Below are 44,137 nucleotides of genomic sequence, written 5' to 3'. Positions count from 1 at the left end.
GGACTCGGCAACAGAATCGGTTTGTCAAAAGGTTGATGGTGGAGGCGGCGGGAGTCGAACCCGCGTCCGCAAATGCTCCCCTCCCGTATCTACATGCTTAGTTTCCAGCTTGAGGTTTCGCACCGGGCATGCCGTGGAAACGAAGCGGGCCCGGTACTAGACTGTTGAATCTCGTTTCCTGATTGACAGTCAGCCGTCAGGAAACCAGCCCGTTGAGTCGACGCCCCGAATCCGGCCTTACGGGCGAAAGCCGGTGGGACGGCAGTATGACAGGTATTAAGCTGCTACTGCGTAGTTATAATCGTCTGCGATTATATTTAAAGTTCTATCGGTTTTACGAGCAAATAGAAGCTCGGCATGCAACGATGAGCTTACACATCCACGTCGAATCCGTTTCGCCCCCTTTTTGACTTGTTTTTTGTAATTGCCCACAGGATTAATAAATAACTCTGTGTTGTTAACTGTTTCGGCGCATGACCCGCTGCAACTCACGTTTGCTCTGTTTTTCCTTGAGCGCGGCCCGCTTGTCGTACTGTTTTTTACCGCGGGCGAGTCCCAGCTCCACCTTGGCCTTGCCGTTTTCTTTAAAGTAAATCTTAAGTGGTATCAGGGCAAGTCCTTTTTCCTTCAACTTACCGATCAGTTTTTTGATTTCCCGTTTATTGAGGAGGAGTTTGCGCACCCTGAGCGGCTCGTTGGGGTTGTGGGTGGCAAAGGAATAGGATGAAATATGTACATTGTAGAGCATCACTTCTCCGCGGGAATCAACATTGGCATAGCCGTCACGCAGGTTCACCTTCCCCGCCCGCAGGGATTTGACCTCCGGCCCGGAAAGCACCATTCCCGCCTCATATTTCGCATCAATATGATAGTCGTGGTAGGCTTTTTTATTTTTGGCAATTATTTTTATTCCCATCTCTCTGCTTTCAGCCGTGGATTTTCAGATAAACCGGCATGGCCGGACTCTATGGCTCGGCCACAAAAAACCAATGAAAATCCCGACTGCGGCAATAAAACCTTCAGCCGCGGATTTTCGGATAAACAATAAAATCAAAACTGAGCCGAAGTCACCCGCAATGCTTCCTCGCAGGTAGTGATCCCCGCCCGCACCTTGTTCCAGGCATCCTCGCGTAATGTAGTCATTCCCTCGCGGATTGCAACCCGGGTCATTTCAAAAGTGGGTTCATTGTCACTGACCATTCGTTTGATCTTTGAACTGATTGGAAATATTTCAAAAACCCCGCATCTCCCCCTGTAGCCCGTTCCCCTGCATTCCCTGCATCCCCTGCCTCGCTTCAAGGTGATTTTTCCGGCACCGGCCACGGGAAACCCCATCTTCACAAGATCTTCGCGGGATATTTCATATTCTTCACTGCAGGCGGGGCAGATCGTTTTCACCAGTCGCTGGGCCATGCTGCCCAGCAGGGTGGAGGCTATCATGAATGGCTGCAGGCCCAGGTCACGCAGTCGGGCGATGGAGGAAACGGCATCGTTTGTGTGGAGGGTTGAAAAGACAAGATGCCCGGTCATGGCAGCCTGGACGGCATGGCGGGCGGTTTCCTGGTCCCGGATCTCACCGATCATGATTATGTCCGGGTCCTGACGGAGGATATTACGCAGGATAGTGGAGAAGGTGACATCAATGAGCGGCTGCACCGCGATCTGATTAAACTCTTCGTGGACCATTTCCACGGGATCTTCAACGGTAATGATGTTTTTTTCCGGAGTGGCTATTTCCTTAAGTGTTGAATAAAGGGTGGTGGACTTTCCGCTGCCGGTGGGGCCCGTCACCAGAATAATTCCGTGGGGCGCGTGGATAAACGAATTGTACACTTCCCGGTCCCGTTTGGAAAAGCCGAGGTTTTCAATTTTCTGGAAGATCATTTCCGAATCCAGGATCCGCATGACCACCTTTTCTCCGAAGGCCACGGGGACCGTGGAAATCCTGATCTCCACGTCACGGTCTCCGTTACCGCCGATCTTGATTCTGCCGTCCTGGGGCCGACGTTTTTCGGCTATATCCAGTCGGGAAAGAAATTTGATCCGTGAAGTGATGGCGGAGTGTACAGCTTTGGGCAGTTTATAGATGGTGTGCAGGGTGCCGTCAATCCGGAAACGGACCATGCAGATATTTCGCTTCGGTTCGATATGGATATCGCTGGCCCTCTGGTCCAGGGCATAGTGAAAAATATGGTTCACAGCATTTTTAATATGCTGGTCGGAAGAGGTGATTTCCCTGGACGAAGAAATCTTGACATACCGCTCCAGGTTACCGATATCAATGGAACCTCCGTCGGAAGAGACGGTGAACTGATCTTCAGCGGCACTGATTGATTTCTGGAAGCCGAAAAATTCTGAGATGATCCGCTTGATATCGGATTTTGTGGCGAGAGCCGGGCGGACACTGACCTGGTTGGCCTGCTCGATATCGGCCAGAACCGTTTCACAGTCCGGGTGGTAGACCACCACATCCAGGATTTCTCCTGACATTTTCACCGGAAGAATAAGCTGGCGTATGGCAAAATTCCTGGGAATTGTGCTGGTTACCACCTCCATATCGAGTTCCAGAGGATCCAGTTTCTTAAAGGGCAGTTTCTTTTCCCTGGCAACGGTCCTGATGATCAGTTCCTCGTCAACAATCCTCTCCTTGTTTCCGGGCAGTTCAAACTGAAAGGCGGTGACAATATCAACCAGATCGGGATAATCCTTATCCTTCATCCCTTCTCTGGCAGCACGCCTGAGCAGTTTCTGGCGCTGCTTGCCCTTTTCCAGGATGATAAATTTTCGCTGTTTCGGTGTCAGGACTTTGCGCGACACCAGAAGATCGAGCAGGGCATCGCTGTTGAGAAATTTCATATGAACCACTTGTTAACTGTAACCGGGAAAATATCCTGATGATAAGGATATCCATAAGAATACAAAAAAGATAACCCCTCACAGGGGTAGCAACTCTATGTTTTTATTACCTCTGAGTTGTAATAGAGTTATTGTCTACTTTTGCGTCGGGTTTTGCAACCAAAATTCTCTTTACCTGCGTATAAGGGTCCGAAGTGTTGCCAGATTTTCAATGTCTTCCTGCAGGTCATCACCCTTGGGTGTCTCCAGAGTCATGGGGATTTTGTTCAACCGGGGGTCATTGAGCAGGTTTTCGAATCCTTCGATCCCTATGGCACCTTTGCCGATATGCTCATGCCTGTCCACCCGGCTGGCCAGTTCTTTTTTTGAATCGTTCAGGTGAATAAATTTTACCCTGGCCAGGCCGACTGTCTCTTCCAGCTGCGCGCATGTTCTGGTATAGCTTTCCCTGCTGCGTATATCATATCCGGCAGCGAATATATGACATGTATCGACACATATCCCTAATCTTTCTTTGTTTTTTGAATTGTCCAGGATAAAGGCCAGCTCTTCAAAGGTCCGTCCCAGCCCGGTTCCCTGGCCTGCCGTTGTCTCGATCAGCACCCCGACTTCAGTTTCACTTTCCTCCATGGCCCTGTCAAGACCGGCCACGACACGTTCAAGGCCCACCTCAACCCCATCCCCTCCATGGGAGCCGGGATGCAGGACCACATGCTTAATTCCGAGCCGGCTGCACCGCTGCAGTTCCAGGATAAAGGCGTTGACTGATTTTTCCAGCAATTCTTTTTTGCCGGTGGCAAAATTGATCAGGTATGAAGCATGGGAAACCACCGGAATATTGTTTTTGTTCCACGCCTGACGAAACAGGTCAACCTCGTTCTCCTGCAGATCAGCCGGTTTCCACTGCCTCTGGTTGCGGGTAAAGATCTGCAGGGCCTTTCCACCGACCCTTTCAATTCTCTCAAAGGCACGGTAGAGTCCCCCCGCTACCGACTCATGGGCGCCCAGTTTCAGGTCGCATTTCTCATGGTTTTCCTGGGATTGCATTCTCATTTTCTCTTCCTTTTTTCTTGAGTTCAGCGATCTCATCCTCGTAGGATTCACTGGCGAATTTTGCGATGCGGGCCTGGTAGAACCGCTTCTGGGCACTGTCAATTTTCAGTGCCTCCTCTTCGATTCTCACCGCTTCATCCACAAGTCCCATGGCCCAATAAGCCGTCGCCAGAGTGTCAAGGATATGGGGTTTCGGCTCCAGGGCAGCCGCCCCCCTGGCCAGGGTCATGGCTTTTTCCGGATCCCGTAGAGACACGTCTTCGCTGGTCAGAAGCAGCCAGGCAAGATTGTTCATGATTTCAGGATTGGCCGGTTCGATGGAGTAGGCCTTTTCATAGGCTTCCAGCGCCTTTCTCTCCATCTTCCGGTTGAGCATGAGGTCTCCGATCAGTCGTTGCCACAGGGCCCTTTCCGGCTCCTGCTTGACTTTCTGCAGGAGAAAGGTTTCCGCGTAGTTTTCCTGGTACCTTCTGGCCAGCTCGTCCGTAGGGATTCGGGAAAGCAGCAGGGCGGACAGTGCCATGACACAGCAGTACGCTATCAGGCTGTACCGCACCTTTCTGTTATGACGTTCTACCCGGGCAACCTCTCTGTCCGCCTCCTCCAGACAGGCAATGCGTTCACCGATTCCAAAATGGTGCCAGTTCGGCTGATCCCGTATATCGCCACTGAGAAGTGCGATTTTTTCAAAGGCGGCAATAAGAGGCCGGCCGCTGCCTACGGCTGACAGGGTGAACAGATCGGCCTGTCTCTCGAAATTGCGGATAAAATAGCCGAAGACGTACCTGAAATAGATAATCATAAAAAAAAGCAGGGGTATTGCCCCGGCCATGGTCAGGATATTTTCAGCGCTCATATTGAAATACATCATTGCCCGGTTGAGGGGATCAATGGAAAGCACCAGGTAGACCATGGGTTCAGCGACAAGACCGGCCAGCAGACTGAATCCAGCTATGAGAAGGACATAGAGGAGCAGGTGTCGTTTTTTCACATGGCCGAGTTCATGGGCTATGACCGCTTCCAGTTCTTCCAGACTCAGGGTTTCCAGAAGAGCCGGGGTAATGAGAATATACCGCAGGCCGGGGACGATCCCCACCACACCTGCGGTAAGAACCCTTCCCTCAAAGAGGGGCCAGAGGTAAAAATCGGCAGAAAAGCCCAGGCGCCCGCAGAAAAGCTCGAGCCTTTCTTTCAAGAAGCCATCGGGAAGTTTTTTGCATCCCCACAATTTGCGGACAAGGGGAGGGAAAAAGAGGATGACGAAACCGAGAAAAACAGCAAAAAAGAGCAGGTCTCCCCACTGGGAACCGGCAAATTTCTGCAATCCGGGAAAAGGCAGGAGGGCCAGGAGGTCATAACAGAGTGATAATATGATCCAGGGCAGAACTATGGGCAGGTTCACCTTCAGGTTAGCAACAACAAAGCCGGATACCGAGTATTTTCTGTCAAATATCCGTTGGTAGTTTTCCCTGCCCGCCCGCCACATCAGGATCAGGAAAAGAACAAAAATCAGTAGACCGAGAATATTGACCAGAGCGGGCATGAGACCCGCGCCGGGGAGACGTGAAAGGTAAAATTTGGGGTCGCAGCTGTAGAGGGATACAGCAAAAAAACAGAGCGCGAGGATGGACAATCTTTTTTCGGTGCCGAAATATCCGGCTGAACTTACCGCCGTCGGCTGTCGGTAGGCTCGCCTGGCTATGCGATTATAGCCCAGCAGCAGCAGGAGAAAAACAAGTCCTCCCTGCCAGGCGGGGAGAAGAGGTTCTGTGGGTATGCTGTCCACGCTGAACAGAAAGATGGCGATGAGGAAGTAAAGTAAATTATTATACATTGCTGTTGCGGGATTATGATTACAGTTCAGAGGTAATAAAATCACAGAGTTGCTACCCCTGTGACCAATTACAATCCATATCGTTGAGAGAATAATTATCTTTTGCTCATTGGCAACCGGCGGATAAGGATCATCACTGTACCATTTCCCTCGGGATCGAATAAGGAATTTTTATTTTTCTCTCGTTTTTCATTGACTTTTTTGATCGACTCATTTTATATACACTGTTTCATCGTCAGAAAAGGGGCGCATAGCTCAGTTGGCTAGAGCCATCGGCTCATAACCGATCGGTCGTAGGTTCGAGTCCTACTGCGCCCACCATTTTTAAAATTTATCTGGCAGAACGCATTAGGATCATTGGAAAAACAAATTTTTTACATACAACACAGGGGAGGAATAACACCCCTTTCCTTTGTGCGTCGTTTTGGACAAAGAGAGCCAGACCGGACAAGTTGAATAAAAAGGTACATCCTGCGGGGTGTACCTTTTTTTATTGTATTACCGGGACATTCTGAGAAACAGCATGCGTGTCAAAGATATTGTCAACAGCCTCAACCACGATGCTCCCTTTGATCTGGCAGAGCAGTGGGACAACGTGGGGCTTCTGGTGGGTAATCCGGAGCAGGAAGTCAGCTCCATCCTGGTGGCCCTTGACCCCACCAATGGTCTCCTTGAAGAAGCCCTGACCGTGGGTGCCAATACTGTTGTTACCCATCATCCTGTCATATTCAGACCCCTTACCCATATCAATACAGCGGATCCCGCCGGCAGGTTGCTTGAAAGGGCACTGGCCGGAAAAATCTCCATAATCTGCTGTCATACAAATCTTGATTCAGCCCGTGACGGTGTCAGCGATATCCTTGCCCGACGCCTTGGCCTCTCCGGACTCACTCCCCTGCTCCCCACGGGAAGAGATGGTGCGGAAGGAACAGGGCTTGGTCGAATTGGACAATACAAAAAGCCTCTTTCCGGCCGGAAATTCATACAGACGGTTCTGGATGTTCTTCATCTGCAGTCCGTGCAGGTGGCCGGAAATCTTCCTCAGGTGATTCGGACTGTAGCTCTCTGTGGGGGCAGTGGCTCGGATCTGGCAGTTCGGGCCCTGGAGAAGGGTGCGGACCTCTATCTTTCAGCCGAAATCAAACACAGCACCGCAATCTGGGCCAGGGAAAACAATTTCTGCATTATAGACGGCACCCATTTTGCGACGGAACAGCCGGCGGTTGCGCTTCTTGCCGAAAAACTTGAGAGCAGCTGCAGGCAGCAGAACTTGAATATACCAATTCTACAATCAGAGACGGAGAATCATCCTTTCGTCTTAATTGATAAAAATTACCAAAATACCAACACAGGAGAATCATCTTGAACGAACATATAGCTCAACTCGTGGCACTCCAGGCAATTGACCGGGAAATTGATCTGATAGAAGGTAAAATCAAGTCCGAACAAAACGGACTCGACGAACAGATTTCCGCTCTGGCAAAGAGGGAGGCTGTCATCAATGAACTGCAGGAAAAAATCAGTGCCTGCGAAAAGGAGGTCCGTACTCTTGAGGACGAGGTGGCGGAGAAAATGAACCATGTCCGGGAGCGCCAGTCAAAAATGATGCAGGTCCAGACCGGCCGGGAGCAGACAGCCCTGCTCAAGGAAATTGAAGACGCCAAGAAAAGTGCCAAGGAAAACGAAGAAAAAATCATCAGCCTGATGGAAGAGGCAGAGAAGCTGAAAATAAAAGCAGAAGAGGAGAAAAATCTTCTCAAGGGAGAGAAACAGCTTGTTGCTGAAGAGACAGAGAAGGTCCGCACGAACATCGAGTCGATCAACAAGGGCAAGAAATCAAAGGACAATGAGCGGAAAAAGCAGGCCAGGCAGATAAAGGAAAACCTCCTGCGAAAATATGACACTCTGCGTGAGCGAAGAAACGGTCTGGCCGTGGTCAACGTGGTAGACGGAGTATGCCAGGGTTGCTATATGGCCATTCCGCCGCAGAAATTCAATATGCTGCTCAGGGGAGATCTCATGTTTGACTGTCCAACCTGCCAGCGTATCATGTATTATACACCTCCTGTTGAAGAAAAATAGTAATTGCTCACAGGCAGGCTGCAGCGAAGAAGATGGCAGGTCCAGCAGGGCAAAGAAAACGAACATTGAAATTAAGTGATAATACCTTTTTCATTTCTGAAGCGCAGGATTCAGGTTTAATTTTTCAAGGTTTCCAGCTACAGTATAAACTTGGAGCGGGTGCATGGTCGCTCCGGTCTTTTCGGACCGGAGAGGAAAGTCCGAACTCCGCAGGGCAGGATGGTTCGTAACGCGAACGCCGGGTGACCGGGGGAAAGTGCCACAGAAAACAGACCGCCCGGCCAATGCCGGGTAAGGGTGAAACGGCGAGGTAAGAGCTCACCGCTTCCATGGTGACATGGAAGGCAGGGTAAACCCCATCCGGAGCAAGACCAAATAGGGAGATGTTTGAGGGCGGCCCGCCCGATATCTCCGGGTAGGTTGCAAGAGGTGTTGAGTGATCAACATCCCAGTGAAATGATCATGGCCCTTTCAGGGTACAGAATTCGGCTTACAGCCCGCTCCATTTTTTTCCCTGTGAGTAATTATTTTTTTCCAGTGGTCCATGACATATTCCGCAGCCGCCATAATTCCCGCAGCTGGAATCGGTTCCAGGATGAAACTGAACCGGCCGAAGCAGTTTCTGCCCCTGGCCGGCACTCCAGTACTTGTTCATACTCTGCGTCCTTTTCTCGTCAATGACCATATCCATCAGGTTGTTGTGGTTGTTTCCGCGGCATGGATTTCCCGGGTTTTGGTACTGCTGGATGATTATTTCGCCGGACGGGAAAGGGAAAAAATCAAGGTGGTGGCGGGAGGAAAACGGCGGCAGGATTCCGTGCGGGCCGGTCTTGAGGCCATTGATGCGGGAGTGGATATTGTTCTGGTTCATGACGGCGCGCGACCCCTAGTTTCGAAAACAATCATTGAAAACTGCTGTAAAGCCATTATTCAGGACGGTGCCGCCATTGTCGCTGTTCCGGTAAAAGATACCCTGAAAAAAAGTGATGGGGAAAAAAGGGTTGCGTCAACCGTGGACAGGCAGAATCTTTACCATGCCCAGACGCCCCAGGGAGCCAGACTTCCCCTTCTTCGTAAAGCCTTTGAACTGCTGGAAGATCGTGATGTTACCGATGAATCCGCCCTGCTGGAACTGGCTGGAATTCCCGTTGCTCTCGCGGAGGGTGCGGAAAGTAATCTGAAAATCACCAGGCCGGAAGATCTTATTCTTGCAGAAAAAATAATGGAAAAAACAGACAGCAGCACCATGCGGATAGGCCACGGTTTTGATGCCCACCGATTTGCCGACAACAGATCGCTGGTGCTGGGTGGTGTAGAAATTCCCCATGAGCAGGGACTGGCCGGACATTCGGATGCTGATGTTTTGACCCATGCCCTCTGCGACGCCATCCTCGGCGCACTCGGGGCGGGGGATATCGGTTATCATTTTCCGGATACCGAAGCGCAGTTTAAGGATATCAGGTCCATCATCCTGCTTGAAAAGGTCATCAAGCTGGCTGCTGATCGTTCTTTTTTTCTTGTCAATGCTGATATTACCGTTGTCTGCCAGGAGCCGAAACTTGCACCCTTTGTCAGCGAAATGAAAAAGATCATCGCCCTGAGCTGTAACGTGAAAGAAGAAGTGATTAACATCAAGGCAACCACTACGGAAAAAATGGGTTTCACGGGAAGAAAAGAGGGTGTAAGCTGTCACGCCGTTGTCCTTTTTTCCAGACAAACTGTGGCTTCTGTGAATATCTGAATTTCTTGACTATAAAATTAAAGGAAAAAACCAAACGCATGGAAATTGAAATAAACAGAGAACGTCTGGCTGAAACCTTCACCACTCTCTGCGAAATCAGCAGTCCCTCGAAAAAGGAAGGCCGGATTGCCGCCTGGCTGAAAGAAAAGTTTAATGAACTCGGTGCGGATTTTATCTATGAAGATAATTCGGCAGGCGCAACAGGGGCCGATTGCGGTAATCTCATTATCCGTTTTGATGGACAGGGGAAAGAAAATGGAGAACCGTTTTTTTTCTCCTGTCATATGGATACGGTACAGCCAGGAGACAATGTCAGAGTCGTCCGTACGGGGGATATTTTTACCAGTGCAGGTGATACTGTGCTTGGAAGTGATGATAAATCGGGTATTGCATCCGTCATTGAGATGATGACCCTGCTGAAGGAAAAAGGGATTTCTCACCCCACCCTGGAGATTATTATTACCACCTGCGAGGAAATCGGCCTGCGGGGTGCCAAAAATCTGGAGTTTGACAAGTTGCAGTCCAACTACGGTTATGCCCTGGATTCCACCGGTATTGACCGGGTCATTTATGGCGCGCCCGCGGCAAACCGGTTTAGAATTGAGGTGAGAGGAATAGCAGCCCATGCCGGTCTTGATCCGGAAACAGGGATAAATGCCCTTTCCCTTGTGGCCCGGGCTCTCGGCAGAATAAAGGTCGGCAGGCTTGATGAAGAGTCCACCAGGAACTTTGGTTTGATAAGTGGTGGAGTTGCCACCAATATTGTTCCCGAGTGCATCACAATTTATGGGGAAGTTCGCAGCCATTCCCAGGAGAAATTGCAGAAATATACGGATGAGGTTATCGATCTCTTTAATGAAGTGATTGACAGTACGCCGCAAAAACAGGTGGACGGCATATTGCGGCCATCTGTCGAGTGGAGCGTTGAGGAAGAATATCCTGTCCTGGTTCTTGACCGTAACGCGCCCGTGCTGAAAAAAATCGAGCAGGCAGCGGAAAAAATCGGCAGGAAGATGGAATTTCTTATTGCCGGAGGTGGCAGCGATGCCAATATTTTCAGTGGTCATGGTCTGCCGACTGCCATTGTAGCAACGGGAATGACTCATGTCCATACGGTCGATGAACAACTTGATCTGAACGACTGTGTCAGCCTCACTGAGCTTATCTGTTCCCTGGCAACACTGAATTTGTGACAAATTTGTTTTTTTTCGGGTGAAATAATGGTTTGTACCGCAATTTTACCTCTTTCCTGTTGAATTTCGCCCGAACTTAATATAAATTTCATTGTATTGAAACCCAAGGCACAAAGATGCAACTCTTTGTGCCTTTACTATTTTACGCCAGACAACAGGTAGGCAGAGGCCATGATGGCAGATCACAACAGTTTGCAACTCCGTCCCGAGCGCCCCACCCATGAATGTGGAGTGTGTGGTATTTTTAACCATGAAGATTCGTCAAAATTGACCTATTTCGGTCTCTATGCCCTGCAGCACAGGGGACAGGAAAGCGCGGGTATTGTTACTTCTGATGGTAAAGAAGTCAGTATCCACAAGGATATGGGGCTTGTCCCCGAAGTCTTTTCAGAAGAGATCCTGCAGGGGCTGCAGGGGCATATTTCCATTGGTCATGTCCGTTATTCAACTACCGGCGCGTCAAATGTCATCAATACCCAGCCGCTTATGGTGATGCATAAGGGTACGACCCTTGCCGTGGCCCATAACGGAAACCTGGTCAACTCCATAAAACTGCGCTCAAAGCTGGAGGAACAGGGCTCCATTTTCCAGACCACCATGGACAGTGAGGTCATTCTTCATCTTATGGCGAGGGCAAGTCAGTTTGGCCTGGAAAAAGCTTTAACTGAAACATTTTCATCGTTGAAAGGTGCCTATTCCCTGCTGATGATGACCCGGGACACAATGATCGCGGTGCGGGATCCGGACGGTTTCAGGCCATTATGCCTTGGCAAACTGAATAACGGCGGCTGGGTTGTTGCTTCCGAAACCTGTGCTCTTGACCTTATCGAGGCGGATTACGTTCGTGAGATTGAACCGGGAGAGGTTCTTATCTTCCATAAGGACAAAATGCATTCCATTTTTCCCTGGCCCGGGCAGGACAGCCATTTCTGTATTTTCGAGCAGGTCTATTTTGCCCGTCCCGATTCCGATATTTTCGGGATAAATGTCTATACAACACGAAAACGGATGGGTGAGATCCTGGCAAGAGAGGCACACATTGATGCGGATTTTGTCATGCCGTTTCCTGATTCCGGCAATTATGCAGCCATCGGTTATTCCCAGGCTTCCGGTATTCCCCTGGAAATGGGCGTTATCAGAAATCATTATGTCGGTCGAACCTTTATCCAGCCGACCCAGTCCATGCGGGACTTTAACGTTAAGGTCAAGCTGAATCCGGTGCGTTCTTTTTTAAAAGGCAAACGAGTAATTATCGTTGAGGATTCCATTATCAGGGGGACAACGGGGAAAAGTCGTGTCAGGGCCCTCAGGAAAGCGGGGGCGAAGGAAGTGCATATGGTCGTCAGTTGCCCGCCCACGCGCCATGCCTGTTACTATGGAATCGATTTTCCCTCCTCCAGCCAACTTATCGCCAACAAGAAAGAGGTGGCGGAAATTGCCGGCTACCTGGGACTCGACTCCCTGCATTATCTGAGTCTGGAAGGACTGGTGGAAGCAACGGGAATGGAAAAAAAGGGGTTCTGTCTGGCCTGCTTTGATGGTATTTATCCGGTTGAACCGGACAAGTCCTTCCATAAGGATGCGCTGGAAGGATAGAGAAGGGAAACAGACGCTAATTATTACGGCAAGTCATATTTTTGTGACGACACAGTTTTTACCACTGTTCTTTGCTTCGTACATGGCTTCGTCCGCCCGCTGGATCATTTGTTTTTCATCCTCAGCCCGGTCCAGATGCATGTTGCGTCTGCATGCGACCAGGCCGATTGACAGTGTTGTTTTGCCATAACTCTTTTCCACGAAACTGAGCAGGATACGCTGGACAATTTCCGTTCCCTGGTCAGGGCTTGCCTGGGGCAGGAGCAGAGCAAACTCGTCACCTCCAAGTCTGAAACACATGTCAACCTTGTCCCGGGTGCATTCCATCAATATTTTCCCCAGTCCGATGAGGACTTCATCTCCGGCCTGGTGACCATATTTATCGTTATATTCTTTGAAATTATCGATATCCAGAAGGGCAAGAATAAGGGGATAATTCTGGCGATGGGCCCTCTCTACCTCGTAGGAGAAACGTTCGTTGAACGCTCTGCGGTTCTGCAGTCCTGTCAGGTCATCGTGTCTCGACAATCTCTCCAGTTTGCGGATCAGTTTTCTTTCCCGGACCGCTCTGGCCAGTTTGGCCTCCAGTTCCGCCTGATCTATCGGTTTTTTTATGAAATCAATCGCCCCTGCGTGGATAACCTTCGCGTAGCTTGCCTTTTCCGAAAATCCAGTGGAGATAATAACATCAGTATCTTTATGATGTTCCTTTATATATGCCAGCAGTTCAAGGCCATCCATTCCGGGCATGACGACATCGGACAGGACCAGATCAATCGCCGTTGATTTCAGGACTTCAAGTGCTTCGATACCATCACCGGCCACGAGACAATGATACCCCATACTTCCCACGAGTACGCTGAGGGTCATTCGCACCAGTTCGTCATCGTCAACGATGAGAATCACGATTTTTTCTTTTTTTTCTTCCATATATTTTGATCAAAAAGACTGAACATTAAGTTTATTGCATTTAATAATTTTAGATAAAACTCTAACTGTAAATGTCAAGAAAGTCCAGATCACACTTTTTTTTAATGAGGTGATCCGGCAAAAATCACCGGAGAGCCTTTTATCATTGAAATATTTTTTCAATTTGTTGGTATCTATGCGATAAGAATGATAGAATGGAAAAGGATATGACATATTCGATATATGGTCAGCCGGTAATGAACAATGAATAATGAATATATCACAAAGATTTTTGAGGGGGGATACAGTGGAAATCCACTTAATGAAATACTCTTCCTCGCGTCAATAATCTCTCCTGGTGTCGATAATGCTCTTATCCGGGACATGGATAGAGATCTGTCTTCATTCTTTTCCGGAAAACACCCGTTGTTCAAAAAAAATACACTGAAATATCACGATCTTCGACATAGCAAGATGGTGGTTCTGGCAACAATCCGGCTGTTCCACGGACTGTACTGCAATAATACACCCGTTCATAATGATACGTTGACAAAGGGACTCCTCAGTGCCTATTTCCATGATACAGGAATGTTACTGCAGGAGGGGGAGGATGCTCAATCCGGTGCAGAGTATATGGCCAACCATGAACAGCGTTCTGTCCACTTCCTGGAGCAGTATGGTGAATTGAAAAACCTGGACAGAAAAATCGTCGATGATTGCGCGGCAATTATTCAGTACACAGATCTTTCGGCAGATCCTGCAACTTTCTTTCGCCATCCAGAGGAGATAATGCTGGCAGGGCGGGTAGTTGGAACAGCTGACATACTGGCTCAGATGGCCGATCGCTATTACCTTGAGGCACTGCCGATCCTTTACCGTGAAATTAAAAAAGGAGGGACTTCCAGGTTTGTGTCAGCGCTGGATCTGATGCAGCACACAGTGACTTTTTACCACAATATTGCCCTGAAACGATTGCGGATCACCTTTGCTGATACTTCGAGATCGATGCAGGTGCATTTTCGCGAAAGATATTCCATCGACCGTAACCTCTATACAGATTATATCGATAAAAATATTAACTATCTCAATAAGATATTGCAGTATTGTGAAACAGATACAGGTTGTATTGACCAGTATCTCAGAAGAAAACCACCGGTTATCTGATCAGGCAACTGCACTGCTGTTAATATGGATCATATTCCCTGTGAGCAGTTACCCTATTTTGTAATTAGTCACAGGGGCAGCAACTCTGTAATTTTATTATCTCTCAACTGTAATTGCTCACAGGTGCTGCAGATTTTTACAGGCTCTTTTGTTCGCTATAGCCTATCTATGCGGATAAAAGAGACCGTGAAAAGCTGGGGTACCTGTGAGCAATTATCCTATTTTGTCCGAGGGTCTTTACCTGTCTCAAACATTTCAAACAGGTCATAAAACAGTTTGGTGACAGTACTGAAGTGAGTTGTTGACCCTGATGCGGCGTAAGCCCTGGTCAGCTCCATGGCTTTGGCTATGGATTCCTGACTCTCCAGGTTATTGGGGTCTTTCATGGCAGCAACCAGTTTTTTTCCTATTTCATCCGGCATAATTATTTGAATTTTCAGCTGTTGTTTTTTCGACTGCAGACGGTAATCACTTTCCGGTTGAGATTTTCAAGAAATTTGGAAAGTTTCTTTTCCGCACTCTTGATTACATTGGTAATTTTGACATCATCCAGGGCACCGACGACTGTCCCGCAGTTCACACATTGAATCAGGCAAAACTTATGCCCTTTTGGAGTTGTGACATGGACAGCCTCAAACTCATGGTGCTCACAAGCAGGACATTTTGATCTGGCCATAACAACACCTCTTGATAGAATTTGTGACTGTTCGGTGTGTATTACAATAACGGGAAAATATCCGCTGTTCAAGAAACTCTTGCAGATTGGGCACGAACTGATGCAATAATATAATCACTCTATCGGGAAGTGTTGCGAAAATTTTATTTCGATTACCCGTAAAGCTGAGCCAGGTGGTGGATGTTCCTGCTTTACCAGGCTGAGTTTTGTACGTAAACAGATAAGTTATCTTAGTTTTGTCTCAGTCCTGTGTTCTAGAAAATGTGCCTTCAGATACCGGAATGGGGCCTCCCGGTATTGTTGATCTTGTGTAACTATTCACAGGGGTAGCAATTATGTGATTTTATTACCTCTGAACTGTAATTGCTTACAGGTGCTGCAGATTTTTGCAGGCTCTTTTGTTCGCTATAGCCTACCCTACTATGCGTACAAAAGAGACCGTGAAAAGCTGGGGTACCTGTGAGTAATTACGATCTTGTAAGATAACTCAGCCAGATATCATCAGTGCAGATGGGGGATATATCCCGGCTGAATTCAACTGTTTTCATACCAAGCAGTCTGAAAACAGTTTCAATATTTTGTGGTTCCCAGAGTGTGAAAATCCGACCGTCCCCGGCTGTGTTTCGTCCCCGTCCTTCTTTCAGGGTGATCAGCAGGAACCCTTCGGGTTTTAACCCTTTGATTATGTTTGTCAGAACCCTGGGGAGTTCGTGGGGGTGCAGATGGACCAGTGAACCGATAAAAAGCATGGCATCAAAGGTCATCCGGGAAAAGTCATGGTTACGATAATCCCCTTCAATGACGGGACATCCGGAGTTCTTCCCGGCAAGTCGGGCAAGGCCCGGGGATCGTTCAAATCCTGTTACAGAATAACCCCTGCGGCTGAGCCAGCAAAGATCGCGGCCCGAACCGCATCCAACATCGAGAACAGTCGCTTTTTCAGGAAGATGCCTGGTTAAAAGGGAGAGAAAAGAGGAAGGATCTATCGTAAAGGTCCGGTCATGGTATTCCTGAAAGTGCTCTGTGTAAAAGTCTGAATAGAAGCAACTGTTCATCGGGTCAATAATCACGTCGGTAGTCCTCCCTCCAGCCGAACAGTTGCAACTTTCAAAAATAAGCGGTCTGTGAGTCATGACGAATGCAAATATTTTGCTTCTAAATAACAAAAGTTATTTTTAAATTTGACCCGGCAACGCCCAGGTGGAATGCTGATTACCAATCAAACTCAGCCGGATAAAGCAGGCACATTCCCAATCTCTCAAATAGCAGGCTGAGTTTTGTACGTAATCAGATAAATGTTTGTTTGAGGTCAAAGAAAAGGTGAATTTTACTCCAGTATTTCCTCTCTTAATTCTCTGACTGAGCGGCAGGAGAAAATATTCTGCCTGATTCTGGAACTGCCGGGCAATCCCTTAAAATACCTGCTGAGATGATTTTTTATATACCCAAGAACACGGTCAGCGGGGAGGAACTGCTCAATAAGGTCAAGATGTTCAAGTGCTGCAGTTTTGATTTTTTTAAAACTATCCGGTCTGTTTTTGCCTGAAAAAATCCATGGATTTCCCAGGGCACCTCTGCCGATCATTACACCGTCACATCCTGTGTCCTTCATCAGTTTGAGTCCGTCATTATAGGTGAGAATATCACCGTTTCCGATGACCGGAACCATCACGGATTTCTTTATTTCCGCAAGGACGGCATGGTCGGCACTGCCTGAAAAACCCTGGCTCCATGTGCGGCCATGAACTGCAATGGCTGATACTCCAGCCTGTTCCGCCATACGGGCGAAATCCACTCCGTTGAGTTGTTTTGCATTGATCCCGCATCTGATTTTAACCGTAACGGGCAGGGGGGTTGCATTGACCACCTTTTTTATAATCTGTCCCGCAAGTTGTGGTTCAGACATCAGTGCGGCACCTGCTCCCCTCCTGGTCACTTTTTTTACAGGACATCCCATGTTTATGTCAATCATGGCCGGGTTATGTTCGGTCATAATTGATGCTGCTTCAGCCATAATATCGGGATCATCGCCAAAAAGCTGGAAAGAAACGGGTTGTTCCTCTTCTGTTGTCTGGAGCATTCCCAGGGTTTTTTTCTGACGGTATGTAATACCGTGACAGCTGATCATCTCCGAAACAGAGTAGCCGGCACCATACCTGCGGCAGAGAAGGCGGAATGGCAGGTCCGTGTAGCCGGCAAGGGGGGCAAGTATAAATGGTGAATCAAATGAGAGACCGGCGATCGTAAGCATGGATGAAATAAGAGAAAATTAGAGGAGGGTAACCGCTCATTCAGTCAACAGTCCGACTATTGTAAAGTCACCCAGGGAATTGCCGTTCCGCCAGGTTTCTGTGTTCCAGGAAAAAACGCTCAAGCAAGTTAAAAGGCTGCGCTTTTTAATTATGCTGCGTCTTATATCTCGAACAAAAATTCTAATTGTTCAAAGCTGCGGGAGCCCCGAAATGGAGTTACGATAGATTTTCTGCGCCAGATCCTCGATGATAATATTTAATGCCTCGGTCTCATTGTCAGCATTTTCACTGGAAGATGTTCCACTCAGGTACTCCTGGGTCCAGACTTCGTTCGGGATCTCGAGGAGAATCTTATTGGTGGCAATTTCCTTGAGAATATATCTGATGCGCAGGCGAACCTTTACCTCATTGGTGGTGTTGTCAATGCCGTAAGAGAGACTCGGTAAATCAATGGAAACAATTTCTCCGGCAAGAATAAGATCCGCATTTTTCTTGCTGTTGACAATGGAAATTGATGAGGATTTCTGGAACCATTTTGTCAGAGATCTGTATATCCTGGAATGGAGATCCATTACGTTGGTGCGATTTTTCCATTCGGTTATATAAATTGATCTGTCCGGGCCGGAATAGATATTCGGATTATGATATCCACAGGAAACCATCAAAAATGTAAAAATAAAAAGAACAGGCAGGAAGCGGCTTACGAATTTCACGTGTTTTCTCCTGGATTGTACATGTTTGAGAAAAAATGTAATTATATTCATCAAGGGTAATCTCAAATAACGATATTAACAAGTTTCTTCTTTACGACAATTGTTTTTCGCACGGGATTATCTGCTATGAATTTCCTGGCATTTTCATCAGCCATGGCAAGTTTTATGAGTTCCTCGTCACTGATATCCGTAGCAACCTGGAGTCGTGATCTCACTTTACCCATAACCTGAACTACAATTGTCAGCAGTTCTTCTCTGGCGGCTTCTTTGTCGTATACCGGCCAGGTCTGATCCTCGACGCTTCCAGGGTTACCGGCAATTTCCCACATTTCTGCGGCGAAGTGGGGTACCATTGGAGAAAGAAGGACGAGCAGGGTTGTGACTGATTCTTTTATAATTCCGGGTTCAACTTTGATATCATCGGAATCACCCACCAGGGATGAAAGAACATTGAACAACTCCATCATGGCGCTTATGGCTGTGTTAAAATGGAAATTATTTTCAATTGTCTCGGTAACCCTTTTAATGGTCTGGTGGATCTTTCTGTTGAGCGTTTTCCCGTCCTGGCCCGGTTCGGCAGGAATATTGTGTTGCTGAACGAGTATTTCTCTGTGGGCAGTAATAAATCTGTAGACCCTGTTCAGGAAACGGGAGGCGCCTTCAACACCCTGGGCATTCCATTCCAGATCGCGTTCAGGAGGTGCTGCAAAAAGGCTGAAGAGGCGGACTGTATCAGCTCCATATTCCTGTACGAGATCGTGTGGGTCGACGACATTTCCCTTTGATTTTGACATCTTGGAGCCATCCTTTATGACCATTCCCTGGGTGAGCAGATTGGTGAAAGGTTCATCAATATCAAGATAGCCGAGATCTCTTAAAACTTTGGTAAAAAAGCGTGAATAGAGCAGATGAAGAATGGCATGTTCCACGCCCCCGATATACTGGTCGACGGGTAGCCAGTAAGAAGCTTTCTTCCCGTCCAGGGGAGCGTCGGTGAAACGGGGGCTGGCATACCTGGCAAAATACCATGACGATTCCATAAATGTGTCCATGGTATCGGTTTCCCTCCTGGCAGATGATCCGCATTTCGGGCAGGTGGTGGCAATAAATGCCTCCCGCTGGTGCAGGGGGGAACATGTTTCCCCTTTTGCATCCTCGGGAAGCAGGACTGGAAGTTCCTCGCGGGCTACCGGCTGGACACCACATTTTTCACAATAAACCATTGGAATGGGGGCCCCCCAGTAGCGTTGTCTGGAGATACCCCAGTCCCGCAATCTGTAGGTGACATGGGGGCCTCCGAATCCATGTCGGTCAGCGTAGTCAATGATTGCCTCCTGGGCCTTGACAGAATCCATTCCGGTGAATTCTCCTGAATTCACGAGGGTGCCAGGAAGGGTTGAGGCCGTTTCCATGGTTGCGGGGTCCAGGACGGTATCATCAGGAAGAACAACAGGGCGTATTTCCAGGTCGTATTTACGGGCAAATTCAAAATCCCTTTCATCATGGGCAGGCACAGCCATGACTGCACCGGTTCCGTATTCCATGAGAACAAAATTGGCGACATAGATGGGAATTTTTGAGTCATCAAATGGGTTAATGCAGTACCTGCCCGTAAAGATGCCCCTTTTTTCAGGTTCTTCTTCAATAGTCTGCCGCTGTTTTTCTATGATGATTTCATTTGCAAATTCGATAACTTCACCCTCTTTATCCGTACCTTTGACGAGGTCTTCCAACAGGGGGTGTTCCGGCGCGATGGACATGAAAGTTACGCCGAAAATTGTATCAGGACGGGTGGTAAAAATAGGAATGGTCAACTCTGAGCCATCCACCCTGAAATTGCAGGTAAGCCCGGTGGATTTACCAATCCAGTTTTGCTGCATGGTAATGACTTTATCCGGCCAGCCTTTAAGAAGATCAAGGTCGTCAAGCAGTTCTTCAGCGTAATCGGTGATCCTGAAAAACCAGCCGCTCATTTCCCTCGGATGGACAGCTTCGTCACAACGCCAGCAGCATCCTTCAATGACCTGTTCGTTGGCCAGAACCGTCCGGCAGGTTTCACACCAGTTGACCCTGGTTTTTTTCTGGTAAACGATCCCTTTTTCATACATTTCGATAAAGAGCAACTGTTCCCATCGATAATATTCTGGGTTACAGGTGGCAATTTCCCTCTCCCAATCGTAGGAAAGACCGAGTCGACGCAATTGTCTGCGCATGTAATCTATATTGGAATAGGTCCAGTCAGCGGGATGACTGTTGTTTTTCTGGGCGGCATTTTCGGCCGGAAGGCCGAAAGCGTCCCATCCCATGGGATGAAGGACATTGTAACCTCTCAATCGTTTATATCTGGCAATGACATCCCCAATGGAATAGTTTCTAACATGGCCCATATGAATTCGACCGGAAGGGTAGGGGAACATCTCAAGAACGTAATATTTCTCTTTATTGCTCTTCTCATCAACACGGTAGATTTTTTTCTCTTCCCAAATTTTCTGCCATTTTTTTTCAATGGTGTTGAAATCGTACCTGCTGTCTGTTTTATGGTTCACTGTCATTTTGCGGCCTCAAAAAGCTTGCAGGTCTGCTGTAAATATTTCAAGCGGACCTTTGAAATGGGAAAGTCAATATCCTTCCTGTTCATCGTACATACTCATATTTTCAAACATGGTGAATTCTTTAATGAATGTCAACCTGGCGATCCCGGTGGGACCGTTTCTCTGTTTGCCGATAATAATTTCGGCGATACCTCTTTCCGGGTTATCCTCTGACTTGTTATAGACTTCGTCACGGTATATAAAACAGATAACATCGGCATCCTGTTCAATTGCACCGGATTCTCTCAAGTCAGACATCATGGGTCGTTTGTCAGTCCTGCTTTCCAGGCTGCGATTTAGCTGGGAAAGGGCAATTACCGGAACATTGTGCTCCTTTGCAAGAGCTTTCAGGGATCTGGAAATTTCACTGATCTCCTGGGTCCGGTTTTCAATGGTTCCTCTCCCTCTCATCAATTGGAGATAATCGACAATAATAAGACCGATATCATGTTGAGCGGCAAGTCTTCGTACCTTGGCCCTCATTTCAAGGACGGAGATGGCAGGAGTGTCGTCTATAAAAATGGGTGCTTCAGAGAGCATACCAACTGCCCGTGTTAATTTTGTCCAGTCTTCTTTCTGCAGTTTTCCGGTACGGATTCGCTGGGAGTCTATACGGCCGGCAGAACTGAGAAGTCGCATGACAAGCTGCTCTTTCGACATTTCCAGGCTGAAAACGGCCACACCTGTTTTTTCAACCAGGGCTGCGTTCTGGGCTATATTCATGGCAAAAGAAGTTTTTCCCATGGAAGGTCTGGCAGCAACGATAATAAGATCGGATGGTTGCAGGCCCGCAGTCATTTTGTCAATGTCGATATAACCGGTGGGAACTCCGGTTATCAGCTCTTTTCTCTGGTACAGCTGTTCAACAGTGGCAAAAGCCTCTGGAACAATCGATTTTATTGGAGTGAAATTTTGTCCGCTTTTTTTGCCGGCAATATCAAAAATCGCCTGTTCAGCCTGGTCCACAAGAATATCAATGTCGTTCTGTTCCTCATAGCATCTGGCGGCAATATCAGTATTCACCTCTATCAATTTACGGAGGATTGATTTTTCCCTGATAATTTTAGCATAACTGGAAATATTCGAAGTGACAGGGACAATAGAAGTGAGGGTGGCAAGGTAGGTGGCTCCTCCCGCTTCTTCGAGCCGGTTGGTATCCCGGAGGAGATTTGATACCGTCAGGACATCCTGGGGCTCATTTTTTTCAAAAAGATCAATCATTACCTCGAAAATGAGCCTGTGACCATCTTTGTAGAAGTCCTCCGGTTTTATTATTTCAAGGACCTTGCCGAAAGTATCGGCTTTGAGAAGAATCGAGCCGAGAACAGCCTGTTCAGCCTCAATATTCTGAGGGGGCATCCTACCGGCAACTATCTGGCCACGGGGCTGATCCATAGAAGAATATCCATCCATTCGACAGAGTAAGTGGGACTCAATAAAGAAACAAAAACACACCATGAAGGAAGAACCTTAAGGTGTGTTTTGTATTATATGTCCGGGAAGTCCTGAGCGGTTTTATACCTCCCAAAAGACCTGACTGCCAGCTCTCTCAGGAGAGTAACAGGGGACGAAGTAATGTCAACTGAAAACCTGCTGAAGTGCAGGTCCAAGGTAATTACTCATAAGTATCCTCAGATTTTCACGGTTTTTGTTTGTCTGCACAGGCAACCAAATGCGAACAAAAAAAACTGCAAAAATCTGCGGTGTCTGTGAGCAGTTGCAAAATTACTCTTTTGTCTGCAGAGGAACAACCTTGACAGTGATCTCAGTAGTCATTTGAAACCCAACTTTAACCTGAACCTTTGTTTCGCCAAGGGTCTTTATCGGATCTGCCAGGAGAATCTGCCGTTTATCCATCTTAACGTTTAAATCAGCCAGTTTTTCGCAGATGTCCGCGTTGGTGACTGAACCGAAAAGTCGATCATCATCTCCCGCAAGCTGTTCAATTTCAATATTAAGGGCTGAAATCTTTTTAGCTGTTTTTTCGGCGAGTTTCTGCTCTTTTTCAAGCTTTGCTTCAATTGCGGCTCTGTTTCTGGCCAGAATGGCAAGATTCTGTTCGTTGGCCAGCATGGCCTTTCCCTGGGGAAGCAGGTAATTTCTGCCATAACCGTCTTTAACGGTAACAACATCACCTTCACGTCCAAGAGAGCTGATTGTTTCTTTTAAAATGAGTTCCATTTTAAACTCCTGTTATATGTGTGCTTATAATCCGACTCAGAATGAGTTTTTCTGCTACCCTGAAACCTCTGTTTTCTGTATGTCGGGTTAAAAGTATTGAAATTTTATAAGTTTAGAGCTGCACTCAGCCTGAACCTGTTATTATTTATTCACCGGATTCTTCAGAATCATGGTGCAGTTTACGAAAATCCAGCCAGATGTCGCCAATGCCGACAACGAGGAGAAGAACCGTACCAAAAGACTGAAAAATAATCATAATATAAAAAAATGATCTGAAAAAAACTGGAATATTCCATTTCTCCAGAAAAAATACTGCGATTGAAAGACCCTGAAAACAATATACTATACTCAGTAGAATGAGAGCATTGATCCCGAAACTCCTCATGGGAGATGCAGGTATCAGAATGAACATTCCTGAAAAAATGACAAACCAGATGAGTTTATCCGGAAGTTGCCAGTAACGATATTGTTCCCAGGGAGCCCATCCACATGTTCTTGTAACCAGTTTATTGCCGGAAACCATGGTGAACCATGTTATCAGCAAAATAAAGCTGCCAAGCATGGCCGGCATTATTACCGGGATAATGATTTTCATCTGCTGCAGTGTGTTTTCAAGCAGCAGGAGCGAATCAGAACTGATGTTTTCACTGGTCCTGTAGTATTGCAGTGCCTCTCCAATCCCTTTATCAAGGGTGAGCAGCAGTCGAGCGTAAAAAGAAGTCTCTGCATCAATGGACAGACCTGCAAATGCCAGTATCCAGCATCCGGCTAGAACCGTTACCCCTTTCAAGCCGCTGATTGCCGGGGATTCTCTGCGTCGGGCTGATTGAACAAGAATATAACTCACCGGCAGCAGGGAGACTGACAGGAGAAAAAAATCGACCCGACGAGCCAGCAGATAAACCAGAAAAGCCAGTGCCAGAGAAGAAATAACCATTCTGTTTCCGGAACGCATACCGTATCTGCCGAGCAGATAAAAGACGCACAAGGGAAGGAGCATATGCAGCCAGCCAAAGAGTGTCCACTGCAGTCCGGGCAGTACCAGCGCAACTGAAAAAATAAGAATAGTTCTTAATATACTTCTGATTTCCGGATTTTCTGCGGTACTCTCATCCACATTGTGCCTCTGTCTTCCTAATTCTGCGATGAGCCGGAGTAGGGCAGAAAAGCGATCTGCCTGGCCCGCTTAATGGCTTCACACAGCTGACGCTGGTGAGTTGCACATGTCCCGAGAATTCGTCGTGGAATTATCTTTCCCCTTTCAGAGACAAAGTTACGTAGAGTTTTTACATCTTTGTAATCGATAGTCAGTTCTTTATCAGCGCAGAAACGGCAGACTTTTTTTCGTGAGAATAATTTTTTTTGTGGTCGTTGTGCCATAATCAAGCCCTCTCCATAGGGAATTATATTAAAATAATCTTTCTATTCAGCGGTGTTCTCACCTTTGTCCTCATCTTCTTTCTTTGAGTCCTCGGGTTTTTTTTCTGTTTCATCTGTCTCTGAAGTCTCCTCAACCGCGGGAGCATTTTCCCGGGATGAAATCTCCTCAACAGCCTGCTGAATTTGTTCATCTGAGATTGAATCGGCCAGTTTTATGGTCATATATTTTAAAACAGAGTCATCAATTCTGAATTTTCTTTCAATTTCTGAGACTGCAGCCGGGGTGGTAGCATAATTACAGTAGATGTAATAACCAAGACTCTCTTTCTTGATGAGATAGGCAAGTTTTTTCATGCCCCATTTATTCAGGTCAATAACAGTTCCACCTTCATCTGTTATGATTTGACCGACATAATCAACTACCTTGCTGATTTCCTCTTCCCCAAGGTTCGGGCGAAGAATATAAATTGTTTCGTATCTGCGCATCAGTTCCTCCTTATGGACTGTAATTTGTTGCGGAGCGCTTCCGCAGTTCTCGGCCCGTACACACAGTGAATTTGTGAGGCACGAGCAAGAAGGGCAGCAGAGATTGCTGCATAAATAAATTGCCTAACGATAAAAACTGCGTATAATACAATCAGGAGGGATTGGTGTCAATTGATTTTTCTTTTTCTTCAGCCTTGATTTTTTCCCATTGTTTTTTGAGATCGGCCTCGTTTTTATAAGGTTTTCCTGCAAAGACATGGGGGTGTCGTCTTATCAGTTTTTCGTTAATTGATTTTGCAACAGTCATGAAGTCAAAATGACCTTTTTCTCGATTGATTTCAGCTATCATCATAACAAGGTAGAGAAGGTCCCCAAGTTCCTCGCACATGTTGGAATAATCATTATGTTCGACGGCATTGATGAGTTCTTCCACCTCTTCCCGCAGGTAGGGGATTAAAGAAGATGCTGTCTGTCGTCTGTCCCAGGGGCATCCATTTTCTGAGCGGAGTTGTTCGATAGTTGCTGTAAGAAGCTTGAGTTCATTTTTGATATTGGAGGACATGACGTTTCTGGTTTGAATAACTTGTTAAAATGAGACAGGATCGAATTAGAGATATTGATAATCAAGCATAATTCTTCTGAGAAAAGCGAAAAAAATGTTGACTTTCCTGCTTTGACAAACTATTAGAATCTGCAGAAATCTGTTGTCAGGTTTCGGGTTTGGCAACTGAATTCTTCCAGCACAGATATAACAGTAACTCCTCACAGGGATAGCAACTCTATGATTTTATTACCTCTGAACTGTAATTGCTTACAAGTGCCACAGATTCTTGCAGGCTCTTTTGTTCATTACAGCCTGCCTATGCGGATAAAAGAGACCGTAAAAGCCGGGGTATCTGTGAACAGTTACATATAACAGATATTTACGATGTATTAAAGTGCCGTCTGATTTGCCCCATTCATTTTTGAAGAATTGCGAGGAGAAACGGCTGCTGTACGGCATATACCAAAGCACCGGTCAAGATGAACCGGGTAACACTAAACATAATTGAGGGTTGATTATGGAAGATGAAAAGAAACAGAAAATATTATTGGAAAAACACAAGGACATTGCCAGGATTGATCAGGAATCCAAAAGGACCCACGGCTGGTATGTCCGGGTAAGGTTTCTTGGAAAAACCCATTCGAAGTTTTTTTCCGATAAAAAATGTGGCGGAAGGTATTCAAGTCTGCTTTCTGCCATTTCATGGCGTGATAAAACCGAGAAAAAACTTGGCAAGGTCAGGACCAACAAGCATATGGTTACCGTGAGTAATTCGGGAACCGGTGTTGTGGGTGTACGCTTGAATGAAAAACTTAACAGATATGAAGTGAGTTGGGTGACCCATCAGGGAAAACAGGGTAAGACTTCAGTATCGATAAACAAGCATGGTAAAAAAGCCGCTTTTCTGCGTGCGTGCTCCATCCGTCAGGAAAAGGAAAAAGCTCGTCTTGAGTATTCCTCATAGCGATTTGAATCCGTGACGGCTGATTGTTATTGCCTTGTTTGAAAATTGTCCTGATTGATCTCCAGAGAATTCAATCAGGGCATTTTTTTTCTAATTATCCATGGAACCCAGTCAGACTGGAGATGTGCTATTTTTATCAGCCTCACAAGTGTAAGGTTGATTCTTGTACTTAATTGGAATGTAGAATGTATATATACCTGAATCCTGCAATTGACAATTCCACTGGGCAGAGAAAATGGAATATGTGCTGTCATTCTAGAAATGAATGACTGGTTGCATTTGATTTGTCGAGATACGTTGAGTTAAGAGATAATCCCATTTTTCATTTTCGAAGTGTATGATTTAAGTTAAAGATCAATTTCCTGATTGACAAATCTGCTGATATACCGTTTATTTCCCCGGAATATAAAATTATTGTAAAAAATAATCTTGTCTTGTCTGAAACGAGGACTGGTACATAACTCTTCACAGGGGTATTAACTATTTGATTTCATTACCTCTGACATGTAATTACCCTGGTACTTGTGTTGGAAAAATATTGCCGGTTTTACGGATATATCTCTGTTCAGGCAGAGTTTTACGGGTAATCGGAAAAACATATTGACAAGTATCGTAAAAATGGTTCTAATCATCTGTTCTTGTACTGATTTGTTGGTTGTGAGCGTTTGAAGAATTCACTCTAAGAGGTTTATAATAATGTATGCTATAGTACGTACTGGTGGAAAACAGTATCAGGTCGCATGTGGTGATCAGGTTCGTGTTGAAAAGCTTGAAGGCAACGTCGGGGACAGTATTGATTTAGGTGATGTCCTTATGGTAGTGGATGGTGAGGAAGTTAAAATAGGACGTCCTCTTCTGGAAAATGCCAAAGTGACCGCAACAATTGCTGAGCAGGGAAAAGGTAAGAAAGTTATAGTATTTAAAAAGAAAAGACGTAAAGGGTATCGCTTGAAAAAAGGTCACAGGCAGGCTTACACGGCCTTGAAAATTGAAGCGATAACTGCATAGAACAATATAATTGTAAACTAGAGTAATCAGTACCGTAGGTACTGTCTTCGTCATCCGTAAGGAGTAGAAAATGGCTCATAAAAAAGCAGGCGGGAGTTCAAGGAACGGTCGTGACAGTATCGGTCAGCGGCGTGGTGTAAAGCGTTTTGGTGGTCAGATCGTAAAAGCCGGAAATATAATTGTAAGGCAGGTTGGAACAAAGATTCATCCGGGCACAAATGTAGGCTGTGGTCGGGATTACACTCTTTTTGCTAAGGTTGATGGTGTCGTGACTTTTGAGGATTTCGGGAAAAATAAAAAAAGGGTCAGCGTTTATCCCCAGGCCTGATCCTTCGCAGAATTTTTTTCGGACTTGTGAGAGTCCCTTAGATAAAAAAACCCGACCTTTCTGTATTAAAGGTCGGGTTTTTTTATGCTCAATCTGAATTGATAGTATCTGATGGTGGTATTGCATGGGTTTTATTGACGAAGCGAAATTCTTTGTGAAGGCTGGAGATGGCGGCAATGGCTGTGTCAGTTTTCGTCGTGAGAAGTTTGTACCGAAAGGTGGCCCCAATGGTGGTGACGGTGGTCGTGGGGGCAGTGTAATTATCAGGGCCGCCAACTCGGTAAATTCCCTTATTGATTTTCGGTACAGATCCCATTTTAAGGCTGAGCGCGGCAGCAATGGCCAGGGCAAGGATATGCACGGTCGAAAAGGGAAGGATTGCATCATTGTTGTCCCTGTCGGTTCGATTATCAGGGATAGTGAAACTGATGAGATCATAAAAGATCTGACTGAAGACGGTGAAGAATTTCTGGTTGCGTCCGGGGGAAAGGGCGGCTTCGGCAACCCTCATTTTGCAAGTGGCTCTAACCGTACTCCAAGAATTGCGACAAAGGGTAAGCCGGGTGAGGAAAAATGGTTGAAAATCGAATTAAAACTCATTGCGGATATTGGGCTTGTGGGATTACCTAACGCAGGTAAATCGACATTGCTTTCAAAATTATCCGCCGCAAATCCTAAAATTGCCAGTTACCCCTTCACTACCCTTGAACCGCAACTGGGTGTTATTCACTTCAAGTACCATGAATCCTGTATTATCGCCGATATTCCCGGATTGGTCGAAGGAGCACATCAGGGTGTGGGCCTTGGTCACAAATTCTTACGCCATATAGAAAGAACCAGGATTATTCTCCATATAGTCGATATGGCGGATGAACGATGCAGAGAAAATTTTGTAACGATAGAAAATGAGCTTAATTATTACAAGGAAGAACTTGCAAACAGGACTAAGGTGATTGTGCTCAATAAATGTGATCTGGTCGATAATCAGAGACAAAAAGAATTAAGAGAGCATTTTGTCGATAAAAATCTTAATGTTATAGTTTTATCTTGCGTATCCGGTTATGGAATTGATAATCTGGTTGAAAAATTAGAAGAAATTCTGGACTTCCAGAGCAGTAATTTTTAAGGATACTCCACTTTTATTGTGTCTACTGGAGTTACACTTTTTGAAGGCATTATGGAAAGCCACATTGATAGAGAAGAAGGATTATATTTCAGACAGACTCTTTTTGACAAAGCCAGGCGAGTTGTCGTAAAGGTAGGCAGTGCTATTCTTACGGCAGAAGACGGAATGGACTATGACGTTATACAGAATCTTGCACGGGAAATAGCTTTTCTTCATAACAGTGGTCGGGAGGTTATTCTTGTTACTTCCGGAGCCGTGGCTGCTGGTAGAAAAAAGCTCGATTTTGCAGATAAAAACATTTCAATAAAAGAAAAACAGGCCCTGGCGGCCATAGGTCAATCCTGTCTTATGCATCTTTATGATGAAGCTTTTGACAGTCATGATAAAAAGATTGCCCAGATTCTCCTGACTCATTCCGACCTTTCAAGTCGATCCAGGTATTTGAACGTGAGAAATACCATTCTTACCCTTTTTAAGCTTGGTGTCATTCCTGTTGTCAATGAGAATGATACGGTGTCAATAGAAGAATTAAAATTCAGTGATAATGATAATCTCGGGGCATTGGTGGCCAATCTTATTGAAGCCGATATGTTTATCTGCCTGACTGATGTTGATGCGCTCTATGATGCTGATCCTCAACAGAATTCTAATGCAAAGCCTGTTTACACTGTATCTGAAATCACGCCGGAAATAGAGGCAATGGCCGGAAACAGCAAAAGTGCCCTGGGCACAGGTGGGATGCAGAGCAAAATAAATGCGGTGAAAATGGTGGCTGCCGGCGGCGGTAGTTCGTTCATCGGCCCCGGCAAGAAAAGAGACATATTGCAGCATCTGTTTTCCGGAGAGATGGTGGGGACATTTTTTCTGCCTAAAAAAGAAAAAATGCAGAGCCGCAAGAGGTGGATTGCCTATGTTCTTAAGCCCAGAGGGACTCTGTTTCTCGACAAAGGGGCCTGTGCTGCTGTCTCTGAAAATGGAAAAAGCCTGCTTCCCTCCGGCGTGACCGGACTTGATGGCGAGTTTGAGGTTGGGGATTCCGTTGTTTGTGTTGATGAGGAGGGAAGAAAAATTGCGGTTGGATTAGTCAATTATACTTCCGTCGATCTCTTTAAAATTAAAGGGTTGCGGACAGACAAGATTGAACAGGTTCTTGGGTATAAGGATGTTGATGAAATTTTACATCGAGATAATCTCGTGGTGTTATAGCTAGTTATGAATAATCGAAGTTTAATCTGCGGCAATTATGGCGTAGATGGAATTTTCAGACAACTCAGGAGGAATACGGAAATACGATGACACTGAAAAAAACTGTAATTGATATAGCTGAAAAAGCCAGAAAAAGTTCCTATTCCCTGATGTCTTTGCCAACCGGGACAAAAAACCAGGTTCTATTGAAAATCGCACAATTTCTGGTTGAAGAAAAAAAATATATTCAGACCGAAAACAGAAAGGATATTGCAGCGGGAGAAAAAAAAGGTCTTTCTCCCGCGATGCTGGACAGATTGACCCTGTCTGATTCAGTCATTGATGCCATGGTGAGCGGGCTGAAGGAAATTTGCAGTCTGCCAGATCCTGTCGGGAAATTTGATGGTCTTGTCAAGAGGCCCAACGGCCTTCTGGTGGGGAGAATGTCTGTTCCCCTTGGTGTTATCGCCATGATTTATGAATCAAGACCGAATGTTACAATAGATGCGGCTGCCCTGTGCCTGAAGGCCGGAAACAGTGTGATCCTCCGCGGCGGGTCAGAGGCGATACATTCAAATCTTGCTCTGGCTGCAGTACTGCAGAAAGCTCTGGATGAACAGAGAGTTGACAGAGACTGTATCCAGGTCATTCCGGTTACTGATCGTGAAGCCGTCAATCACCTGCTGACTCTTGAAGAGCAGATAGACCTTGTCATTCCCAGGGGAGGAGAGGGACTTATCCGTTTTGTCTGCCGTAATTCATCAATTCCTGTTTTGAAACACTATAAAGGTGTCTGTCATATTTATATGGACAGGGATGGAGATCCTGAAAAGGCGATCCCTGTGATTTTAAATTCTAAAACCCACCGACCGGGAGTATGTAATGCCCTGGAGGGATTGCTTGTTCATAAATCGATTGCGGAAAAATTTATTCCCCTGATTGCCGGTTCCCTGGGAGAAAAAGGCGTGAAAATGCTTGGTTGTCCTCGCAGTGTTGCACTTTCCGCAAACATTGATCCTGCCGGTTCCGATGACTGGGGCAGAGAATTCCTGGATCTGACACTCTGCGTAAAAATTGTGGAAGGATTTGATGAAGCAAAAGAGTATATCAGAAAGTATGGCTCACGGCATACCGAGTCGATTATTACAGAAAATTACACAACTGCCCAGAGATTTATCAATGAGATAGATGCATCGGCTGTTATGGTCAACAGCTCAACCCGTTTCAATGACGGGGGTGAGTTGGGACTTGGTGCTGAAATCGGCATCAGTACAACAAAACTCCACGCTTATGGACCGATGGGGCTTGATGAATTGACCACGAAGAAATTTGTGGTTTATGGCCAGGGGCAGGTCAGGGTGTGAAAATACGTGTTGGAGTATTGGGTGGCACCTTCAACCCCGTACATTTCGGCCATCTTGAGCTGGCTGAAACTGCAATTCTGGAATATTCCCTGGACAGGGTCATTTTTATCCCGTCGAAAGCTCCCCCGCATAAAGCAGAATCCGGCCTGGTTTCATTTTCGCACCGTTGCAAAATGATGGAGATCGCCTGTGGAGATTATCCATTATTCCGATACGATTGTATCGAGGGGGAGCTGCCTGCGCCTTCCTATACCATAGATACTCTCAGAACCTTGAAAAAACGTATTGGAGAGGACTGTACACTTTTTTTTATCATCGGCAGTGATGCTTTTCTCGATATTCTAACATGGAAATCATTCCGGCATGTTCTCCGGGAGGTATCTCTTATTGTCGGTCATAGAAAAGATGTAGATAGCCGCAAGATGGTTGATCTTGCCTTGAATATCGGATATGACAGAAAGAAAAAGAGTCACTGGAGCAGTGACTGGGGGGGGAAAGACATTCTGTTTCTTGACACAAGCCCGGTTGGAGTTTCGTCAACTTTCATCAGAAATATTAACGGAAACTTCCGGGAGCTGGAAAAGTATGTCCCGTTGAAAGTGGTTGAATACATCCGGGATAAGCGGTTGTATCAACATGGCGGGTGAAAATGTAATTATTTGCTTTCTGATTTCATGGGCAATGTCATAAATTAGAAGTTATCTTTTTCATCTTTTAAAATCGAGGATTTAGGATAAGAGGTATTCGGTTGTCTGAAAGAGAAAAAATGCAATCACAATTCCCAGGTTCCTCAGCTTCCCCGATATCCCTTCTGCTGGTGGATGATTCCCTTGTATTCCGGCGCTTTATTCGAGATCTGATTGATGACTGTGATGATATAACCATTGCTGGTGAAGCTCAGAACGGTATTGAAGCTCTTGACCTTGTTTTGAAAACAAATCCGGATGTCATTCTCCTTGATGTGGAAATGCCTCTAATGGACGGGATGACAGCCTTGCAGCATCTCATGATCCACCGTCCAACGCCCACCATTATGCTGTCCAGCCTTACAGAGGAAGGTACGGCAAGATCTTTTGATACTCTGAAAAACGGTGCTGTGGATTTTATCTGTAAAAATTTCATTTTCCAGGAAAATAAATTGCTGGTTCATAAGAAATTCATTACGGATAAGGTTAAAAAGGCGGCCGGGATGGAAGTGAAATCGGTCAGCCCGGTCTTTACGGCTTCCGGATCCTTTACACTCCCCGCAAAAGAGGAACAGAGAGTAGTATTTTGTGAGGAATGCGGCAATAAGGAGGTTGTCAGCTTCAACCGATCAAGAATGGACGAAAACATTATCTGTTCCGTATGCGGAGATTCTATTGATCTTGTTGTCACAGGTCAGTATCGGAGAAATACTTTTGTTACAGTTATAGGTGGTGGAGAAGGTGGATTTTATAACCTGCTGAATATTATCCCCAGGCTGGAGCCGGATATGGGTGGAGCGGTGATCGCTGTTCTCCATTGTGATGTCAAGCAGATAGATTCATTTACTGAATATCTTGATTCAATCTCCTCCATGAAGGTTCTGCGAGCCGGAGATGGAGTAAGTCTTGAGGCTGGAAACTGTTATCTTGCCTCAGGAGAAGATTATATGTGCCTGAAACCGTACAGTACCCGTTTGACTTTACAGCGTCTTCAGAAAAAAACGGCGGACAATGTCGGGCCGTTGGATGTGCTTATGGCCTCGGTGAGTGCAATTTTTAAAAAGAAGGCTGCCGGGATAATAATTTCCGGTGATAAAGAGGAAGGGGAAAAGGGAATAAGCATCCTTATGCGCAACAGGGGAACACAGCTCATTCTTGAATCGACAGCCTGCCTCTGTTCGTCAATGGGTAAACGCGTTATGAAGCAGTGCAATATTCATACAACTGTTTCCATGGATAATCTAGTTGAGAAAATTAAACATCTGCATCGCAATGCAAAAGATGACATTGTTACGGGGTAATTACTCACAGGTTGATAATGCCAGCATGGAGTAGCTTTGTGATATTTGTTACAGGCCACCTTGAAAAATTGTTTTTCCTCGATTTTTGCGCCACAGGAAAAGAAAAATGCTCACATATGCCTCCCTGTACAGACGAGCCCGTGAAAAGCCGAGGCACCAGTGAGTAATTACAATTAAAGAAATGGAATATTGCCATGGAGGAAACCCAGGTTCAATCACAATTATGGGAAGAGACGGTACCGCTCATGCAGCAGGGTTACCATAGATCTCTCTTGAAAAAGGCATATGAATCCGGTGGAAACATAAAGGTTTTTCCCTTGCGTGAAAATGTGTTTGCCGCAATGAGACAAACCAGTTTTGGTGATACAAAGGTTGTTATCATCGGTCAGGATCCGTATTTCAATGAGCATCCGGGAAAGGGGCCGGAGGCCCATGGATTGTGCTTTTCAGTTAGAGAGGGAATTCCGATTCCGCCGTCTTTGCGAAATATTCTGCAGGAAGTCAATCGATCAGTGTATGATGGAAAACCGGTCAGCCAGGACAGTGATCTGACAAGATGGGCCAGACAGGGCGTTCTGCTCCTCAATGCCAGTCTGACTGTTATTGCCAAGAGACCTAATTCCCATGTGAAACTGGGTTGGCATACTTTGACTGACTCCATTATTGAAACATTGTCACAAAAAAAGGAAAACCTCGTTTTTATGCTCTGGGGTGCATTTGCCCAGAAGAAAACACCACTCATTGATCAGACAAAACACCTGGTTCTTGCTACAACTCATCCTTCTCCACTATCGGCTCACAGGGGCTTTCTGGGCTCCGATGTCTTTGTGAAATGTAATACGTACCTGGAAAAGACAGGGCAGAAGCCTATTCAATGGTAGGATTCAGAAGAGCGTTTCGAGACACTCATATTTCAGGTACGCAGAAATTTTTTTATTGTTACCGGAACAGCATCTGCCAGTTCACTCGCAGTATAGCCTGAACCTTTCTGGTCGTAAAGGAGATCCCCGGCATAACCATGGAGAAAAACACCGGCAACGGCACTGTTTCTCACTGATACTCCCTGGCAGACAAGTGCTCCGATAATTCCAGTCAGTACGTCCCCCATGCCGCCGGTTGCCATTCCCGGATTACCGCTGGTATTGATCGCTGTTTTACCGTCTTCCGATGTGATAAGAGTTCCTGCACCCTTCAGCACAAAGATTGTTTCATGATCTGAGGCCGAAAAAAACCTACACCCTTCTATGGCGGCTTCAAGGCGGTTATTTTGAATGTCTTCCGGAGTTTTCCGTATCAACCTGCTTAATTCACCAGGATGGGGTGTGAAAATCCTTGGACCAGCCGGCAGAGGAATATTTCCTCTGTTTTCCGCAAGGATATTAAACGCATCTGCATCAATGATCATTGGGCAGGGTACGGAACTGTAAAGTTGCATGACAAGTTTTGCCGTGCCCGGGGCCGTTCCAAGTCCGGGACCCAGAACAACTGCATTTTTGTTCTGGACTGCATCAATGATCAAATCAATGTCGTCATGGATGATATGATCGGTACTGTTTGGGAGTGGAATTGTCATTGCTTCAATAACTGCTGTCTCAAAAATACCATTCAGTTTCTGCGGAACACAGAGGGTGACGAGTCCGGCTCCAGCTCTCAACCCGCCTTTTGCGGCAAGAACAGCTGCTCCTGTTTTCCCTGATGAACCGGCGATGACCAGGAGGTGGCCATGTATACCTTTATGGGAGGATTTTTTCCGGTTCAGATTACAGGTGATTTTTTTACAGGTTTCCTGAGTTGTCAGTTCTGTTCTGATGTCAGCATTGTAGACGGTCTCTGGAGGAATTCCTATGTCGATTATTTCAAGTTTTCCTGTCCATGAAGCACTGCCGTGGATGAAATGACCGGGTTTTGCACAACAGTATGTAGCCGTGTAGTTGGCTCTTATGCATGTGCCAAGCACTTTTCCTGTATCTGCATCCATCCCTGAAGGTGTATCAACAGAAATGACAGGAGATCGGTGAGCGAAGTTTTTTCTGTTGATAAGGTTTATGGTGTCAGCAAAATGGCTTTCCACTTTTCTGGTCAGGCCAATGCCGAAAATTGCATCAATTATTGCGTAGCAGGGCAGCCCTCTTGATTCAAACTGCTTCAATAAAATTGGTATCGTTTCCACTCTGCTGGGGGTGTCTATAACATGGAACGGTAATCTGAGTTTTTTTATGATTTTGAGATTGACAGCCGCATCACCTTTTAAAGAGTCCGGGTTGACCAGGAAAAAAAACACGGGTTTGCAACCCCTCTGGTGAAGATGACGACCGATGACAAGACCATCGCCACCATTATTGCCCGGGCCGACAAAAATAAGAGCAAAGGTATCTTTGCAGGGGCCGCATTGTGTCTCCATCATTCTTACAGTTCCCAGGCCGGCATTTTCCATCAGCACAATACTTGGAATGCTGAATTCTTCAATGGCAGACCTGTCAAGACCTTTCATCTCACTTGATGTGGGCAGTTTCATGGAAAATCTCCCTAAAAAATGATCACCTTAGCCGTAATTAATCACAGGGGTACCAACCATGTGATTAATTATCGTTAGTCTTCAATAAAACTTTTACAGAAACGACATGGTTCGAACCCTGCATCCAAGGCGACTTGAATATCCTTAAACTCAATTGTGCAGTTTTTACAGTTATAAAATTCGCATGACTTCACATGGAATACCCGGCTCTTTGCATTCCCTTTAACAGCATTTTCTATATGATCAGTATTGCTGTCGCCGGAAGTATCATAGCTGTCGGATTGAGCGATACCGGGAATACCGGTTTTTATCTGGTTTAAAAATTTTGAAAATAATGACCGTATATTATTACCTGTTTTCTGAAAAAAAACTGTTATATTTTCAGGAATAAGTGATTTTTCGTTTGATACTCTGGTAATCCAGAAAACAGCCAGGATGAAAAACAGGGTATTGGGTGTCCACATGGACAGAGCAATTGGCAGACGATCCTCTTCTGCCAGAGTTTTTCCGAATGTGAAAAGGATGTAATACAATACAAAAATAGCAAGACCAATCTGAATACCGATCGCTTTTTTTCCAGGTCTGGCCTGCAGGCCAAGGGGAAGTCCCAGGAGGCTGATCATAAGACAACCCACAGGAAGAACCAGGCGTTTATGGTATTCAATAAGCAGTTTGCGTTTGTGTTCCGTGTTTTCCCTGATTGATCCGGCTTCATCCAGAAGTTGTTTCATAGTCAGCGCGCTTCTTTTCAATCTTGTTGCCTTTGTTGCGGAGGGCAGGAGGGGGATGTTTATCCTGTATCGATCAAATTGAACGATCTGGGCATTGTCATTTCCCGGCCTGTGAAGGCTGCCGTTGCGGAGAATTATCGAAACCTGCATATTTTCCGCATTCCCTTTCATGGAGCCGGTTGAGGCCATGGTTATGACAGGATTGTCAACTCCGCGCATATCCGAGACCCAGACTTTCTTCCATTCTCCCGTCTGTTTGTCTATCTGTTCCACATAGACAACCACATCTCCAAGGGCTTCAGTAAAGGTGTGTTCCTTAATACCTTTGTTGATTTTTTCTCTCAGCAACTGGTAGGTGAGGTGTTTCATGGAAACCTCACTCAGAGGGATGAGTCGGATGGAAAAATAACCGGTCAGAAGGGCAATGAGAGTGGCGACGACAATGACTGGAGGCAGTAGCTGGTAAACGCTGATACCACTTGCTTTAAGTGCGAGAATCTCTGAATCACTTGAAAGGCGGGCAAAACCGATGGTTACTCCCATCATTGCGGCCATGGGAATGGAATAGAGGAAGATATTGGGGAAAAGATAGGCAAAAAGCCTGATAAAATCAGCGGGTCCTATGTCAAGTTCGAGGGTGAAATTGAGAAACGGTATAAGCTTAACCAGGAAAAAGACACAATTCATTATGATAAAACTGGCGAAAAAAGGTGCAAGCATTTCAGTCGCCAGATAACTGTATAATAATAGTGGGAGTCTTGAAAACGGTTTCATAAAGTACACGGGAAGATGGCTACCTTCAGTCACGACCATTATGGGGAGAAAAAACTTGCATGAAAGGTTGAATAACAGTAGTAAAAAGTGTTTTCAATGAAATGTGAAATTCGACCAGAGAATTGTATTGTCTCCATATTGAACTGTATTTTCTTTCGTGCAGGGAATTGCTGACTATTATTCAACAGGTCAATAACTCAATATTTTTATAGATTATGCACTGTAACTGTCCACCTTCTGCAGGATTTTCCACCTCTTTCTTCGCTATAACCTGCCTTTGCGGGCAAAAAGAGCACGTGAAAAGCTGGAGTGGGTGTGAGTCATTGCGGGAATTATCGGGATTATAAACCATATTATCAATAAATCGAGGGAAACAATGCATTTGTATGAAACGGAAGAAGGTGACAAGTGGGTGTGTATCACCTGTGGCGTTGAGGAAGAGTCAATGATACGTGAAAAAAAATGGGAATGGATCTTTGACCGGGATGATCCGACTCTACGTTGCGCATTGTGTCGCCGCCCTGATTATGATTATGAAGATTAATCGTTGTTTTCCACGGAAGATATTAACCTGAATCTGTCACGGCTTTATGAATTTATGTTTGATAACAAAACGAAGCCGATGAGCGAGCGTGCGGGATTCAGGTAATACAAAAACAGAACCTGTTTAATAAAACCACCCACCTCCCTTATGGGTTCTGCCCATGGGGTCAGGATCAAAATTTCGAATCGATAAGCGGCTCATTCACGGTCACCTCAATCCAGTGCTGATCCCACCATTCTTTAGGGGTGACAAAAACACCGTTGACAAGCATGGAGAAATGAAGATGATCTCCACCGGCCATTCCGGTTGTGCCTGTCAGGCCAATGGTGGATTTGGGTGTGACTTTGTCTCCTGGAACCACATTAATCTGGCTGAGATGTGAATACAGGCTGAAGATTCCCTGGCCGTGATCAATCATGACCATGTTGCCATAAATACCTAAATAATCAGCATAAACAACTATCCCACTGTTAGCGGCTCTTACGTTGGCATGCCTGGTTGAGGCGATGTCCATCCCCAGATGAACCTGTTTGTCGACGGGGCGTCCTTTATAAAAATAGGTTCGATGGTCGGCAAAACCGGCCCTTGAACTGCCAGGCATTCGTGTAAACCTGTCTTTCCACATTCTTTTTTCAGACGGGGTATTGCAGAGCGAGCTTATTTTGTGGTTGTTCTGTTTGCGTACTGTGTTGTTTATAAATAGATATTTTTCCAGAAATGTTCCGGTGAGGTCAGGGTAAAACTGCTCAAATTCGGGAATTTTCTTTTTCAAAAAGCCATCGGTGACATTAATTCTGTCCCGTTTTTTCCGGTCTGCTTTGTAAATTGTGGAAAAGGGGGCAACTGTACGGTTACCGGCTCTGTCAACGGCAGTAACAGCGAGGGTGTTTATTGTTCTGGCATCATAAGGAAGGCCGAAAAATGTGATAAACGTATCATCGCGGCCGTCTCCAATGAGAAATCCGGGATTGAAATGGCCATTGAGCATGACACCATGTTTTGCCTCCCTGTCAGATAATCTGTAAATGGCAATACCACTTCCACCGGGTATTATATATTTTTCGCTGTGGAGAATCTGAATCCGGGGTGGTTGAGTGTCAAGAACAATTTTCTTTGTAATACGGGTAGTGTTTCCCTTCAGCCAGCCTCTGAAAGAAAAATCAGAGGTTTCAAGCGTCAGCAGGACAGGACCATCTTTAAAGCCAAGTTTTTTTGCATCAAAGGAAATAGCTTTGTTTTCTTTTGTGGGACCAGCCTGTCCCTTGTAGGATTTTCGTTTAAAAGTTATTTTGTAAAGAGTTTTTATCTGATCGTTCTGGGACGCTGTGAGTGTAATTGATTTGATTCCGCTTTGACTGTCCGAGACCGTGAATTTGACAATCCCTTTTTTGCCTATGAATTCACCATTTTCCTTGAGGCTCGCAACAGGGTTTTCTCCCTCGAAAAAGAGAAAAAAACCGCCGGTCACAACGGTGATGACAAGGACCAGCAGGATAGTGAGAAAAATACGACGGGGGGTAGATGATTTTTTTTTGTATCTGAAAGCCATGACAGGCTGAGCTCCTGTGAATACTGAAAAAGAATTCTGAAGGTGATTGTTTGTGGAGATTTTTAATTCTGCCAGATTATTTCATATTTTTCCATGTGCAGCTCTTTTGAGGGAGCCACAATAATGCGTTTTCCTGTGTCCTCTTCAAGTCGGATTCTGGTCAATTCTTCTTCTTCATTGAGCATGTCCGCGATTCTTGGATGGACCCGCAGGGTTATGGTTGACCCTTTTGCCTTACTGACATTTCTGCTGATTTTTCTGAAAATATCATAGCAGATTGTGCGCCTGGATTTGATCATACCTTCTCCGGAGCAGTAGTGGCAGGGTTCACACATCAGCTGGTGCAGGTTTTCAGAATTTCTTTTCCGTGTCATCTGCACAAGACCAAATTCGGAGAGCTTGAGGATATTGTTTCTGCTCTTATCTTTTTTTACGGCTTCCTTAAAAGTACTAAAAAGGGTTTCCCTGTGTTGTTCATCTTCCATGTCGATGAAATCAATAATGATTATACCACCGATATTACGTAATCGAAGCTGGTAGGCTATTTCGATCGCCGCTTCCATGTTGGTTTTGAAAATCGTATCATTCAGATTCTTTTTGCCAACAAACCGGCCTGTATTGACATCAATCACAGACAGGGCTTCCGTGCTTTCGATAATGATATAACCACCGGAACGTAACCACACTTTCTTTTCTGTGGCTCTCGTTATTTCCGCCTCGATGTTGTGGGCTTCAAACAGGGGTATTTTTTCGTCATACAATTCGATCTTGTCCAGAAGCTGGGGGGCAAATGTTTCTGCAAACTGGAGTAGTTTTTTATGACCAGCCGGATCATCTATGACCAGCTTGTCAACATCCATGGTGAAAAAATCCCTGATGGACCTGGAAATAATATCAAGATCTTCAAAAATAACAGCAGGTGCGGGTCGGTGTTTGGCCCTGTCCATTACATCATCCCAAAGCAGCATCAGAAATTCCATATCTGCTTCCAGTTCTTCCCTGGTTGCATGTTCCGCTACTGTTCTGACGATAAAACCGGCATTATCAGGACGAATTTCCTCTATCTGCTGTTTGAGCCGGTCGCGGATTTCCTCGTCTTCAATTTTTCTTGATATTCCGATATGGTCTGTCAAGGGGATAAAAACAAGATTTCGACAGGGGAGGGTTATGTGACAGGTGAGTCTTGCGCCTTTGGTCCCGATAGGATCTTTGTTGACCTGAACAATGATATCCTGACCTTCAACCAGCAGGTCTTCAATGTGCAGCCCCTGGGCCTTGATATTGGTGTTGGCACAGTCCGTCATACAGGAACAGAGCTCAGGCGTGTCTGAGGCAACGCAGACATCTGCAACGTAGAGAAATCCTGTACGCTCCAGGCCGATATCCACAAATGCAGCCTGCATTCCCGGGAGGACTCGGACTACTTTGCCTTTATAGACATTTCCCATGAGCCCTTTTTCAGTATGCCTCTGCATATGAAATTCGCTCAGGGTTCCATCCTCCACAAGGGCCAGGCGCACCTCGTAGCTCGTCGCGTTGATCAGTATTTCCGTGGACATTGTAAAACCGTAATAATCTAATATTTAGACTTCTCCGAGGAGAAGGAGTATACTATTCGAGTTTTATAGTATACATTATTGCATTAGTAAATTGCCATAATAATTATTGATTATATTTATGTAATTAAAAAATTAATAACTAAATAAGATGTTGACATCCCGTTGTCCTGTCTCGGTCATTATTCCTGCTTATAATCGTTCACAATTTCTCCACAGAGCTCTTGAATCAATACACAGGCAGACGCTGAGATGTGGTGAAATTATCGTAGTTGATGACGGCTCTACTGATCAAACCTCTTCGGTTGTTGAGGATTTTTCCCAGTCATGTACCATTGATGTAAATTATTTACGGCAGGAAAACAGCGGCCCGGCTGCGGCAAGAAACAGGGGAATTGCTGTTGCCCGATATCCCTATATTGCTTTTCTCGATTCAGATGATCACTGGAAGAGAAAAAAACTGGAACTGCAGTTTGCGGCAATGAAAAAAAATCCCGAATACTGGATCAGCCATACAAGGGAACAATGGTTTCGAAATGGTGAACATCTTAATCAGAAAAAGATCCATATCCCCCGACATGGCAATATTTTTGACCACTGCCTTCTGCTGTGTGGAGTGGGCATGTCAACAGTAATGTTGAAAAAGGAATTGTTTTCAATTGTGGGAAATTTTGATGAATGCCTGAGATGCTGTGAAGATTATGACTTCTGGTTAAGGGTGAGCTGCAGGTTTTTGTTTTATCTTGTTGATTTACCGCTGACGATTAAAGAAGGCGGGCGAGCGGATCAAGTCTCATGGATTTATCGTGTGGGTATGGATAAATTACGAATTCAAGCCATTACGAATTTACTGGATTCGGGTATTCTTCATAAGGATCAGGTGCAGGCTGCCCTGCTTGAGCTTGAAAAGAAGTGTATTGTTTACGGGAATGGCTGTATAAAGCATGGGAAAAAAGAGGAGGGAGAATCATTTCTCAGATTGATAGAAAGGTACAGGAGATGAAATACCAATCTGAATTCGTGTAATTTACTGGAGGTATTGTGGCGGGAAAAACGTGGAAGGACCCATCTTATTTTATAAAAAACCTCTTTGTCGAGGAGTCGTGTCTGGATCTGCCGTATACCAGGGATATCATTGAAAGAACAGGCCTTGATTATACTCCGGTTCCGGAGAGAGGGAAACCCAATGATCTGGATGCGGATTTTGCTGCAAATCTTACTGCCGGAAAACGACAGTTGTTTCTCTGTGAAAACCGGGGTGTTTTTTTTAAACCCTGTCCAGGTACAAAAGAATATCGGTGTTGTGATTATCAGGTACTCAGCACGGGAATGAACTGTCCTATTGACTGTGTCTACTGTATTCTGCAGGCTTACCTGAATTCGCCATGGCTGACGCATTATGTGAATATTGAAAAAATGTTTGCGGAGCTTGACGAAGTACTTCTGGAAAATCCGGAAACATTTTATCGGATTGGAACGGGCGAATTTACTGACTCCCTGGCCATAGACAGATTTACATGTTTGAGTAAACATCTTGTTTCCTATTTTGCCACAAAAACAAATGCGATCCTTGAGTTGAAGACCAAAAGTGCGGTGATAGAGAATCTCATGGGGCTGGAGCACAACAAAAGAACTGTTGTGGCATGGTCGTTAAACAGCCCTTCTGTCATGAAAAAAGAGGAGCTGCGTTCAGCAACCCTGGACGAAAGACTGACTGCTGCTGCAAAGTGTGCGGATATGGGGTACAGGCTGGCCTTTCATTTTGATCCGATTATAGATCATCCGGGCTGGCGTGAGGGGTATTCTGAAACTGTACGGATGCTTTACGAATTTGTTCCTGCTGATGCCATAGCCTGGATATCCATGGGTGCTTTGCGTTATATTCCGAGTTTGAAAGATATTGGAATAAGCCGTTTTCCCCATTCAAATATTTACTTTCAGGAATTTATCGAGGGACTTGATAACAAGGCAAGGTATTTCAGACCGGAAAGAGTCAGGCTGTATCGTCATATATATGAGGAGCTGAAGAAAAAAGCTTCTTCCCGGACCTGTATTTATTTCTGCATGGAAAGCGATGAAATCTGGCAGGAAGTGATGGGTTTTATCCCTGAAGAAAAAGGAGGGATCCCCCGTATGCTGGACAAGAGTGTTGTATAAATCCTGAATAGGTGACGTTTTTGTATTTTTGTTTTATATTTTACAGGTTATGCAGGTGAATCAGAGTTGGATGTGGAGTCGGGAACAGGCAAAAATGATGATCCCGACCATTAGGCTGAGATAATTTTTTTGTAATTTTTTAATTACGGTTCAGAGGTGATAAGAACAGGTCGTTGTGACCCGGGGAGTAGTCACCTTTTTCCAATAATAATCAGGAGAATGGTTAATGATAAATAAGGTAATCCTTGTGGGAAATCTGGGAAGTGATCCTGAGCTGCGCTACACTCAGAGCGGCACGGCAGTTGCGACATTGAGTGTGGCCACCAACAGACGTTGGAAGGACAGGGATGGGAATCCTCAGGAAGAAACTGAATGGCACCGGGTGATAGTCTGGGCACAGAGTGCCGAGTTTTGCAGCAACTACCTGTCCAAAGGAATGAAAGTCTATGTTGAAGGGCGTCTGCAGACCCGAAAATGGCAGGATCAGAATGGTAATGACAGGTATACTACTGAAATCATAGCCTCAACGATTCAAAATCTTACTCCGCGAAACAGCGATTTTGGTGGTGGCGGCAGTCAGGAGCCACCTTTACCCCCTGATCCGTTTGGTGACAGTTCTTCGGGGGGAAGTCCGACAACCGGTGAGGATGTGCCCTTCTGATACGACTCTGGATCAGTGGACATTCGATGATGATGCAGCCTGATTCACCTGATTGGTGAATTTACCAAACCCGGAGTGTCACGGGCTCGCTACCTGCTTCATTTTCAATGGCTTGAAGTATACCTGTACGTCAAGCCATTGAACCTCATATCTCCGGCAGGTAATCGTAGATTTCGAATTTGCCGGTTGCAGGATTTAAACGTCTTGATTTATTGCAGAGACATATTTGTAATTGGTCACAGGTGCGTTGGGCTCTCAGATTAAATAATAGTCTCAATCCGTAATTACTCACAGGTACCCCAGCTTTTCACGGTCTCTTTCGTCCGCATAGGTAGGCTATAGCGAACAAAAGAGCCTGCAAAAATCTGCGGCACCTGTGAGCAATTACACTTCAGAGGTAATAAAATCATATAATTGCTACCCCTGTGAGTAGTTAC

The 44,137-nt window shown here is 45.7% G+C and carries 40 protein-coding genes, 1 tRNA gene and 2 other RNA genes; 21 read left to right on the top strand and 22 right to left on the bottom strand.

Features of this window, described 5'->3' with window-relative positions; genetic code table 11:
* Nucleotides 1–36 precede the first annotated feature (36 nt).
* From ssrA to ACXLDX_RS07490, 5 genes are all read right to left on the bottom strand, one after another.
* Nucleotides 37–403: a transfer-messenger RNA gene (gene ssrA / locus ACXLDX_RS07510) on the bottom strand.
* A gap of 54 nt (nt 404–457) precedes the next feature.
* Nucleotides 458–916, bottom strand: a complete 459-nt coding sequence (smpB, locus tag ACXLDX_RS07505; protein WP_457576569.1) for an SsrA-binding protein SmpB — start codon at nt 914–916, stop codon at nt 458–460.
* Nucleotides 917–1,050: 134 nt separating this feature from the next.
* Nucleotides 1,051–2,856: a GspE/PulE family protein gene (locus ACXLDX_RS07500; RefSeq protein ID WP_457576568.1), complete on the bottom strand. Its 1,806-nt coding sequence runs from the start codon at nt 2,854–2,856 to the stop codon at nt 1,051–1,053.
* 171 nt (nt 2,857–3,027) lie between these two features.
* A complete protein-coding gene (locus ACXLDX_RS07495) occupies nt 3,028–3,909 on the bottom strand; it encodes a deoxyribonuclease IV (RefSeq protein ID WP_457576567.1) in 882 nt (293 codons plus the stop codon).
* Nucleotides 3,881–5,743: a M48 family metalloprotease gene (locus tag ACXLDX_RS07490; protein WP_457576566.1), complete on the bottom strand. Its 1,863-nt coding sequence runs from the start codon at nt 5,741–5,743 to the stop codon at nt 3,881–3,883. The genes ACXLDX_RS07495 and ACXLDX_RS07490 overlap by 29 nt, the downstream gene beginning before the upstream one ends.
* A 244-nt stretch (nt 5,744–5,987) precedes the next feature.
* Between ACXLDX_RS07490 and ACXLDX_RS07485 the strand changes: the two genes are divergently transcribed.
* The 7 genes from ACXLDX_RS07485 to purF all read left to right on the top strand — a co-directional run bounded on the left by ACXLDX_RS07485 (nt 5,988) and on the right by purF (nt 12,355).
* Nucleotides 5,988–6,064, top strand: a tRNA-Ile gene (locus ACXLDX_RS07485).
* 202 nt (nt 6,065–6,266) lie between these two features.
* The gene (locus ACXLDX_RS07480; protein WP_457576565.1) at nt 6,267–7,109 is read left to right on the top strand and encodes a Nif3-like dinuclear metal center hexameric protein; all 843 of its coding nucleotides are present in this window, start codon (nt 6,267–6,269) and stop codon (nt 7,107–7,109) included.
* Nucleotides 7,106–7,825, top strand: coding sequence for a zinc ribbon domain-containing protein (locus ACXLDX_RS07475; RefSeq protein ID WP_457576564.1), 720 nt, complete (start codon nt 7,106–7,108; stop codon nt 7,823–7,825). Before ACXLDX_RS07480 ends, ACXLDX_RS07475 begins: the two co-directional genes overlap by 4 nt.
* 151 nt (nt 7,826–7,976) lie before the next feature.
* Nucleotides 7,977–8,334, top strand: an RNA gene (rnpB, locus tag ACXLDX_RS07470) — RNase P RNA component class A.
* 35 nt (nt 8,335–8,369) lie between these two features.
* The gene (gene ispD, locus ACXLDX_RS07465) at nt 8,370–9,566 is read left to right on the top strand and encodes a 2-C-methyl-D-erythritol 4-phosphate cytidylyltransferase (RefSeq protein ID WP_457576563.1); all 1,197 of its coding nucleotides are present in this window, start codon (nt 8,370–8,372) and stop codon (nt 9,564–9,566) included.
* Between the two features lie 38 nt (nt 9,567–9,604).
* Nucleotides 9,605–10,759: a M20/M25/M40 family metallo-hydrolase gene (locus tag ACXLDX_RS07460; protein WP_457576562.1), complete on the top strand. Its 1,155-nt coding sequence runs from the start codon at nt 9,605–9,607 to the stop codon at nt 10,757–10,759.
* 174 nt (nt 10,760–10,933) lie between these two features.
* Nucleotides 10,934–12,355 (top strand): amidophosphoribosyltransferase, encoded by a 1,422-nt coding sequence (purF, locus tag ACXLDX_RS07455; protein WP_457576570.1) that lies wholly within the window; start codon nt 10,934–10,936, stop codon nt 12,353–12,355.
* A gap of 33 nt (nt 12,356–12,388) precedes the next feature.
* Here purF and ACXLDX_RS07450 read toward each other — a convergent pair whose 3' ends face one another.
* The gene (locus tag ACXLDX_RS07450) at nt 12,389–13,285 is read right to left on the bottom strand and encodes a GGDEF domain-containing protein (protein ID WP_457576561.1); all 897 of its coding nucleotides are present in this window, start codon (nt 13,283–13,285) and stop codon (nt 12,389–12,391) included.
* A gap of 243 nt (nt 13,286–13,528) precedes the next feature.
* Here ACXLDX_RS07450 and ACXLDX_RS07445 point away from each other — a divergent pair, with 243 nt between their 5' ends.
* The gene (locus ACXLDX_RS07445; protein ID WP_457576560.1) at nt 13,529–14,428 is read left to right on the top strand and encodes a hypothetical protein; all 900 of its coding nucleotides are present in this window, start codon (nt 13,529–13,531) and stop codon (nt 14,426–14,428) included.
* Between the two features lie 218 nt (nt 14,429–14,646).
* Here the strand turns inward: ACXLDX_RS07445 and ACXLDX_RS07440 are convergent, their stop codons facing one another.
* The 12 genes from ACXLDX_RS07440 to ACXLDX_RS07385 form a co-directional block, all read right to left on the bottom strand.
* The gene (locus tag ACXLDX_RS07440; protein WP_457576559.1) at nt 14,647–14,850 is read right to left on the bottom strand and encodes a hypothetical protein; all 204 of its coding nucleotides are present in this window, start codon (nt 14,848–14,850) and stop codon (nt 14,647–14,649) included.
* A gap of 14 nt (nt 14,851–14,864) precedes the next feature.
* Complete coding sequence (locus tag ACXLDX_RS07435; protein WP_457576558.1) at nt 14,865–15,104, bottom strand: hypothetical protein; 240 nt, start codon at nt 15,102–15,104, stop codon at nt 14,865–14,867.
* 467 nt (nt 15,105–15,571) lie between these two features.
* On the bottom strand, nt 15,572–16,174 hold the full coding sequence (locus ACXLDX_RS07430) for a class I SAM-dependent methyltransferase (RefSeq protein WP_457576557.1): 603 nt from the start codon (nt 16,172–16,174) through the stop codon (nt 15,572–15,574).
* Nucleotides 16,175–16,431: 257 nt separating this feature from the next.
* Nucleotides 16,432–17,355: a tRNA dihydrouridine synthase DusB gene (gene dusB, locus ACXLDX_RS07425; RefSeq protein ID WP_457576556.1), complete on the bottom strand. Its 924-nt coding sequence runs from the start codon at nt 17,353–17,355 to the stop codon at nt 16,432–16,434.
* 189 nt (nt 17,356–17,544) lie between these two features.
* Nucleotides 17,545–18,069, bottom strand: a complete 525-nt coding sequence (gene lptE / locus ACXLDX_RS07420; RefSeq protein ID WP_457576555.1) for an LPS assembly lipoprotein LptE — start codon at nt 18,067–18,069, stop codon at nt 17,545–17,547.
* A 62-nt stretch (nt 18,070–18,131) separates the two neighbouring features.
* The gene (gene leuS / locus ACXLDX_RS07415) at nt 18,132–20,621 is read right to left on the bottom strand and encodes a leucine--tRNA ligase (RefSeq protein WP_457576554.1); all 2,490 of its coding nucleotides are present in this window, start codon (nt 20,619–20,621) and stop codon (nt 18,132–18,134) included.
* Between the two features lie 66 nt (nt 20,622–20,687).
* Nucleotides 20,688–22,055 carry a replicative DNA helicase gene (gene dnaB / locus ACXLDX_RS07410; protein ID WP_457576553.1) on the bottom strand — a complete coding sequence of 456 codons (1,368 nt, stop codon included), beginning with the start codon at nt 22,053–22,055 and terminating at the stop codon, nt 20,688–20,690.
* Nucleotides 22,056–22,385: 330 nt separating this feature from the next.
* Nucleotides 22,386–22,841: a 50S ribosomal protein L9 gene (gene rplI / locus ACXLDX_RS07405; RefSeq protein WP_457576552.1), complete on the bottom strand. Its 456-nt coding sequence runs from the start codon at nt 22,839–22,841 to the stop codon at nt 22,386–22,388.
* A gap of 145 nt (nt 22,842–22,986) precedes the next feature.
* Entirely contained in the window at nt 22,987–23,958 is a 972-nt protein-coding gene (locus ACXLDX_RS07400; protein ID WP_457576551.1) for a DUF2232 domain-containing protein, read from the bottom strand.
* Between the two features lie 17 nt (nt 23,959–23,975).
* Nucleotides 23,976–24,221: a 30S ribosomal protein S18 gene (gene rpsR / locus ACXLDX_RS07395; protein ID WP_228856950.1), complete on the bottom strand. Its 246-nt coding sequence runs from the start codon at nt 24,219–24,221 to the stop codon at nt 23,976–23,978.
* A gap of 42 nt (nt 24,222–24,263) precedes the next feature.
* Nucleotides 24,264–24,707 (bottom strand): 30S ribosomal protein S6, encoded by a 444-nt coding sequence (rpsF, locus tag ACXLDX_RS07390; protein WP_457576550.1) that lies wholly within the window; start codon nt 24,705–24,707, stop codon nt 24,264–24,266.
* A 151-nt stretch (nt 24,708–24,858) separates the two neighbouring features.
* Nucleotides 24,859–25,269 carry a MazG nucleotide pyrophosphohydrolase domain-containing protein gene (locus ACXLDX_RS07385; RefSeq protein WP_457576549.1) on the bottom strand — a complete coding sequence of 137 codons (411 nt, stop codon included), beginning with the start codon at nt 25,267–25,269 and terminating at the stop codon, nt 24,859–24,861.
* Nucleotides 25,270–25,768: 499 nt separating this feature from the next.
* On the opposite strand from ACXLDX_RS07385, the gene ACXLDX_RS07380 reads away from it, so the two are divergent.
* From ACXLDX_RS07380 to ung, 9 genes are all read left to right on the top strand, one after another.
* Entirely contained in the window at nt 25,769–26,215 is a 447-nt protein-coding gene (locus ACXLDX_RS07380) for an AP2 domain-containing protein (protein ID WP_228856947.1), read from the top strand.
* 696 nt (nt 26,216–26,911) lie between these two features.
* Nucleotides 26,912–27,223, top strand: a complete 312-nt coding sequence (gene rplU, locus ACXLDX_RS07375; protein ID WP_457576548.1) for a 50S ribosomal protein L21 — start codon at nt 26,912–26,914, stop codon at nt 27,221–27,223.
* A 70-nt stretch (nt 27,224–27,293) separates the two neighbouring features.
* Nucleotides 27,294–27,551 carry a 50S ribosomal protein L27 gene (rpmA, locus tag ACXLDX_RS07370; protein WP_457576547.1) on the top strand — a complete coding sequence of 86 codons (258 nt, stop codon included), beginning with the start codon at nt 27,294–27,296 and terminating at the stop codon, nt 27,549–27,551.
* 124 nt (nt 27,552–27,675) lie between these two features.
* Nucleotides 27,676–28,677 (top strand): GTPase ObgE, encoded by a 1,002-nt coding sequence (obgE, locus tag ACXLDX_RS07365; RefSeq protein WP_457576546.1) that lies wholly within the window; start codon nt 27,676–27,678, stop codon nt 28,675–28,677.
* 51 nt (nt 28,678–28,728) lie between these two features.
* A complete protein-coding gene (gene proB, locus ACXLDX_RS07360) occupies nt 28,729–29,883 on the top strand; it encodes a glutamate 5-kinase (RefSeq protein WP_457576545.1) in 1,155 nt (384 codons plus the stop codon).
* An 86-nt stretch (nt 29,884–29,969) separates the two neighbouring features.
* Nucleotides 29,970–31,226 (top strand): glutamate-5-semialdehyde dehydrogenase, encoded by a 1,257-nt coding sequence (locus tag ACXLDX_RS07355; RefSeq protein ID WP_457576544.1) that lies wholly within the window; start codon nt 29,970–29,972, stop codon nt 31,224–31,226.
* Entirely contained in the window at nt 31,223–31,873 is a 651-nt protein-coding gene (gene nadD / locus ACXLDX_RS07350; RefSeq protein WP_457576543.1) for a nicotinate (nicotinamide) nucleotide adenylyltransferase, read from the top strand. Before ACXLDX_RS07355 ends, nadD begins: the two co-directional genes overlap by 4 nt.
* A 119-nt stretch (nt 31,874–31,992) precedes the next feature.
* The gene (locus ACXLDX_RS07345) at nt 31,993–33,213 is read left to right on the top strand and encodes a chemotaxis protein CheB (protein ID WP_457576542.1); all 1,221 of its coding nucleotides are present in this window, start codon (nt 31,993–31,995) and stop codon (nt 33,211–33,213) included.
* Nucleotides 33,214–33,407: 194 nt separating this feature from the next.
* Nucleotides 33,408–34,094 (top strand): uracil-DNA glycosylase, encoded by a 687-nt coding sequence (gene ung, locus ACXLDX_RS07340; protein ID WP_457576541.1) that lies wholly within the window; start codon nt 33,408–33,410, stop codon nt 34,092–34,094.
* A 32-nt stretch (nt 34,095–34,126) separates the two neighbouring features.
* Here ung and ACXLDX_RS07335 read toward each other — a convergent pair whose 3' ends face one another.
* Both ACXLDX_RS07335 and lptF read right to left on the bottom strand, forming a co-directional pair.
* A complete protein-coding gene (locus tag ACXLDX_RS07335; protein WP_457576540.1) occupies nt 34,127–35,728 on the bottom strand; it encodes an NAD(P)H-hydrate dehydratase in 1,602 nt (533 codons plus the stop codon).
* A gap of 74 nt (nt 35,729–35,802) precedes the next feature.
* A complete protein-coding gene (gene lptF, locus ACXLDX_RS07330) occupies nt 35,803–37,233 on the bottom strand; it encodes an LPS export ABC transporter permease LptF (RefSeq protein WP_457576539.1) in 1,431 nt (476 codons plus the stop codon).
* 376 nt (nt 37,234–37,609) lie between these two features.
* On the opposite strand from lptF, the gene ACXLDX_RS07325 reads away from it, so the two are divergent.
* Nucleotides 37,610–37,777: a hypothetical protein gene (locus tag ACXLDX_RS07325; RefSeq protein ID WP_228856936.1), complete on the top strand. Its 168-nt coding sequence runs from the start codon at nt 37,610–37,612 to the stop codon at nt 37,775–37,777.
* A 172-nt stretch (nt 37,778–37,949) separates the two neighbouring features.
* On the opposite strand, the gene ACXLDX_RS07320 is transcribed toward ACXLDX_RS07325, so the two are convergent.
* Nucleotides 37,950–39,326: a M23 family metallopeptidase gene (locus ACXLDX_RS07320; protein WP_457576538.1), complete on the bottom strand. Its 1,377-nt coding sequence runs from the start codon at nt 39,324–39,326 to the stop codon at nt 37,950–37,952.
* A gap of 62 nt (nt 39,327–39,388) precedes the next feature.
* Nucleotides 39,389–40,885, bottom strand: a complete 1,497-nt coding sequence (locus ACXLDX_RS07315; RefSeq protein WP_457576537.1) for an Rne/Rng family ribonuclease — start codon at nt 40,883–40,885, stop codon at nt 39,389–39,391.
* 148 nt (nt 40,886–41,033) lie between these two features.
* On the opposite strand from ACXLDX_RS07315, the gene ACXLDX_RS07310 reads away from it, so the two are divergent.
* The 3 genes from ACXLDX_RS07310 (at nt 41,034) to ACXLDX_RS07300 (ending at nt 43,700) form a co-directional block, all read left to right on the top strand.
* The gene (locus ACXLDX_RS07310) at nt 41,034–41,885 is read left to right on the top strand and encodes a glycosyltransferase family 2 protein (RefSeq protein ID WP_457576536.1); all 852 of its coding nucleotides are present in this window, start codon (nt 41,034–41,036) and stop codon (nt 41,883–41,885) included.
* Nucleotides 41,886–41,923: 38 nt separating this feature from the next.
* Nucleotides 41,924–43,039 carry an SPL family radical SAM protein gene (locus tag ACXLDX_RS07305; RefSeq protein ID WP_457576535.1) on the top strand — a complete coding sequence of 372 codons (1,116 nt, stop codon included), beginning with the start codon at nt 41,924–41,926 and terminating at the stop codon, nt 43,037–43,039.
* A 226-nt stretch (nt 43,040–43,265) separates the two neighbouring features.
* Nucleotides 43,266–43,700, top strand: a complete 435-nt coding sequence (locus ACXLDX_RS07300; RefSeq protein WP_457576534.1) for a single-stranded DNA-binding protein — start codon at nt 43,266–43,268, stop codon at nt 43,698–43,700.
* Nucleotides 43,701–44,137: the final 437 nt, after the last annotated feature.

The sequence above is a fragment of the Desulfomarina sp. genome, assembly GCF_054039375.1.
The sequence above is the reverse complement of the archived record's forward strand: the minus strand, read 5'-3'. Positions and strand labels throughout refer to the sequence as shown.

Bases quoted from the DNA above. Each gene is read 5' to 3' on its own strand.
- ACXLDX_RS07325 (WP_228856936.1), top strand. From the start codon at position 37,610: ATGCATTTGTATGAAACGGAAGAAGGTGACAAGTGGGTGTGTATCACC.
- ACXLDX_RS07440 (WP_457576559.1), bottom strand. From the start codon at position 14,850: ATGCCGGATGAAATAGGAAAAAAACTGGTTGCTGCCATGAAAGACCCC.
- rpsF (WP_457576550.1), bottom strand. From the start codon at position 24,707: ATGCGCAGATACGAAACAATTTATATTCTTCGCCCGAACCTTGGGGAA.
- ispD (WP_457576563.1), top strand. From the start codon at position 8,370: ATGACATATTCCGCAGCCGCCATAATTCCCGCAGCTGGAATCGGTTCC.
- ACXLDX_RS07435 (WP_457576558.1), bottom strand. From the start codon at position 15,104: ATGGCCAGATCAAAATGTCCTGCTTGTGAGCACCATGAGTTTGAGGCT.
- ACXLDX_RS07345 (WP_457576542.1), top strand. From the start codon at position 31,993: ATGCAATCACAATTCCCAGGTTCCTCAGCTTCCCCGATATCCCTTCTG.
- leuS (WP_457576554.1), bottom strand. From the start codon at position 20,621: ATGACAGTGAACCATAAAACAGACAGCAGGTACGATTTCAACACCATT.
- ACXLDX_RS07445 (WP_457576560.1), top strand. From the start codon at position 13,529: ATGAATAATGAATATATCACAAAGATTTTTGAGGGGGGATACAGTGGA.
- ung (WP_457576541.1), top strand. From the start codon at position 33,408: ATGGAGGAAACCCAGGTTCAATCACAATTATGGGAAGAGACGGTACCG.
- ACXLDX_RS07355 (WP_457576544.1), top strand. From the start codon at position 29,970: ATGACACTGAAAAAAACTGTAATTGATATAGCTGAAAAAGCCAGAAAA.
- ACXLDX_RS07315 (WP_457576537.1), bottom strand. From the start codon at position 40,885: ATGTCCACGGAAATACTGATCAACGCGACGAGCTACGAGGTGCGCCTG.
- ACXLDX_RS07300 (WP_457576534.1), top strand. From the start codon at position 43,266: ATGATAAATAAGGTAATCCTTGTGGGAAATCTGGGAAGTGATCCTGAG.
- ACXLDX_RS07335 (WP_457576540.1), bottom strand. From the start codon at position 35,728: ATGAAACTGCCCACATCAAGTGAGATGAAAGGTCTTGACAGGTCTGCC.
- ACXLDX_RS07385 (WP_457576549.1), bottom strand. From the start codon at position 25,269: ATGTCCTCCAATATCAAAAATGAACTCAAGCTTCTTACAGCAACTATC.
- ACXLDX_RS07310 (WP_457576536.1), top strand. From the start codon at position 41,034: ATGTTGACATCCCGTTGTCCTGTCTCGGTCATTATTCCTGCTTATAAT.
- lptF (WP_457576539.1), bottom strand. From the start codon at position 37,233: ATGAAACCGTTTTCAAGACTCCCACTATTATTATACAGTTATCTGGCG.
- smpB (WP_457576569.1), bottom strand. From the start codon at position 916: ATGGGAATAAAAATAATTGCCAAAAATAAAAAAGCCTACCACGACTAT.
- ACXLDX_RS07320 (WP_457576538.1), bottom strand. From the start codon at position 39,326: ATGGCTTTCAGATACAAAAAAAAATCATCTACCCCCCGTCGTATTTTT.
- ACXLDX_RS07380 (WP_228856947.1), top strand. From the start codon at position 25,769: ATGGAAGATGAAAAGAAACAGAAAATATTATTGGAAAAACACAAGGAC.
- purF (WP_457576570.1), top strand. From the start codon at position 10,934: ATGGCAGATCACAACAGTTTGCAACTCCGTCCCGAGCGCCCCACCCAT.
- ACXLDX_RS07460 (WP_457576562.1), top strand. From the start codon at position 9,605: ATGGAAATTGAAATAAACAGAGAACGTCTGGCTGAAACCTTCACCACT.
- rpsR (WP_228856950.1), bottom strand. From the start codon at position 24,221: ATGGCACAACGACCACAAAAAAAATTATTCTCACGAAAAAAAGTCTGC.
- ACXLDX_RS07500 (WP_457576568.1), bottom strand. From the start codon at position 2,856: ATGAAATTTCTCAACAGCGATGCCCTGCTCGATCTTCTGGTGTCGCGC.
- rpmA (WP_457576547.1), top strand. From the start codon at position 27,294: ATGGCTCATAAAAAAGCAGGCGGGAGTTCAAGGAACGGTCGTGACAGT.
- dusB (WP_457576556.1), bottom strand. From the start codon at position 17,355: ATGCTTACGATCGCCGGTCTCTCATTTGATTCACCATTTATACTTGCC.
- obgE (WP_457576546.1), top strand. From the start codon at position 27,676: ATGGGTTTTATTGACGAAGCGAAATTCTTTGTGAAGGCTGGAGATGGC.
- ACXLDX_RS07450 (WP_457576561.1), bottom strand. From the start codon at position 13,285: ATGGAAGAAAAAAAAGAAAAAATCGTGATTCTCATCGTTGACGATGAC.
- ACXLDX_RS07480 (WP_457576565.1), top strand. From the start codon at position 6,267: ATGCGTGTCAAAGATATTGTCAACAGCCTCAACCACGATGCTCCCTTT.
- rplI (WP_457576552.1), bottom strand. From the start codon at position 22,841: ATGGAACTCATTTTAAAAGAAACAATCAGCTCTCTTGGACGTGAAGGT.
- ACXLDX_RS07495 (WP_457576567.1), bottom strand. From the start codon at position 3,909: ATGAGAATGCAATCCCAGGAAAACCATGAGAAATGCGACCTGAAACTG.
- proB (WP_457576545.1), top strand. From the start codon at position 28,729: ATGGAAAGCCACATTGATAGAGAAGAAGGATTATATTTCAGACAGACT.
- ACXLDX_RS07490 (WP_457576566.1), bottom strand. From the start codon at position 5,743: ATGTATAATAATTTACTTTACTTCCTCATCGCCATCTTTCTGTTCAGC.
- dnaB (WP_457576553.1), bottom strand. From the start codon at position 22,055: ATGGATCAGCCCCGTGGCCAGATAGTTGCCGGTAGGATGCCCCCTCAG.
- rplU (WP_457576548.1), top strand. From the start codon at position 26,912: ATGTATGCTATAGTACGTACTGGTGGAAAACAGTATCAGGTCGCATGT.